This window comes from Sphingomonas endophytica, from assembly GCF_001476895.1.
GTDB lineage: Bacteria > Pseudomonadota > Alphaproteobacteria > Sphingomonadales > Sphingomonadaceae > Sphingomonas > Sphingomonas endophytica_A.
Genome location: NZ_LDTB01000008.1, coordinates 110,881 through 166,307 on the forward strand (window position 1 = coordinate 110,881; position 55,427 = coordinate 166,307).

Annotated in this window: 59 protein-coding genes (2 of these 59 only partly in view); 26 read left to right on the forward strand and 33 right to left on the reverse strand. The window is 67.6% G+C overall.

Annotated elements, in window-relative coordinates; translation table 11 throughout:
* Positions 1-671: the 3' portion of a glutaminyl-peptide cyclotransferase gene (locus tag NS334_RS03370; RefSeq protein ID WP_193752992.1), read on the forward strand. Its footprint begins 112 nt before the window's first position; the window shows 671 of its 783 coding nt (coding positions 113-783); the start codon falls outside the window, past its left edge; it ends in the stop codon at positions 669-671.
* A gap of 46 nt (positions 672-717) precedes the next feature.
* On the opposite strand, the gene NS334_RS19260 is transcribed toward NS334_RS03370, so the two are convergent.
* The 5 genes from NS334_RS19260 to NS334_RS03390 form a co-directional block, all read right to left on the reverse strand.
* Positions 718-852 (reverse strand): hypothetical protein, encoded by a 135-nt coding sequence (locus NS334_RS19260; RefSeq protein WP_275044669.1) that lies wholly within the window; start codon positions 850-852, stop codon positions 718-720.
* Positions 853-1,073: 221 nt separating this feature from the next.
* Entirely contained in the window at positions 1,074-2,495 is a 1,422-nt protein-coding gene (locus NS334_RS03375; protein WP_058754554.1) for an ammonium transporter, read from the reverse strand.
* An 11-nt stretch (positions 2,496-2,506) separates the two neighbouring features.
* Positions 2,507-2,845 (reverse strand): P-II family nitrogen regulator, encoded by a 339-nt coding sequence (locus NS334_RS03380; RefSeq protein ID WP_058754555.1) that lies wholly within the window; start codon positions 2,843-2,845, stop codon positions 2,507-2,509.
* A gap of 130 nt (positions 2,846-2,975) precedes the next feature.
* On the reverse strand, positions 2,976-3,176 hold the full coding sequence (locus NS334_RS03385) for a DUF2007 domain-containing protein (RefSeq protein ID WP_058754556.1): 201 nt from the start codon (positions 3,174-3,176) through the stop codon (positions 2,976-2,978).
* Positions 3,176-3,727: a pyridoxamine 5'-phosphate oxidase family protein gene (locus tag NS334_RS03390; protein WP_058754557.1), complete on the reverse strand. Its 552-nt coding sequence runs from the start codon at positions 3,725-3,727 to the stop codon at positions 3,176-3,178. Before NS334_RS03390 ends, NS334_RS03385 begins: the two co-directional genes overlap by 1 nt.
* 50 nt (positions 3,728-3,777) lie before the next feature.
* Here NS334_RS03390 and NS334_RS03395 point away from each other — a divergent pair, with 50 nt between their 5' ends.
* Positions 3,778-4,023: a type II toxin-antitoxin system CcdA family antitoxin gene (locus NS334_RS03395; RefSeq protein ID WP_058754558.1), complete on the forward strand. Its 246-nt coding sequence runs from the start codon at positions 3,778-3,780 to the stop codon at positions 4,021-4,023.
* Entirely contained in the window at positions 4,023-4,319 is a 297-nt protein-coding gene (locus NS334_RS03400) for a CcdB family protein (RefSeq protein WP_058754559.1), read from the forward strand. The genes NS334_RS03395 and NS334_RS03400 overlap by 1 nt, the downstream gene beginning before the upstream one ends.
* On the opposite strand, the gene tldD is transcribed toward NS334_RS03400, so the two are convergent.
* A complete protein-coding gene (gene tldD / locus NS334_RS03405; RefSeq protein WP_058754560.1) occupies positions 4,316-5,731 on the reverse strand; it encodes a metalloprotease TldD in 1,416 nt (471 codons plus the stop codon). The two genes, NS334_RS03400 and tldD, sit on opposite strands and share 4 nt — an antisense overlap.
* A gap of 44 nt (positions 5,732-5,775) precedes the next feature.
* A complete protein-coding gene (locus NS334_RS03410) occupies positions 5,776-6,012 on the reverse strand; it encodes a zinc-finger domain-containing protein (protein WP_058754561.1) in 237 nt (78 codons plus the stop codon).
* Positions 6,013-6,111: 99 nt separating this feature from the next.
* Here NS334_RS03410 and NS334_RS03415 point away from each other — a divergent pair, with 99 nt between their 5' ends.
* From NS334_RS03415 to NS334_RS03445, 7 genes are all read left to right on the forward strand, one after another.
* Entirely contained in the window at positions 6,112-6,477 is a 366-nt protein-coding gene (locus tag NS334_RS03415) for a hypothetical protein (RefSeq protein WP_153002567.1), read from the forward strand.
* Positions 6,478-6,487: 10 nt separating this feature from the next.
* Positions 6,488-7,429: an ABC transporter ATP-binding protein gene (locus NS334_RS03420; protein ID WP_058754563.1), complete on the forward strand. Its 942-nt coding sequence runs from the start codon at positions 6,488-6,490 to the stop codon at positions 7,427-7,429.
* A gap of 176 nt (positions 7,430-7,605) precedes the next feature.
* A complete protein-coding gene (locus NS334_RS03425) occupies positions 7,606-8,538 on the forward strand; it encodes a 3-keto-disaccharide hydrolase (protein ID WP_058754564.1) in 933 nt (310 codons plus the stop codon).
* 229 nt (positions 8,539-8,767) lie between these two features.
* A complete protein-coding gene (nadB, locus tag NS334_RS03430; protein ID WP_058754565.1) occupies positions 8,768-10,345 on the forward strand; it encodes an L-aspartate oxidase in 1,578 nt (525 codons plus the stop codon).
* 145 nt (positions 10,346-10,490) lie between these two features.
* On the forward strand, positions 10,491-11,600 hold the full coding sequence (locus NS334_RS03435) for a serine hydrolase (protein WP_058754638.1): 1,110 nt from the start codon (positions 10,491-10,493) through the stop codon (positions 11,598-11,600).
* A gap of 108 nt (positions 11,601-11,708) precedes the next feature.
* Positions 11,709-14,471: a DNA polymerase I gene (gene polA, locus NS334_RS03440; protein WP_058754566.1), complete on the forward strand. Its 2,763-nt coding sequence runs from the start codon at positions 11,709-11,711 to the stop codon at positions 14,469-14,471.
* A 196-nt stretch (positions 14,472-14,667) separates the two neighbouring features.
* On the forward strand, positions 14,668-16,185 hold the full coding sequence (locus NS334_RS03445; protein ID WP_058754567.1) for a lipopolysaccharide biosynthesis protein: 1,518 nt from the start codon (positions 14,668-14,670) through the stop codon (positions 16,183-16,185).
* 6 nt (positions 16,186-16,191) lie between these two features.
* Here NS334_RS03445 and NS334_RS03450 read toward each other — a convergent pair whose 3' ends face one another.
* The 6 genes from NS334_RS03450 to NS334_RS03475 all read right to left on the reverse strand — a co-directional run bounded on the left by NS334_RS03450 (position 16,192) and on the right by NS334_RS03475 (position 22,623).
* A complete protein-coding gene (locus tag NS334_RS03450; RefSeq protein WP_058754568.1) occupies positions 16,192-17,496 on the reverse strand; it encodes an adenylosuccinate synthase in 1,305 nt (434 codons plus the stop codon).
* 110 nt (positions 17,497-17,606) lie between these two features.
* Entirely contained in the window at positions 17,607-17,996 is a 390-nt protein-coding gene (locus NS334_RS03455) for a VOC family protein (RefSeq protein ID WP_058754569.1), read from the reverse strand.
* Positions 17,997-18,061: 65 nt separating this feature from the next.
* Positions 18,062-18,472, reverse strand: coding sequence for a hypothetical protein (locus NS334_RS03460; RefSeq protein ID WP_153002568.1), 411 nt, complete (start codon positions 18,470-18,472; stop codon positions 18,062-18,064).
* Between the two features lie 133 nt (positions 18,473-18,605).
* Entirely contained in the window at positions 18,606-19,706 is a 1,101-nt protein-coding gene (locus NS334_RS03465; protein ID WP_058754571.1) for an ATP phosphoribosyltransferase regulatory subunit, read from the reverse strand.
* 40 nt (positions 19,707-19,746) lie between these two features.
* Positions 19,747-21,324: a phosphoglycerate dehydrogenase gene (gene serA / locus NS334_RS03470; protein WP_058754572.1), complete on the reverse strand. Its 1,578-nt coding sequence runs from the start codon at positions 21,322-21,324 to the stop codon at positions 19,747-19,749.
* Between the two features lie 144 nt (positions 21,325-21,468).
* Complete coding sequence (locus tag NS334_RS03475) at positions 21,469-22,623, reverse strand: phosphoserine transaminase (RefSeq protein ID WP_058754573.1); 1,155 nt, start codon at positions 22,621-22,623, stop codon at positions 21,469-21,471.
* Positions 22,624-22,852: 229 nt separating this feature from the next.
* Here NS334_RS03475 and NS334_RS03480 point away from each other — a divergent pair, with 229 nt between their 5' ends.
* Complete coding sequence (locus tag NS334_RS03480; protein WP_058754639.1) at positions 22,853-23,470, forward strand: extensin family protein; 618 nt, start codon at positions 22,853-22,855, stop codon at positions 23,468-23,470.
* A 38-nt stretch (positions 23,471-23,508) separates the two neighbouring features.
* On the forward strand, positions 23,509-24,396 hold the full coding sequence (locus NS334_RS03485; RefSeq protein ID WP_058754574.1) for an LOG family protein: 888 nt from the start codon (positions 23,509-23,511) through the stop codon (positions 24,394-24,396).
* Positions 24,397-24,484: 88 nt separating this feature from the next.
* On the opposite strand, the gene NS334_RS03490 is transcribed toward NS334_RS03485, so the two are convergent.
* Genes NS334_RS03490 through recQ form a run of 4 tightly spaced genes read right to left on the reverse strand, consistent with a single transcriptional unit; the run spans position 24,485 to position 28,602 of the window.
* On the reverse strand, positions 24,485-25,942 hold the full coding sequence (locus tag NS334_RS03490; protein WP_058754575.1) for a flavin-containing monooxygenase: 1,458 nt from the start codon (positions 25,940-25,942) through the stop codon (positions 24,485-24,487).
* Positions 25,935-26,345, reverse strand: a complete 411-nt coding sequence (locus NS334_RS03495; RefSeq protein ID WP_058754576.1) for a hypothetical protein — start codon at positions 26,343-26,345, stop codon at positions 25,935-25,937. The genes NS334_RS03490 and NS334_RS03495 overlap by 8 nt, the downstream gene beginning before the upstream one ends.
* A 12-nt stretch (positions 26,346-26,357) precedes the next feature.
* A complete protein-coding gene (locus NS334_RS03500; RefSeq protein WP_058754577.1) occupies positions 26,358-26,783 on the reverse strand; it encodes a TIGR01244 family sulfur transferase in 426 nt (141 codons plus the stop codon).
* A 46-nt stretch (positions 26,784-26,829) separates the two neighbouring features.
* Positions 26,830-28,602, reverse strand: coding sequence for a DNA helicase RecQ (recQ, locus tag NS334_RS03505; protein WP_058754578.1), 1,773 nt, complete (start codon positions 28,600-28,602; stop codon positions 26,830-26,832).
* Between the two features lie 81 nt (positions 28,603-28,683).
* Between recQ and NS334_RS18095 the strand changes: the two genes are divergently transcribed.
* Together NS334_RS18095 and NS334_RS03510 are read left to right on the forward strand one after the other, a co-directional pair.
* Complete coding sequence (locus tag NS334_RS18095) at positions 28,684-28,878, forward strand: hypothetical protein (protein WP_153002569.1); 195 nt, start codon at positions 28,684-28,686, stop codon at positions 28,876-28,878.
* Positions 28,875-29,153, forward strand: a complete 279-nt coding sequence (locus NS334_RS03510; protein ID WP_058754579.1) for a GNAT family N-acetyltransferase — start codon at positions 28,875-28,877, stop codon at positions 29,151-29,153. Before NS334_RS18095 ends, NS334_RS03510 begins: the two co-directional genes overlap by 4 nt.
* Before the next feature lie 200 nt (positions 29,154-29,353).
* Here the strand turns inward: NS334_RS03510 and NS334_RS03515 are convergent, their stop codons facing one another.
* From NS334_RS03515 to NS334_RS03530, 4 genes are all read right to left on the reverse strand, one after another.
* Positions 29,354-31,489: a M3 family metallopeptidase gene (locus tag NS334_RS03515; protein WP_083500227.1), complete on the reverse strand. Its 2,136-nt coding sequence runs from the start codon at positions 31,487-31,489 to the stop codon at positions 29,354-29,356.
* Positions 31,490-31,583: 94 nt separating this feature from the next.
* A complete protein-coding gene (locus NS334_RS03520; protein ID WP_058754580.1) occupies positions 31,584-31,769 on the reverse strand; it encodes a DUF1328 family protein in 186 nt (61 codons plus the stop codon).
* Between the two features lie 50 nt (positions 31,770-31,819).
* Positions 31,820-32,317, reverse strand: a complete 498-nt coding sequence (locus tag NS334_RS03525; RefSeq protein ID WP_058754581.1) for a Dps family protein — start codon at positions 32,315-32,317, stop codon at positions 31,820-31,822.
* A 75-nt stretch (positions 32,318-32,392) separates the two neighbouring features.
* A complete protein-coding gene (locus NS334_RS03530; RefSeq protein ID WP_058754582.1) occupies positions 32,393-32,689 on the reverse strand; it encodes a hypothetical protein in 297 nt (98 codons plus the stop codon).
* Positions 32,690-32,849: 160 nt separating this feature from the next.
* On the opposite strand from NS334_RS03530, the gene rpmG reads away from it, so the two are divergent.
* Complete coding sequence (gene rpmG / locus NS334_RS03535; protein ID WP_028967260.1) at positions 32,850-33,017, forward strand: 50S ribosomal protein L33; 168 nt, start codon at positions 32,850-32,852, stop codon at positions 33,015-33,017.
* A gap of 125 nt (positions 33,018-33,142) precedes the next feature.
* Here the strand turns inward: rpmG and NS334_RS03540 are convergent, their stop codons facing one another.
* Entirely contained in the window at positions 33,143-33,505 is a 363-nt protein-coding gene (locus NS334_RS03540; protein WP_058754583.1) for a response regulator, read from the reverse strand.
* Positions 33,506-33,542: 37 nt separating this feature from the next.
* Here NS334_RS03540 and NS334_RS03545 point away from each other — a divergent pair, with 37 nt between their 5' ends.
* Genes NS334_RS03545 through NS334_RS03560 form a run of 4 tightly spaced genes read left to right on the forward strand, consistent with a single transcriptional unit; the run spans position 33,543 to position 36,112 of the window.
* Entirely contained in the window at positions 33,543-33,821 is a 279-nt protein-coding gene (locus NS334_RS03545; protein WP_058754584.1) for a DUF3572 domain-containing protein, read from the forward strand.
* Positions 33,818-34,447, forward strand: a complete 630-nt coding sequence (locus NS334_RS03550; RefSeq protein WP_058754585.1) for a hypothetical protein — start codon at positions 33,818-33,820, stop codon at positions 34,445-34,447. The genes NS334_RS03545 and NS334_RS03550 overlap by 4 nt, the downstream gene beginning before the upstream one ends.
* Positions 34,448-34,479: 32 nt before the next feature.
* Positions 34,480-34,950 (forward strand): RidA family protein, encoded by a 471-nt coding sequence (locus NS334_RS03555; RefSeq protein ID WP_058754641.1) that lies wholly within the window; start codon positions 34,480-34,482, stop codon positions 34,948-34,950.
* 31 nt (positions 34,951-34,981) lie between these two features.
* Positions 34,982-36,112: a GNAT family N-acetyltransferase gene (locus NS334_RS03560; RefSeq protein WP_058754586.1), complete on the forward strand. Its 1,131-nt coding sequence runs from the start codon at positions 34,982-34,984 to the stop codon at positions 36,110-36,112.
* 1 nt (position 36,113) lies between these two features.
* Here NS334_RS03560 and NS334_RS03565 read toward each other — a convergent pair whose 3' ends face one another.
* From NS334_RS03565 to NS334_RS03575, 3 genes are read right to left on the reverse strand one after another with little or no spacing between them, the layout of a single operon-like run.
* Entirely contained in the window at positions 36,114-37,817 is a 1,704-nt protein-coding gene (locus tag NS334_RS03565) for a hypothetical protein (protein ID WP_241491792.1), read from the reverse strand.
* 11 nt (positions 37,818-37,828) lie between these two features.
* A complete protein-coding gene (locus tag NS334_RS03570) occupies positions 37,829-39,604 on the reverse strand; it encodes a hypothetical protein (protein WP_058754587.1) in 1,776 nt (591 codons plus the stop codon).
* Positions 39,601-41,115 carry an NAD(P)/FAD-dependent oxidoreductase gene (locus NS334_RS03575; protein ID WP_058754588.1) on the reverse strand — a complete coding sequence of 505 codons (1,515 nt, stop codon included), beginning with the start codon at positions 41,113-41,115 and terminating at the stop codon, positions 39,601-39,603. Before NS334_RS03575 ends, NS334_RS03570 begins: the two co-directional genes overlap by 4 nt.
* 108 nt (positions 41,116-41,223) lie before the next feature.
* Between NS334_RS03575 and NS334_RS03580 the strand changes: the two genes are divergently transcribed.
* Positions 41,224-43,614, forward strand: a complete 2,391-nt coding sequence (locus tag NS334_RS03580) for a hypothetical protein (protein WP_058754589.1) — start codon at positions 41,224-41,226, stop codon at positions 43,612-43,614.
* A 37-nt stretch (positions 43,615-43,651) separates the two neighbouring features.
* On the opposite strand, the gene NS334_RS03585 is transcribed toward NS334_RS03580, so the two are convergent.
* The 3 genes from NS334_RS03585 to NS334_RS03595 form a co-directional block, all read right to left on the reverse strand.
* A complete protein-coding gene (locus NS334_RS03585; protein WP_058754590.1) occupies positions 43,652-44,053 on the reverse strand; it encodes a hypothetical protein in 402 nt (133 codons plus the stop codon).
* The gene (locus NS334_RS03590; protein ID WP_241491793.1) at positions 44,050-44,889 is read right to left on the reverse strand and encodes a hypothetical protein; all 840 of its coding nucleotides are present in this window, start codon (positions 44,887-44,889) and stop codon (positions 44,050-44,052) included. The genes NS334_RS03585 and NS334_RS03590 overlap by 4 nt, the downstream gene beginning before the upstream one ends.
* 412 nt (positions 44,890-45,301) lie before the next feature.
* Positions 45,302-46,519, reverse strand: coding sequence for an argininosuccinate synthase (locus NS334_RS03595; RefSeq protein ID WP_058754591.1), 1,218 nt, complete (start codon positions 46,517-46,519; stop codon positions 45,302-45,304).
* 150 nt (positions 46,520-46,669) lie between these two features.
* Here NS334_RS03595 and NS334_RS03600 point away from each other — a divergent pair, with 150 nt between their 5' ends.
* Positions 46,670-48,712 (forward strand): S46 family peptidase, encoded by a 2,043-nt coding sequence (locus tag NS334_RS03600; protein ID WP_058754592.1) that lies wholly within the window; start codon positions 46,670-46,672, stop codon positions 48,710-48,712.
* Between the two features lie 70 nt (positions 48,713-48,782).
* Complete coding sequence (locus NS334_RS03605) at positions 48,783-49,217, forward strand: EF-hand domain-containing protein (RefSeq protein ID WP_058754593.1); 435 nt, start codon at positions 48,783-48,785, stop codon at positions 49,215-49,217.
* A 58-nt stretch (positions 49,218-49,275) separates the two neighbouring features.
* On the opposite strand, the gene NS334_RS03610 is transcribed toward NS334_RS03605, so the two are convergent.
* Both NS334_RS03610 and NS334_RS03615 read right to left on the reverse strand, forming a co-directional pair.
* The gene (locus NS334_RS03610; RefSeq protein ID WP_058754594.1) at positions 49,276-49,461 is read right to left on the reverse strand and encodes a hypothetical protein; all 186 of its coding nucleotides are present in this window, start codon (positions 49,459-49,461) and stop codon (positions 49,276-49,278) included.
* Positions 49,462-49,464: 3 nt separating this feature from the next.
* A complete protein-coding gene (locus tag NS334_RS03615) occupies positions 49,465-50,691 on the reverse strand; it encodes an SAM-dependent methyltransferase (protein WP_058754595.1) in 1,227 nt (408 codons plus the stop codon).
* Positions 50,692-50,776: 85 nt separating this feature from the next.
* Between NS334_RS03615 and thrC the strand changes: the two genes are divergently transcribed.
* Both thrC and NS334_RS03625 read left to right on the forward strand, forming a co-directional pair.
* The gene (gene thrC, locus NS334_RS03620; RefSeq protein ID WP_058754596.1) at positions 50,777-52,174 is read left to right on the forward strand and encodes a threonine synthase; all 1,398 of its coding nucleotides are present in this window, start codon (positions 50,777-50,779) and stop codon (positions 52,172-52,174) included.
* 1 nt (position 52,175) lies between these two features.
* Entirely contained in the window at positions 52,176-53,066 is an 891-nt protein-coding gene (locus tag NS334_RS03625; RefSeq protein WP_058754597.1) for a class I SAM-dependent methyltransferase, read from the forward strand.
* 274 nt (positions 53,067-53,340) lie between these two features.
* Here the strand turns inward: NS334_RS03625 and NS334_RS03630 are convergent, their stop codons facing one another.
* From NS334_RS03630 to NS334_RS03640, 3 genes are read right to left on the reverse strand one after another with little or no spacing between them, the layout of a single operon-like run.
* Entirely contained in the window at positions 53,341-53,976 is a 636-nt protein-coding gene (locus NS334_RS03630) for a heme exporter protein CcmB (protein WP_058754598.1), read from the reverse strand.
* Complete coding sequence (gene ccmA, locus NS334_RS03635; protein WP_058754599.1) at positions 53,973-54,551, reverse strand: heme ABC exporter ATP-binding protein CcmA; 579 nt, start codon at positions 54,549-54,551, stop codon at positions 53,973-53,975. Before ccmA ends, NS334_RS03630 begins: the two co-directional genes overlap by 4 nt.
* Positions 54,548-54,970 carry a metallopeptidase family protein gene (locus tag NS334_RS03640; protein WP_058754600.1) on the reverse strand — a complete coding sequence of 141 codons (423 nt, stop codon included), beginning with the start codon at positions 54,968-54,970 and terminating at the stop codon, positions 54,548-54,550. The genes ccmA and NS334_RS03640 overlap by 4 nt, the downstream gene beginning before the upstream one ends.
* Positions 54,971-55,005: 35 nt before the next feature.
* On the opposite strand from NS334_RS03640, the gene NS334_RS03645 reads away from it, so the two are divergent.
* Both NS334_RS03645 and gntA read left to right on the forward strand, forming a co-directional pair.
* Positions 55,006-55,308, forward strand: coding sequence for a 4a-hydroxytetrahydrobiopterin dehydratase (locus NS334_RS03645; RefSeq protein ID WP_058754601.1), 303 nt, complete (start codon positions 55,006-55,008; stop codon positions 55,306-55,308).
* A gap of 96 nt (positions 55,309-55,404) precedes the next feature.
* Positions 55,405-55,427 carry the beginning of a guanitoxin biosynthesis heme-dependent pre-guanitoxin N-hydroxylase GntA gene (gntA, locus tag NS334_RS03650; RefSeq protein ID WP_241491795.1) on the forward strand. Its footprint extends 679 nt past the window's final position, so only the first 23 of its 702 coding nucleotides appear in the window; it begins with the start codon at positions 55,405-55,407; the stop codon falls past the right edge of the window.

Here is a 55,427-nt window from a genome sequence, read left to right on the forward strand (position 1 = left end):
TGGTCCGTCGCTTCCCGCACGATCCCGAGGCCTTCACTGAAGGATTGATCTGGGACCGGGACGCGCTGGTCGAAAGCGTCGGCCTGGAAGGCAGGTCGGACGTGCGGCGTGTCGATCTGGCCAGCGGCAAGGTCCGCCTGCGTCGGACGATCCCGGCGGCGCAGTTCGGTGAGGGACTGGCGGCGTGGAAGGGCACGCTGGTCAGCCTGACCTGGCATGACGGTATCGCGCATCGCTGGGCGTCGTCGACGCTCAAACCCCTGGGCACGCTGCGCTATGCGGGGGAGGGCTGGGGACTCACCTCGGATGCTACGTCGTTGATCCGCTCCGACGGCAGCGCGCGGCTGACCTTTCACGATCCGGCGACGATGAAGGTGCGGCGGACCGTTACCGTCACCTTCGGGGGGCGGCCGCTCGATCAGCTCAACGAGCTGGAGATGGTCGACGGGGCGATACTCGCCAATGTCTGGCACCAGCCCTTCATCGTCCGCATCGATCCCGCCACGGGCATCGTGACCCGTGTCATCGACCTGCGTCCGATCGTCGCGGAGATCGGCGCGCGCGATCCTGAGGCCGTCGCCAACGGCATCGCCTGGGATGCGAAGGCGCGGCGGCTGTTCGTCACCGGCAAACGCTGGCAGACGCTGTTCGAGATCCGCCTGCCGCGCTGACGGAAGATATATCGGTTGTTGCGGAGGAGCCGTCAGGCGGGGTCGCTCATCGCAGCAGCATCTCCCCGATGTAGATCACCGCATCGGCGGCCAGTTGCGCGCCCAGCACCGCCGCGGTGAACATCGCTGCCAGTCCGGCGGCGACCATCCCATGATGTCCGATGTTCCTGATCGTGGTCATGACCCATCCTCTCCTCGTTCCGGAGTCGGGGTCTCGATCGTTCGGGCTCTCCCGACCTGTCCAGGATATATCCCTTTTCGGGACGTTCGTCATCATGCGGCGCAGCATCGGTGCAGCAATAAAAAACGGCCCGGAGCGTTTCCGCGCCGGGCCGAGTGCGTCCGCAGGAGGAACATCGGTGGCGGGGTGGCGGCGACCATCGTCGCCACCCCGCGAATTCGTCAGTAATTGTAGGCGCGTTCGCCATGCTCGTTGATGTCGAGACCTTCGACCTCGACCTCAAGCGACGGGCGCAGACCCATGGTGGCCTTGATCCCGTAGAACAGCACCGCCGAGACGCCGCCCGACAGGCCGAGCGTCAGCACCACCGCCTTGATCTGCGTCACGATCTGCGCGGCCATGTCATATTCGCCGGCGACCGACGGGAACTTGGTATAGTCGATCCAGCCCTGGCCACCCAGCGACGGCGCGGCGACGATCGCGGTGCCGATCGCGCCGATGATCCCGCCGACGCAGTGGACGCCGAACACGTCGAGCGTGTCGTCATAGCCCAGCTTGTTCTTCACCGTGGTGACGAAGAAGAAGCAGACCGCGCTGGCGACGAAGCCGAGGATGATCGAGGTCATCGGTGCCGCGAACCCGGCCGCCGGGGTGATCGCGACGAGGCCGGCGACCGCCCCCGACACGCCGCCCAGCAGCGACGGCTTCTTGTGGACGATCTGTTCGATCACCGCCCAGGCGACCGCCGCGGCGGCGGTGGCGACGAAGGTGTTCACGAACGCCAGCGCGGCGGCGCCGTTCGCTTCCAGGTTGGAGCCCGCGTTGAACCCGAACCAGCCGACCCACAGCAGCGAGGCGCCGATCATGGTCATGGTCAGCGAGTGCGGCGGCATCGGCTCCGACTTGTAGCCGTGGCGCTTGCCGATGATGAGGCAGCCGACCAGACCCGCGATCCCCGCATTGATGTGGACGACGGTGCCGCCCGCGAAGTCCAGCGCGCCCCAGCCGTACAGCAGCCCGGCGTCGGTCGGTGCATCGGCCAGATAGTCCGGGCCCGCCCAGTACCAGACCATGTGCGCCATCGGGAAATAGACGATGGTGAGCCACAGGACCACGAACACCAGCAGCGGCGTGAACTTCACGCGTTCCGCGAACGCGCCGACGATCAGCGCGGGCGTGATGCACGCGAAGGTCATCTGGAACGCGATGAAGGCGTATTCGGGGATATAGACGTTGTTCGAGAAGGTCGCGGCCACGGACGACGGGCCGACACCCTTCAGGAACAGCTTCGAGAAGCCGCCGACGAAGGCGTTGCCGCTGGTGAAGGCCATCGAATAGCCCCAGCAGACCCAGACCAGGCTGGCGACCGAGACGATCATCAGCACCTGCATCAGCACGCTGAGCATGTTCTTGGTGCGGACGAGCCCGCCGTAGAACAGCGCGAGACCCGGGATCGACATCAGCAGCACCAGCGCCGCCGAGATCAGCATCCACGACGTATCGCCCTTGTTGACCATCGTCGCCGCCAGATCGGCGGCGGGCGCGCGGGCGGGGCCGGCGGCCTGCGCCAGCGCGGGCGCGGCGGTCATCAGCGTGGCGAACAGCGCCCCCGCGCCGCCCGCGACTTTTCGAGAAAGCGTCATCAACTCCCCCCTCACAATGCGGTATCGTCGGTTTCGCCGGTGCGGATGCGCACCGCCTGCCCGACGTCGAGCACGAAGATCTTGCCGTCGCCGATCGCGCCGGTGTTCGCGGCGGCCTGGATCGCCTCGACCACGCGGTCGGCGATATCGGCGGCACAGACGACCTCGATCTTGATCTTGGGCACCATGTTGGTGCTGTATTCGGCGCCGCGGTAGATTTCGGTCTGGCCCTTCTGGCGACCGAACCCCTTAACCTCCGACACCGTCATCCCGGCCACACCGACGGTGGTCAGCGCCTCGCGCACCTCGTCGAGCTTGAACGGTTTGATGATGGCTATGACCAGCTTCATCGCGCCCCCTTTGCGTTTGTCCGCTGGAGCGCGTCGCAAAGGCCGTGCCAGTTGCCCGCCCAGAGACGCGGACCGGAAAAGTTCCTAACGGGCGTTAATTTTTGTGCAGCGCGGCAGGCGTGCCTGTTTTTCAGGCAGTGCCGACGATCGCCCGCGCCTCCGCCAGATCCAGCTCATCCACCATCACGCGCACCGGGATCAGCAGCCAGCTTCCGTCGGCGATGCTCGCGCCGCCGTCGAAGGCGAGCGCCGCGATTCCCTCGCTTTCCAGCCGCGCGACGAGGATGCTGGCCAGATTGCGATCGTACCGCCCGACTTCGACCAGCGCCATCAGGCGGGCGCCCGTGTGGGGTTGCGGACCGGCAGACCGTCGATGCTCCGCGTGCGAACCGCATATTTGCCGAAGCGCGTCGTGTCGCTGGTGCCGGCATGATATTTGTTGAGCGTCTCGCGCTCCCGCTCGAACGCCATGTACGGCACGCCCCATCCGCACGACGTCTGCACCTGCTGCACGTCGATCACGAAGATCTGCCGCGTGCCGGGCAGCAGGGTGAAGCGCGCGGCCAGCGCGTCCCATCCGTCATCCTGCGGCAGCACGGGACGCCCGCGCCCATAGATGCGGAAGATCAGCGCCGGATTGTCGAAGGCGCAGAACATGATCGTGATCCGCCCGTCCGCCAGCAGATGCGCGTTGGTCTCGTTCCCCGATCCCGCGACATCCAGATAGGCGACGGTCGCGTCGTCCAGCACCCGGAAACTGTCCATCCCCTTGGGACTGAGATTGATCCGGGCATCGGCGGCGGCGGTCGCGACGAAGAACACCGGCTGCTTCACCACAAAGGCGCGATGCGCCTCGGTCAGCGCGGGGAAGAACTCGGCCATCGGCGATGCTCCACATTGACGCGCATGGGGCATGCGCATAGCTTGCGAGCATGAAGCACGATCCGATCGTCTCCGGCAAGCGCAAGTCGGTCAATCTATCGCTGGATACCGGCGTGGTGGCGTATGCGCGGGAGCAGGGGCTCAACCTGTCGCAAGTGACGGAGGTAGCGCTGCGCAAGGCGGCCAAAGCTGCGTCCGATGAGGCGTGGCAGGAAGAGAACCGCGACTGGATCGAAGCGCATCGACGCTGGGTCGAGGAGAATGAGCTGCCGCTCGAGAAATACCGGATGTTCTGATGGCGCGGTTCGACGTCTACCGCCTGCGCGACGGTTCGATGGTGGTCGACTGTCAGGCGGATTTCCTGAAAGACATCGGCACCCGCTTTGTTCTCCCGCTGCTGCCGCGTGGCGAAGGGCCGGGACCGAATGCGCGCGTCAATCCGGAGTTCGAGGTGGAAGGCGAGCGGCTGGTCCTGGTCGCTCAACTCGCCGCCACCATCCGTACCACCGAACTGCGAACCCGCGTCACCTCATTGGCGGATCAGGAATATCGCATCATCGGCGCCATCGACGTGCTGATCGGGACGGCTTAGGACGTCCCGCCCACCGTCAGCCCGTCGATCAGCAGCGTCGGCTGGCCGACCCCGGCCGGGACGCTCTGCCCGCCCTTGCCGCAGATGCCGATCCCTTCGTCCAGCGCGAAGTCGTGGCCGACGCCCAGCACCTTTGTCAGCACGCTCGGCCCGTCGCCAATCAGCGTCGCACCCTTGATCGGCGCGCCGATCTTGCCGTCCTCGATCCTGTACGCCTCGGTGCAGGAGAAGGTGAACTTGCCCGACACGATATCGACCTGCCCGCCGCCGAACGACTTGGCGAAGATGCCCTTCCTCACACGGCTCAGCAACTCGGCGGGATCGTCGCGCCCGGCCTTCATGAAGGTGTTGGTCATCCGCGGCATCGGCGCGTGGGCGAAGCTCTCGCGCCGCCCGTTGCCGGTCGGCTCCACCCCCATCAGTCGCGCGTTGAGCCGGTCCTGCATATAGCCCTTCAGGATACCGTCCTCGATCAGGATCGTCTCCGATGTCGGCGTGCCCTCGTCATCGATCGTCAGCGACCCGCGCCGGTCGGCGATCGAGCCGTCGTCGACGATCGTCACGCCGGGCGCCGCGACGCGCTCGCCGATCCGCCCCGAAAAGGCCGACGTGCCCTTGCGGTTGAAATCGCCCTCCAGCCCGTGCCCGATCGCCTCGTGCAGCAGCACGCCGGGCCATCCCGAGCCGAGCAGCACCGTCATCTCGCCGGCCGGCGCATCGACCGCCTCCAGATTGACCAAAGCCTGCGCCAGCGCCTCGTCGATCGCGCGCTCCTGCACCGCCGGGTCGAACAGCCGGTCGTAGAGATAGCGGCCGCCGATCCCGAACGAGCCCGTCTCGCGGCGCCCGTTCGCCTCCGCGACGATCGACACGTTCAGCCGCACCAGCGGGCGGGCGTCGGTCGCGATGAAACCGTCGGCGCGCACCACCTCGACGACGCTCCACGTCCCGGACAGACTGACCGACACCTGCGCGACACGCGGATCGCGCGCGCGTGCGGCGGCGTCGATCGACTGACACAAATTCACCTTGTCCGCGAACGGCACCAGATCGAGCGGATCGGCATCGGTATAGAGCCGGTGGTTGGTCCGTCCTGGCGCGGCGGCCTTCGCGCCCGTGGACGGATCGATCAGCGCCATCGTCTCGCCCGCGCGCCGGATCGCCGCCTCGCTGAGTTCATTGGCGTGCGCGAAGGCGGTCATCTCGCCCGACACCGCGCGCAGGCCGAAGCCGGCGGTCGTGTCGTAACTGGCGGTCTTCAGCCGCCCGTCGTCGAAGCCGAATGCCTCCGCCTTGCGATATTGCAGGAACAGTTCGCCGTCATCGGCGCGTGCCAGAATGTCGGCGGTCAGTCGCTGCGCGGCGGCGGGATCGAGCGTGTCGCGGTACAGGAAGGAACGGGGATCGGTCATGGCGCCAAGATAGGCGCGACCCCCGCCCGATACCACTGCGGGGATTATTGCGGGCTGGCGCCCTCGGAAATGTCGGGCAGCTTGCCATGATCGGTACCGTCCGCCGGGCCGCCGATCAGCACGAAGCGCCGGTCGCAATAGCCGCAATCGACATAGCCATGCTCGTCGATCTGCAGCCAGACGCGCGGATGGCCGAGCGCCGCGCCGCCGGGAATGTCGGTCGCGCCGTCACAGGCGACGCGAGGTTGCGAGACACGGACGAGTTCGGGCGGAGCAATCATGCCCGCCAATTAGCAAGCGGTGACGGAGGCGACAACCGGCTAGCTGCGTCGTCTCGGTTGCCTTAATATGGCGCGGTGCGGCGGGATGGGTTCGTCACGGTGGCGCTGGGCCTGTATGCCGTCTGCTTTGCCGGGGGCGCCTTCAATCATGCGCGGGATTTCCTCGGGCATGGTCCGCGCCCCTATGCCGCCGCACCCCTGCCACTCGAAGTGTTCTGGTCCGCGTTGCTGCCGCTCGACGTGGCTGTCGTGATCCTGTTGTGCTGCGGTCGTCGTCGTGCCGGTCTTTTGCTGGCCGCCGCGATCATGGTCGTGGATGTGGCGGCGAACAGCTACGCGGTTCGGACATACGGTTGGGATTTCAGTACCGCCCTGCAACTTCAGTCGCTGTTCCTGGGGTTTGTCCTCGGCTCGCTGCCATTCCTCTGGTCGCGGGGACTTGGCCGCCCGTCGCGAAAGGCCTAACCGGAGCGCCATGACCGACGCCGCCATCTCGATCCGCGACCTGTGCAAGACCTACGCCGGGGTGAAGGGCGGCGCACCGAAACGCGCGCTGGACGGCGTGTCGTTCGACGTGCCGCGCGGCAGCATCTTCGGCCTGCTCGGGCCGAACGGCGCGGGCAAGTCGACGCTGATCAACATCCTCGCCGGGCTGGTGAACAAGACCAGCGGCACGGCGTCGATCTGGGGCTTCGACATCGACGAACACCCGCGCAACGCCAAGGCCTCGATCGGGATCGTCAATCAGGAGATCCTGTTCGATCCCTTCTTTACGCCGGTCGAGACGCTGGAGATCCAGGCGGGGCTATATGGCGTGCCGAAGAAGGAGCGCCGCAGCATGGAATTGCTGCGCGCGGTCCATCTGGAGGACAAGGCGCGCGCCTATGCCCGCACGCTGTCGGGCGGCATGAAGCGACGGTTGATGGTCGCCAAGGCGATGGTCCACCAGCCGCCGGTGCTGGTGCTGGACGAGCCGACCGCCGGCGTCGACATCGAATTGCGCCAGCAACTCTGGACCTATGTCCGCGGCCTCAACGACGCGGGCGTCACGGTGGTGCTGACGACGCACTATCTGGAGGAGGCCGAGGAGCTGTGCGATCGCATCGCGATCATCAACCACGGCCGCGTCATCGCGAACGAGCCGACCGCCGAATTGCTCGGCAAGGCGCAGGAAAAGATCGTCGCGGTGACGGTCGATCGCGACGTGTCGGCGCTGCCCGACAATGCCTGTTTCGAAAAGGTCGCGCTGAAGGGCACCCGGACGCTGGAAATCACCTATGCCAAGGACCGCGTGAACGCGGGCGAGGTGCTCGGCGCGATCCAGCGTGACGGCTACGGGATCGTCGACGTTTCGACCAAGGAAGCCGATCTGGAGGACGTGTTCCTCAACCTGACGCGCGCGGCGAACGCGGGTTAGGGTTCACGCGGAGACGCGGAGGACGACTGTCGCTCCAGCCGACGGTGGAAGCGGAAGACACGCTTCTTTTCTCCGCGTCTCCGCGCCTCCGGGTGAACCCCTATGCGACCATCAACGCATTGTGGAAGCTCGCTAATCCTGCAATGTCCTCCCCCCGATAACCGGGAGGGAGTGACATGAAGACGATCCTGCTCGCGGCGACCGCCGTGCTGGCGCAGGCAAGCGCGCCGTCCCCGGTCGACCAAGCCCGCGCGATCGTCGGCGATGCCCCCGCCACGTCGCAGACGCTGGTCCTCACCGACATTTCCCAACCCACCGGCCCGATGCGCGAGCTGTTCAACCGCCGCGACCTGACCGGCTGGGAGACATGGCTCGGCTATCCCGATCCGGCGGTCACCTATCGCGACCGGCCCGGCGCGACCCCGATCGGCCGCAGCCGCGCGACGACCGGCGATGTCGCGGTGAAGACGATCGACGGCCAGCCCGCGCTGTGGGTGAAGGGCCAGACATGGGGGGCGATCGTCCATGACGCCGATCTGCGCGACTATCACCTCCGGCTCGAATATCGCTGGGGCGACCAGCGCTGGGCGCCGCGCGCCGACAAGGCGCCCAACAACGGCCTACTCTACCACACGCACGGCGCGCCCGGCGCGGTGTTCGGGACGTGGCAGCCGTCGGTCGAGTTCGAGATGATGCCCGGCTCGACCGGCATGGCGGTCGCGGTCGGGCGCGACGTGCGCATCCGCACCACCGCCGCGCTCGACCCGACGCTGATTTCGCCGCCGATCCGCTATCGGATGGGCGGCAAGCCGGTCGAGATCGTCAACGGCACGCTGATCTGGAACGTCGAGAACGCGCGCGATGCCGAGCGGCCGGCGGGCGAGTGGAACACGCTCGACCTCTATGTGCTGGGCGACCGCGCGGTGCATGTCGTCAACGGCGTGCCGGTGATGGTGGTCGAGGGGCTGGCGACCGTCGCCGCCGACGGGACGCGCACGCCGCTGACGCACGGTCGCATCCAGTTGCAGTCCGAGGGCGCGGAGACGTGGTTCCGCCGCGTTGCGGTCGAGCCGATCGACCGGCTGCCGAAGGTGGTCGAGAAGCGCTGAGCCCCCCTCCGTCATTCCCGCGAAGGCGGGAATCCAGAACCTCTGACCTCGCGGCCCCTGCGAAGACCTGCGCCTCTGGATTCCCGCCTCCGCGGGAATGACGGGGGCAGGGCACGCAAACACCTGTCCCACAACCCCCTATCTATGCCACATGGATCATCATGTGCGCCTACACCCCCGCTATACCCCGCCAGCGTCTCAACATTCGCAACATTCGCGGGTGCACGGCATGACCCGGAGCGATGTCCTGATCGTCGGCTCCGGCGCGGCCGGACTGACCGCCGCGCTCAACCTCGCCGACCGGTTCAAGGTCACGGTGCTGGCAAAGGGCGCGCTCAACGATGGATCGACCGCCTGGGCGCAAGGCGGGATCGCCGCGGTCCTCGAACCCGGCGACACGTTCGAGCATCATGTCGAGGACACGATGGTCGCGGGTGCCGGGCTCAACGATCGCGGGATCGTCGAGTTCGTCGTCGAACGCGCGCCCGCCGCGATCCAGCGGCTGCGCGCGCTGGGTGTCCCCTTCGCCGAGGAGAAGGGTGCGCTCCACCTGACGCGCGAGGGCGGGCATTCGCATCGCCGCATCGTCCATGTCGCCGATGCGACCGGCTGGGCGGTGCAGGAGGCGCTGCAACGCGCCGCCACGGCGCATCCCAACATCACCCTGATCCCCGATCAGGTCGCGATCGACCTGGCCACCAGCCGCCACGAACAACGCTATTCGGGCGCGGGCAATGTCTGGGGCGTCTATGCGATCGACCGGCAGAGCGGGCGCGTGCAGCTCCATACCGCGCGCGCGACGATCCTGGCGACCGGCGGGGCGGGGCGGACGTATCTGTTCTCCACCGCGCCGCGCGGCGCGACCGGCGACGGGATCGCGATGGCGTGGCGCGCGGGCGCGCGCGTGGCGAACATGGAATTCATGCAATTCCACCCGACCTGCCTCTATCATCTGGAGGTCAAGAACTTCCTGATTACCGAGGCGGTGCGCGGGGAGGGCGGGCGGCTCATCAACCCGACCACCGGCAAGCGCTTCATGCCGTATTACGACGAGCGGCTGGAACTGGCGCCGCGCGACGTGGTGGCGCGCGCGATCGATGCCGAGATCAAGCGCTACGGCCTCGATTTCGTCCATCTCGACATCAGCCACATGCCCCCGGAATTCGTCCGCGCGCACTTCCCGAACATCTACGAAAAGCTGCTCGGCCTCGGCATCGACATGACGACCTCGCCGATCCCGGTTGTGCCCGCGCAGCATTACACCTGCGGCGGGATCGTCGTGGACAGGGACGGGCGCACCGACCTGCCCGGCCTCTATGCGGCGGGCGAGTGCACGCAATCGGGCCTGCACGGCGCGAACCGGCTGGCGTCGAATTCGCTGCTCGAATGTTTCGTGTTCGGCGAGGCGGCGGCGCGGCATATCGCCGACTGCTGGGACAATCTGCCCGAGGTGCCGGTGATCCGCGCCTGGGACGAAAGCCGCGTGACCGATTCCGACGAGGAGGTGGTCATCAAGCAGAACTGGACCGAAATCCGCCGCTTCATGTGGAATTACGTCGGCATCGTGCGCACCACCAAGCGGCTGGAGCGCGCGCGCCACCGCATCGACCTGCTCCGCAGCGAGGTCGAGGATTATTACGGCCATTTCCGCGTCACGCCGGACCTGATCGAGCTGCGCAACCTGCTCCAGACCGCCGACCTGATCGTCCGCTCCGCGCTGCACCGGCACGAAAGCCGCGGGCTGCATTACACGCTCGACTATCCCGGCCTCGTCGATCCGCCGGTCGATACCGTGCTGGTGCCGTGACACCCCCGGAATCAGCCGCTTGAGCGAGGACGACTCGCTTCGTCGCGCGGGTGCGGGCGGTCGTCGCAACCCCGAGTCGCGGGGCTATGCGATCGATACCGCTACCGGCACACACCCGGATCAGGCAGGGGTGACGGCGGCGGACATGGGAAAGACGACATTCGCGCACCGGACGGCGGTGATCGGCTGGTCGCTGCTGATCGCCGGCTGCGGCGCGGGCGCGGGCTCGACGCTGATCCCCGCCGCCCCGCCGCCGCCGTTGGTGTCGGTCGCGGTCCCGCCGCCCGCGCCGCCGCGCCCGAAGTCCGCGCCGCGCGCGCTGCAGGAGCGCGTTACGCAGTTGATCCGCAGCTTTCCCGGCAAGGCGGGGGCGGCGATCCAGGCGGTGGACGAGGACTGGATCGTTTCCGAAGGCGGCGCGCTGTACCTGCCGCAGCAGAGCGTCAGCAAATTATGGGTCGCGATGACCGTGCTGGCGCAACGCGACGCCGGGCGGCTGAAGCTCGACGATCCGGTGCTGGTGACGCGCGACGATCTGACGCTTTTCCATCAACCGATCGCCTCGCTGGTGACGGCGCAGGGCTATCAGACCACGGTCGGCGGGCTGATGACGCGCGCGCTGACGCAGAGCGACAATACCGCGAACGACCGGCTGCTGACCGTCGTCGGCGGCCCGGCGGCTGTGCGGCGGTTCCTGGCGGAAAAGCACATCAGCGGCATCCGCTTCGGTCCCGGCGAGCGGCTGCTCCAGAGCGGTACGGCGGGCGTGACCTGGAAGCAGTCGATGGCGATGGGGCGCGGATTCGAGGCGGCGCGCGCGAAGCTGGACCCCGCCGTGCGCCGCGCCGCGCTGCAACGCTATATCGACAATCCCGCCGACGGCGCGCAGCCCGCCGCGATCGTCGAGGCGATGGCACGGCTGGCGCGCGGCGAATTGCTCAGCGAGACCTCGACGCGCATCCTGCTGGACACGATGGCGGCCTCGCACACCGGGCGCGCGCGGTTGAAGGCGGCGACTCCGCCGGGGTGGAAGCTGGCGCACAAGACCGGTACCGGGCAGGAACTGGGCGCGCGCAACGCCGGCTTCAACGACATCGGCCTGCTCACCGCGCCGGACGGCCGCCGCTATGCGATCGCGGTGCAGATCGGCGACACCACCGCGCCGATGCGCGTGCGGCAGGTGCTGATCCAGCAGGTCGCGGCGGCGCTGACGGGTGCGCAGCCGCGCGCGGGCGGGGCGGACGAATCGGAATAGCCGCGCCTTTCCGTCATTGCTGCGCTCCGCTCGCAATGACGATGGAGCGGGCGGCAAGGATACGAACCCCGGTTCCCCACAACCCCAATCCGTTATAGGGCAGGCGCCATGCCGCACCTCTATCTCGTCGACGGATCGGGCTACATTTTCCGTGCCTATCACCGCCTGCCGCCGCTGACCAACAAGCATGGCGAGCCGGTCGGTGCGGTCTATGGCTATACCGCGATGCTCTGGAAGCTTGCCGACGCGCTCCACAAGGCGGACGGGCCGACGCACATGGCGGTGATCCTCGATAAGTCGAGCCACACGTTCCGCAACGAGCTGTACGACCAGTACAAAGCGCATCGCCCGCCGCCGCCCGAGGATCTGGTCCCGCAATTCCCGATGATCCGCGACGCCACCCGCGCCTTCTCGCTGCCGTGCATCGAGGAAGCGGGCTGGGAGGCCGACGATCTGATCGCCAGCTATACCAAGGCGGCGCTGGCGCAGGGCTGGCAGGTGACGATCGTCAGTTCCGACAAGGATCTGATGCAGCTGATGACCGATCCATCGGTCGACATGCTCGACACGATGAACAACCGCCGGCTCGGCTCCGAGGCGGTGGTCGAGAAGTTCGGCGTCGGCCCGGAGAAGCTGGGCGACGTCCTCGCGCTGATGGGCGACAGCGTCGACAATGTGCCGGGCGTCCCGGGTGTCGGGCCGAAAACCGCCGCGAAGCTGATCCTCGAACATGGCGATGTCGAAGGCGTGCTGACCGCCGCCGACACGATGAAGAAGGGCAAGCTGCGCGAGAATCTGATCGAGCATGCCGAGGCGGCGCGGATGAGCCGCAAGCTGGTCGAGCTGGCGTGCGACGTGCCGCTGCCGCAGCCGCTGGAGGAACTGTCGCTGGCGGACGGCATCCCCGACGCGCCGTTGCGCGCCTTCCTCGAACATCACGGCTTCCGCACGCTGCTGTCGCGGCTGGGCGAGGTCGCCGACGCGCCGGTCGCAGAGGCACCGACCGATGCCGGCTTCGATGCCGACGAACCCTGCAAGCACGACGACTATGAAACGGTCGTCGACATGGACGCGCTCGACCGCTGGATCACCGTCGCCCGCCACCAGGGCTGGGTCGCGATCGACACCGAAACGACCGCGAAGGACCCGATGCTCGCCGATCTGGTCGGCGTGTCGCTGGCGCTGCATCCAAATCTCGCCTGCTATATCCCGCTTGGCCACGGCGGCAGCGACATGTTCGCCGAACGCCCGCCGCAGCTCGACTGCGACGTGGCGCTGGCGAAGCTCAGGCCGCTGCTGGAGGATCCCGGCGTCCTCAAGATCGGGCACAACCTGAAGTACGACATGATCGTGCTCGGACGGCTGGGCGTCGACGTCGCGCCGTACGACGACACGATCGTGATGAGCTTCGATCTCGACGCCGGGCTGCACGGCCACGGCATGGACGAACTGGCCGCGACGCATCTGTCGCACACCTGCATCGCCTACAAGGATGTGGTCGGCACGGGCAAGAAGGCGCTCGGCTTCCACGAGGTCGATCTGAAGGCCGCGACCCGCTACGCTGCGGAGGATGCCGACGTGACGCTGCGCCTGTGGCGGCGCTTCACCGCGCGCCTGCCGCGCGAGGGCGCGACGCGCGTCTATCAGATGGTCGATCGGCCGCTGGTGGCGGTGATCGCGCGGATGGAGCGGCGCGGGATCAAGATCGATCGCGAGAAACTCGCGCAGCTCTCCGGCGATTTCTCGACGCAGATCGCGGCGCTGGAGGGCGTCGTCCACGAACTGGCGGGCGGACCGTTCACGATCGGCAGCCCCAAGCAACTGGGTGACGTGCTGTTCGAGCGGATGGGGCTGAAGGGCGGGCGCAAGGGCAAGAGCGGCGTCTATTCGACCGACGTCAACGAACTCGAACGCCTTGCCGCCGACCGCGGTTCGCCGGGTGCGGAAATCGCGACCAAGGTGCTGGAATGGCGTCAGCTGACCAAGCTGAAGAACACCTATACCGATGCGCTTCAGGAACAGATCAACCCCGCCACGGGCCGCGTCCATACCAGCTATTCGTTGACCGGCGCCCAGACCGGTCGGCTGTCCTCGACCGATCCGAATTTACAGAACATTCCGATCCGCACCGAGGTCGGCCGCCAGATCCGCGACGCTTTCGTCGCCGAGCCGGGCAACGTCATCCTCGCCGCCGACTATTCGCAGATCGAGCTGCGGCTGGCCGCGCACATGGCCGAGGTGCCGCAGCTGAAGGAGGCGTTCGCGCGCGGCGACGACATTCACAGCCTGACCGCGCAGGAATTGTTCGGCGAGGTGACGCGCGACACCCGCGCGTCGGCGAAGACGATCAACTTCGCGATCCTCTACGGCATCTCACGCTGGGGGCTGGCGGGGCGGCTCGACATTTCGGCGGACGAGGCGCAGGCGATGATCGATCGCTATTTCGACCGCTTCCCCGGCATCAACCGCTATATCGCCGAGACGCTGACGCAGGTGCGCGAGCACGGCTTCACCGAGACGCTGTTCGGCCGCAAGACGCACTTCCCGCGCATCCGCAGCAAGGTGCAGCACGAACGCCAGGGCGCCGAGCGCGCCGCGATCAACGCGCCGATCCAGGGCACCAGCGCCGATATCATCAAGCGCGCGATGGTGCGGATGGAGCCGGCACTGCTGGAGGCGGGGCTGCCCGACGTGCGGATGCTGCTCCAGGTCCATGACGAACTGGTGTTCGAATTGCCCGAGGGCGATGTCGAGCGGGCGCGCCCGGTGATCGAGCGCGTCATGGCGGGCGCGGCGGAGCCGGCGGTGGTGCTGGACGTGCCGCTGGGGGTGGAGATCGGGGTCGGACGGAGTTGGGGAGAAGCGCATTGACCGCGCCGCTTGGCAGCCGGCCACGCCCGGCTGACTCAAGCCAGCGCGGGCGGCGGGCAACGCCCGTCCGACGACGCGGCTTCGCCGCGGCGCACCTCTCCCACCACCGTCATTGCGAGCGCAGCGAAGCAATCCAGAGCCCAGCGCGTGACGCTCCGGATGGCTTCGCTCCGCTCGCAATGACGAAGTGCTTCGCATGACCGACCAGACCGAGGACATCGCCGCGCTCGCCAAGGGCGGCCGCACCAACGTCGCGGGGTTCATCCTGCGGCTGGGCGCGCGGATCCCGTTCCTGTTCATCGCGGGCCACATGTACGGTGCGGCGCTGGTCGGGCGCTTCGCGATCGCGGTCGTCGTGGTCGAGTTCGCCGCACTGATCGCCACGCTCGGCCTCAAGCGCGGGCTGGCGCAGGCTTTGTCCTCCACCGAGCGTCCGCACAATCACGTCGTGTTCGACGCGCTGGCGCTGGCGCTGATCGCCAGCCTGATCGCCAGTGCCGCGCTGTTCGCGTTTCCGCAGGCGATGTACCCCAATTCGGCGATCGTCGGGCTGGACCGCTTCTTCCCGCTCATCATCCTCGCGCCCGCGCTGTCCGACGTCAGCCTCGCCGCGCTCGCCTATCGCCACGATGTGAAGGCCAGCGTCACGGCACGGGCGGTGATCGAACCGTGGACGCTGTCGATCTTCGCCTTCCTGTTCTCGTTCTTCACGCACAAGGACGGGCTGGTGCTGGCCTATGTCGCCAGCATGGTCGCCGCGCTGACCGCCAGCATCGTGCCACTCATCCGCAGCTATGGCGTGCCGCACGGCTGGTCGCCGCACGTCGGGCAATTGTGGCAGATGACGCGCGCCAATACCCCGCTGGCGGGGGCGGACGCGCTGGAGTGGGGCAGCCGCAACATCGACCGGCTGATCCTCGGCACGCTATTCGCGCCGAGCGTGGTCGGCATCTATTACATGGCGCAGCAGGTCGCGAGCCTGCCGCAGAAGCTGAAGACCAGCTTCGATCCGATCCTGGGTCCGGTCGTGACGCAGAGCCTGGCGCGCGGCGACCTGACGGCGATCGCGCGGCAGGTGCGGCAGGTGGCGTTCTGGATCATCGCGGCGCAGCTGGCGCTGGCGATCACCGCCTCGATCCCGCGCGAGGGCGTGATGGCGACGATCGGGCCGCAATTCGTGAGCGGCGCCGCACCGATGGTATTCCTGCTGTTCGCGGAGGTCTTCGCCTCGACCGGCGCGGTGTCCGAATCAGCGCTGGTCTATATGGCGCGGCACCGCAACCTGTTGATTTCGATGACGATGCTGGCGTTGCAGGTCGCCTTGTCCTTCGCGCTGATCCTCGCGATCCGCGCGGCCGGCTATGGCGTGACGACGCAGGCGGCGGGCGCGCCGGTCGCGCTGATGCTGGTGTTGCTGCTCACCTCGTTCATCAAGGCCGGCGTTCTGGGACGGCTGCTGGGAGCAAGCGTCTCGCCAATGCGCTGGCCGCTGGTCTGGGCGGCGTGCGCGGGGGCTGCGGTCGGTGGCGCCTTCACCTTGTTGCCGCCGGGCTGGCGCTGGGCGCAGGTATCGATCGGCGTCGCCGCGACGCTCGCGGCCTATCTGTTCGTGATCTGGCGTTACGCCTTCGGTCCGGAGGACCGCGCCCTGTTCAGCAAGATGCCTCGCGCGGAGGAGGCGACCTTGCCGAACGAGGGCGGGTTCATCCGCTGACGATCCTCAGTCCGCGAACGGATCGCGGACCAGGATCGTATCGGCGCGCTCCGGACTGGTCGATACCAGCGCCACCGGGCAGCGGATCAGTTCCTCGACGCGGCGGATGTATTTGATCGCCTGTGCGGGCAGGTCGGCCCAGCTTCGCGCGCCGGCGGTCGATTCCTGCCAGCCCTCCATCGTCTCATAGACCGGCTCGACCAGCGCCTGATCGGCGGCATGGGCGGGATAATAGTCGATCACCTCGCCGCGCAGGCGATAACCGGTGCAGATCTTCACTTCGTCGAAGCCGTCGAGGACGTCGATCTTGGTCAGCGCGATGCCGGTGATGCCGCCGACCGCCGCCGATTGCCGTACCAGCACCGCGTCGAACCAGCCGCAGCGGCGCTTGCGCCCCGTGACCGTGCCGAACTCATGCCCGCGCGTGCCCAGCCGCTCGCCGGTCGCCCCATCCGGACCATCGCCCTCCAACTCGGTGGGGAAGGGGCCGGAGCCGACGCGCGTGGTATAGGCCTTGGCGATGCCGAGCACGAAGCCGACCGCCGACGGCCCCAGTCCCGAGCCGCCGGCCGCGCTGCCGGCGATCGTGTTCGACGAGGTGACGAACGGATAGGTGCCGTGATCGATGTCGAGCAGCACGCCCTGCGCGCCCTCGAACAGGATGCGCTTGCCGGCCTCCTTGGCGATGTTCAGGTCGCGCCACACCGGCCGCGCGAAGGGGAGCACGAAATCCGCGATCGTGCGCAATTCGGCGACCAGCGCCTCACGGTCGATCGGCGGCTCGCCGAACCCGGCGCGCAGCGCGTCGTGGTGCGCGGTGAGTCGATCGAGCTGCGGCCCGAGATCGTCGAGATGCGCCAGATCGCAGACGCGGATCGCGCGCCGCCCGACCTTGTCCTCATAGGCCGGGCCGATCCCGCGCCGCGTCGTCCCGATCTTACCCGCGCCGCTGGCATCCTCGCGCAGGCCGTCGAGGTCGCGGTGGAACGGCAGGATCAGCGCGCAATTGTCGGCGATGCGCAGCGTCTCGGGCGTGGCGGTCACGCCCTGCGCGGCCAGCCGCTCGATCTCCGCCTTCAGCGCCCAGGGGTCGAGCACGACGCCGTTGCCGATCACCGACGGCGTGCCGCGCACGATCCCCGACGGCAGCAGCGACAGCTTGTAGACGTTCTCGCCGACGACCAGGGTGTGCCCCGCATTGTGCCCGCCCTGGAAGCGGACGACCATGTCGGCACGCTCCGCCAGCCAGTCGACGATCTTGCCCTTGCCCTCGTCGCCCCATTGCGCGCCGATGACCGCTACATTTGCCATGGATGCAATTCCCCGCCTGCCGCTGCGGACCCGCGCGCCCTTCGACAGGACTCGGCACGCGGGCGGTTCAGGAATGTCGGGGGCGCGGGTAGCGGGCGGGCGCGGACAGGTCAACCGGGTGCGTGGCAGACCACCGCCAGCTTGTTGCCCGCCGGGTCGCGGACATAACCCGCATACCAGTGCGCCGAATATTGTGGCCGCGGTCCCGCCGGCCCCTCGTCGCTGCCACCATGCGCCAGTGCGGCGGCGTAGAACGCATCGACCTGTTCATGGCTGGCCGCGAAGAAGCCGATCATCGATCCATTCCCGGCGGTGGCGGGGGCCTTGTCAAAGGGCAGGCACACCCACAGAACGAAACCATCGCCCGCGCCGCCCTCCGAATAGCCGCGCCAGCCCGGAAACTGCGCGTGGCTGCTCCACCCGATCGTCGCCAGCACCGCATCGTAGAATGCGTGCGAGCGATCGGCGTCGATCGCCCCCACCGTGGCATAGGCACCCATCTCATCCTCCCTGCTTCGATGCGGGGAGGCTAAGTGGTGGTTGCGAACACATCAAGAACGATTATTTACCGGACGTCGACATCGACGATGACACGCCGCACGCGCCCTTCCGACGTCGCGTTCCGCAACACCACCTTGTCATGACCGTGGAAGTCGGCGGCGGGCGTATAGAAGGCCTGCACGCCGTCGACCTTCTGCTTGTCGCAGACGACGCGCGGATTGGGGGCGACGAAGTTCGGATAGACCTTCTCGGTCGAGATATCGACGACACCGTGATGCGGCTGGCCGAGGACCTGCGTCGTCATCGTGCCCGCCGACGAGCAATCGGGGTTGGTGAGCGTCGCGAACCACAGCCGGATCTTCTCGCCCGGCATCGCGGCCTTGGAAATATGCAGGTCGGCAAAGCCCCTGGTCGGACCGCTGACAACCCGGCGGACGACATAAGTCTGCGCGACGGCGTTACTTGCCAGAAGCACGGATGAAAACAGAATGATGGCAGTCGACAACTTCGGGTTCATGGCAACGATCTCGCGAAAAGTGTCGAGGCCAAGTCTATTCGCGTGGCGGCACCCCGTAAACGCCGCCACCCGACATTACGAACATTTCACCTTACAACGCGCGGGCCTCGCCATCCGCCAGCAGGTGCGTGCACAATTGTGCCTCCGGCGTGTCCCCCGCCTCCAGCGCGGCGACCGTCACCCAGCCCGCCTCCCGCATCCGCGCCGCATCGGCTGCGCGCGTCCCGAACGGCACGAAAAGGCGACGGCGGTCATGCACGGGCGGATCGCCGAGCAGCCGGTCGGCGAACAGCGAGAAACCCGTCGCCGCCTCTTCCGCGCCGCCCTCGTGCACGACCGTATAGGTGCCGCCGCGCCCGATCTCGACGCTCGATCCGCCGCCGAACAGCGAGAAGCCGAGCCACGTCTGATATTCGAAGCCGTGCCGCTCGGTCGGATCGAGCGTCATCGCGACGCGCCCGTCCAGCGTCTGCGCGATCGCGGTCAGTCCGGCGATCCGCGACGCCAGCACACCGTCGCGATCGAACGCGCGCAGCCGGTCCACCGCCTGCTCGAACGGTCCGGCCGCGGCGATCAGCGGCAGGTAATCGGGCGCTATCGCCGCGACACCGCCCGCATCCTTGGCATCCAGCCGCTGGCGCAGATCGTCCAGCCGCTCCGGCCCGACCGGCAACGGCCCGGCAGCCAATGTGTCGACCAGATCGGGCAGCGTGAAGTCGATCGACGGGCGCGCGACATTCGCCGCCGCCAGTGCGTCGATCGCGACCGTTACCACCTCCTGCGCGGCCGCGACCGAATCGAGCCCGAACAGTTCGGCCCCGATCTGTCGCGTCTCGCGCGCCGGCGACAATTGGCTGGCGCGCAGCTTCAGCACCGACCCGGCATAGCTGAGCCGTACCGGACGCGGGTGATGTCCCATCCGCGTCGCCGCGATTCGCGCGACCTGGGCGGTCAGATCGGGGCGGATCGCCAGCGTCCGCTGCGACACCGGATCGACGAAGCGCACCGCATCGTGCAGCGCGCCGGCCTTCAACCGCGTGCCCAGCGCCTCGGCGAATTCGGCCAGCGGCGGATCGACCCGCTCATAGCCGTGTGCGTGGATGGCGCCCAGCACGCGCGCCTCGATCGCGGCGGCGGCATCGGCGAAGGGGGGCAGGCGGTCGCGAAGACCTTCGGGCAGGAGCGCGGTCATGTCAGCCCTCTGCCCGGTGGACAGAGGGCTGACAACCGTTTCAGAACGACAGACCCATGGCGGTCTTCACGCCCGGCAGCGCCTTGACCTCGGCGAGCAGTTGCGCGTCGACCGGCTGATCGACGCTCAGGAGCAGCACCGCTTCGCCGCCGGCTTCACGCCGACCGAGGTGGAAGGTGCCGATGTTCACGCCCGACTCGCCCAGCAGCGTGCCGAGCCGCCCGATGAAGCCCGGCGCGTCCTCGTTGACGACATAAAGCATCGGCCCGGCCAGATCGGCCTCGACCTTGATCCCGAACAGCTCGACCAGACGCGGCGCGCTGTCACCGAACAGCGTGCCGGCCACCGACCGCTCGCCGTCGGCGGTGCGTACCGCGACGCGCAGCAGCGTGTGGTAATCGCCCTCGCGCTCGGTGCGGATCTCGCGCACTTCCATGCCGCGCTCGCGCGCCAGCAGGGGGGCGTTGACCATGTTCACCGTGTCGGTCTGCTGGCGCAGGAAGCCGGTGAGGACCGCGCTGGTGATCGGCTTCGGATTGAGGTCCGCCGCCGCGCCCTCGCGGTGGATCGACACGCGGTCGATCGCGCCGGTCGCGAGCTGCCCGACCAGCGAGCCGAGCTTTTCCGCGAGGCCCATGTACGGACGCAGCTTCGGCGCTTCCTCCGCCGACAGGCTGGGAACGTTCAGCGCGTTGGTGACGCCGCCCGACACCAGATAATCGGCCATCTGCTCGGCGACCTGGATCGCGACATTGACCTGCGCTTCGGTGGTCGACGCGCCCAGATGCGGGGTCGAGATGAAGTTCGGGGTGCCGAACAGCGGGCTTTCCTTGGCCGGCTCGGTCACGAACACGTCGAGCGCCGCGCCCGCGATATGCCCCGAATCGAGCCCCGCCTTCAGCGCCGCCTCGTCGATCAGCCCGCCGCGCGCGCAATTGACGATCCGCACGCCCTTCTTCGTCTTGGCGAGGTTCTCCGCCGACAGGATGTTGCGGGTCTGGTCGGTCAGCGGCGTGTGCAGCGTGATGAAATCGGCGCGCGCCAGCAGCTCGTCGAGCGTCACCTTGGTCACGCCCAGTTCGACCGCACGCTCCTCGGTCAGGAACGGGTCGAAGGCGACGACCTTCATCTTCAGCCCCAGCGCGCGGTCGGCGACGATCGAGCCGATGTTGCCGGCGCCGATCAGGCCCAGCGTCTTGGCGGTCATCTCGACCCCCATGAAGCGGTTCTTCTCCCACTTGCCCGCCTGGGTCGAGGCGTCGGCCTCCGGCAACTGGCGCGCGAGCGCGAACATCAGCGCGATGGCATGTTCGGCGGTGGTGATCGAGTTGCCGAACGGCGTATTCATCACGACCACGCCCTTGGCCGACGCGGCGGGGATGTCGACATTGTCGACGCCGATCCCGGCGCGGCCGACGACCTTCAGGTTCGTCGCGTGCTCCAGAATGTCCTTGGTGACCTTGGTCGAGCTGCGGATCGCCAGCCCGTCATACTCGCCGATGATCGCCTTCAGCTCGTCGGGGGTCTTGCCGGTGATTTCGTCCACCTCGACCCCGCGTTCGCGGAAGATCTCGGCAGCGCGTGGGTCCATCTTGTCGGAAATCAGTACCTTGGGCATGACTATCACTCCGTCGCCCCTGCGCAGGCAGGGGCCTATCTCTGTCGAATGGGATGGTACGGCTGACACTATCGCGTCGCGTGTTGTGTCAGCCGGGGATAGGAAAAAGGCAGACATGGGCCCCTGCCTTCGCAGGGGCGACGATCATGCCTTCGCGGTGGCGTATGCCCAGTCGAGCCACGGCCCGAGCGCCTCGATATCGGCGGTATCCACCGTCGCGCCGCACCAGATGCGCAGGCCCGCGGGCGCGTCGCGATAGCCGGCCACATCGAACGCCGCGCCTTCCTTCTCCAGCAGCCCGGCCATCGTCTTGATGAACGCCTCGTCGGCACCCGCAACGGTCAGGCAGACGCTGGTCTTCGACCGCGATGCCTCATCCTCGGCCAGATGCCCCAGCCAGTCGCGCTCGGCGACGATCTTGTCCAGCGCGGCGGCATTGGCGTCCGACCGCGCGATCAGCCCGCGCTCACCCAGCCCCCTGGCCCATTCCAGCGCCCAGATCGCATCCTCGACCGCCAGCATCGATGGCGTGTTGATCGTCTCGCCCTTGAACACGCCCTCGGCCAGCTTGCCCTTGGACACGAGGCGGAACACCTTCGGCAGCGGCCAGGCGGGGGTGTAGCTTTCCAGCCGCTCGACCGCGCGGGGCCCCAGGATCAGCACGCCATGCGCGCCCTCGCCACCCAGCACCTTCTGCCAGCTGAACGTCGCGACGTCGATCTTGTCCCACGGCAGGTCGTAGGCAAACACGCCAGAGGTGGCGTCGGCAAAGCTGAGCCCGGCGCGATCGTCGGGAATCCAGTCGCCGTTCGGCACGCGCACGCCGCTGGTGGTGCCGTTCCAGGTGAACAGCACGTCGTTCGACCAGTCGATCTGGTGCAAATCGGGAAGCTGGCCGTAATCGGCGCGAATGACGGTCGGGTCGATCTTCAGCTGCTTGACCGCATCGGTCACCCAGCCTTCGCCGAAGCTCTCCCACGCCAGCGCGGTGACCGGACGCGCGCCCAGCATCGTCCACATCGCCATCTCGAACGCGCCGGTGTCGGAACCGGGGACGATGCCGATGCGGTGGGTGTCGGGAAGGTTCAGCAGTTCGCGCATCAGGTCGATGCAATATTGCAGGCGCTGCTTGCCCAGCTTCGAGCGGTGCGAACGCCCGAGGACGTCGGTCGCGAGCTTGGCGGGATCATAGCCGGGGGGCTTGGCGCAGGGGCCGGACGAGAAATGCGGGCGCGCCGGTTTGGTGGCGGGCTTGGCCGCGGGCGCAAGAGTGGCGTCGGCGGCAGTCGAATCAGTCATGTAGACTCTCCTCACAGAGAGCACGCGCGGCGTTGGGACCGCGTGGCCCGTCGACGGCCCTAGCGGCAGGGCGGCGCGCTGGCAACATGGATTATCGGATCGTCGTATCGGGGACTCCCTTCGTCACCCCGGACTTGTCCAGGCGCGGACCGTGCCGCAAGCCACGTCGATGCGAGGCGAGCGGACCAGGGAATGCCGGAGCAGGTCCGGCGTGACGTTGCTGATGATCATGCCGCTGCTCGCCGCCTGCGGGCGGTTCGAGCCCCCGGCTGCCCCGACCCAGCGCGCGCGCGTCGACATTCCTTCCGCGCGCGAGACAAGCCAATGTTTCGCCGACCTTCGCGCGCTCGGTGTCGATTTCCAGCCGCTGCCCGACAAGGATTTTGGCGGCGGCTGCGCATTGACCGGCACGGTGAAGCTGCTCGACATCGGCGTGCCGACCGCGAACCTCGGCGCGGTGCGCTGTGGACAGGCACGCGCCTATGCCGCCTGGGCGCGCAACGGCGTGGCCCCGGCCGCTTTCCAGATTCTCGGGTCCGAACTGTCGCGCGTCGTCAGCATGGGCAGCTATGCCTGTCGCAACACCGTCGGCACGAGCGGCCCCGCGCGCCGCTCCGGGCATGCGATCGCCAATGCGATCGACATCGGCGCGTTCGAGTTGAAGGACGGGCGGCGCATCTCGATCCTGCGCGACTGGAACTCGCCCGACCCGGCGGTGCGGCAATTCCTCAAGGTGATCCATACCTCCGCGTGCCGCCGCTTCGGCACCGTGCTGTCCCCGGATTACAATGCGGTGCACCGCGATCACTTGCATCTGGAAGACGACGGCGCGCGCTTCTGCCGGTGATCTTGCGGGCGTCACATGCGCGTTCTATCTCAGGATAAATGAGTGATACCCGAGTGCCGAGCCGCGTCTTCCCGCGTGCCAAACAGGATGCCGAGGTCGCCAAGACCAGCATCTCTACCCCGCAAACCGAGAGCCCGGCATACAGCTTGGCCTTTCAGGACATGGACTTCCTCCTGCGTGAGGATCTGCGCCCGGTCCGCTTCCAGCTCGAACTGCTCAAGACCCAGCTGATCCTGGAGGAGGCGCATATCGGCTCCACCTTCGTGTTCTACGGCTCGGCGCGCATTCCGGAGCCGGCGAAGGCGCAGGCGCTGCTCGATCTCGCCACCGACGACAAGAGCCGCCGCATCGCCGAGCGGCTGGTCGCCAAGAGCAAATATTACGACATGGCGCGCGAACTGGCGCAGCTCTGCTCGAACTTCCCGCGCGATGAGGCGGGGAAGCGGCATTTCGTGGTCTGTTCGGGCGGTGGCCCGTCGATCATGGAAGCGGCCAATCGCGGCGCGGCGGACGTTCATGCCGAATCGATCGGGCTGAACATCGTCCTGCCGCACGAACAGGCGCCCAACCCCTACGTCACGCCGTCGCTGTCGACGCAATTCCACTATTTCGCGCTGCGCAAGATGCACTTCCTGCTGCACGCGCGCGCGCTGGCGGCCTTTCCGGGCGGGTTCGGGACGTTCGACGAATTGTTCGAGCTGCTGACGCTGATCCAGACCGGCAAGATCGAGCCGATGCCGGTGCTGCTGTTCGGGCGGGAGTTCTGGGAACGTGTCGTCAATTTCGAGGCGCTGGTGGAAGAAGGCGTGGTGTCGGAACGCGACCTCGGCATCTTCCGCTATGTGGAGAGCGCGGCGGAAGGCTGGGCGGTGGTCCAGCAATTCTACCGCGACCGGCAGGCGCGCAATGACGCGGCGGGGAAGTAGCGTCGTTTCGTGATCGCGAGCGGAGCGAAGCGATCCAGGTCGTCCTGGTCCGACGCTGGATTGCTTCGCCACGCCCGCGATGACGAACTTACTTGCCGAACCGCAGTGGCCCTGGGCGCACGCGACTGGCGTGAAAATCCAGCCAGTCGAGCAGGTAGTTCTGCCGCACCCGCCACGGCGAGCGCTTCCCCTGCCGCGGCATGGCTCCGGCCGCTCGCCTGACATAGCCCGATTGCAACCCGAACAGCGGATCGTCGGACGCCTCGCCCGGCATGGCTATGGCCTCGACGCTGCGAAAGCTGCCGCGCCGCATGTGGCGGAGCAATCGACCGACGAATCGCGCGGTCAAGTCGCTCTTCAGCGTCCATGACGCATTGGTATAGCCGACCGAGAAGGCGAAGTTCGGCACCCCGTCCAGCATCGCGCCGCGAAATACCAGTCGCTCCGCCATGACGACCGGGACGTCATCGACGCTGAGCGCGATCCCGCCCATCATCTGCACGCGCAGGCCCGTCGCGGTGACGATCACGTCGGCGGGGAGGTCCACGCCCGATTCGAGCGCGAGGCCGTCACGGGTGAAACGTGCTATCCGGTCGGTCACGATCGCCGCGCGCCTGTCCTTCAACACCGCGAACAGATCGGCGTCGGGCACGAGGCACAGCCGTTCGTCCCACGGATCGTAGCGCGGGGTCAGGTGCGCCATTTCGAACCCCTCGCCCAGCAGCTTGCGCTGCTCGTCGGCGATGCCGCGCCGCACCGCCGCCGGGCGCTGCCGTGCCAACGTGTAGAAGAAGCTGCTGACCGCGATACTCTTCCACCGGATCGCCGCATCGGCGGCGCGCGCGGGCAGAAGCCGCCGCAGTCGCGCGTCCACCGCGCTGCGCGACGGCATCGACACGATATAGGTGGGCGAGCGCTGGAGCATCGTGACGTGCGCCGCGCCGCGCCGCACCAGCGCGGGCACCAGCGTCACCGCCGTCGCCCCCGATCCGATCACCACGACACGCTTGCCGGTCACGTCGAGTGTTTCGGGCCAGAACTGCGGGTGGACCAGCGTTCCGGCGAACTCGCCTCGCCCCGGCCAGTCGGGCGCATGGCCCTGCGCGTAATCGTAATAGCCGGTGCAGCCGTACAGGAACGCGCATGTCACGCGCGCCGCCACGCCATCTACCTCGTAATCGACCGTCCAGCGTGCATCCTGATGCGACCAGTCGGCCCGCAGCACGCGGTGCCGCAGCCGCACCAGCGCCGCCACGCCCGTCTCGCGCGCGGTATCGACGATGTAATCGCGGATGGCGCCGCCCTCGGCGATCGCCCGGTCGCCCCGCCACGCGCGGAACGGATAGCCGAGCGTCGCCATGTCCGAATCCGATCGCACGCCCGGATAGCGGAACAGGTCCCACGTACCGCCGATCGCGTCGCGCCCCTCGAAGATCGCGAGAGTCAGCCCCGCATCCTTCTCCCGCAGCCGTACCGCCGCGCCGATCCCCGAAAGCCCCGCCCCGACGATCAGGACGTCAAGGTGTTCCGGGGAATGCTCAGGCATCCTCGGGCTCGACGATATTCGCCATCCATTCGGGGGCGGTGATCCGCGCGCGCTCGCGCTGCATCAGCGGCGGCATTCCCAGCCGGCGCACATCGACCGCGCTCACGCCCTGCAACAGCAATCCGTCCAGGTGTCGGTCGCGCATCTCGATCAGGATGCCCACCGGGGTCGCGCGCAGCATCGACCACATCAGTTCGCGCGCGCGCACCTTCCGGCCGCATACCTGCACCGCCGCGATCCGCCCGGTCGTGTCGATCGTCAGTGCGGCGCAGCGGTCAGCGCCGATCGTCGCGTCGAAGGCATGAAACCCCGGCAGCGCCTCGGCCACGGCCGTGATCGCCTCCTCAATCGAGTCCAACCGTCGTTCCGCCCGGCCGAACCCGAACAGCGAGCCGAGCCCCACCGCCGTCGCCGTTCAGTTCGCGCGCACCGCGTCCATGAGCGGGCGCAAGGCGGTCAGGTCATAGCCGGCGCGCGCCGCTTTCGCGGTCAGTTCCTCCGGTGCGTCGCCGCCGGCCGCCCCGGCCAGCGCCCACAGGTTGCAAGAACGCGTGCCCGAACGGCAATAGGCCAGCACCGGCCCGTCCGCCGCCGCCAGCGTCGCCGCCATCGCATCGACCTGCGGGCGCGAGAAACCGGCATGGGTGATCGGGATCGCGGTATAGCCGAGCCCGGCGGCCTCCGCGGCGGCGCGGATCGCCTCGCCGGTCGGCTGGCCCGGCTCCTCGCCATCGGGGCGGTTGTTGACGATCGCGACATAGCCCGCCGCCTTGATGGCGGGCAAGTCCTGCGGGGTGATTTGCGGAGCGACCGCGATCCTGTCGTCGATGATGCGAAGCATGACGCCATGCCGTAGCGAAACCGGGCGAGCGCGTCAGCCGGAAACGTCAGCCGCGCGCGCGGATCGTATCGAGGAACGCCTGCCCATAGGCATCCAGCTTGCGCTGCCCGACCCCTGCGATCCGCCCCAGCGCCATCAGCGAGGTCGGGCGCAGCGCCGCCATCTCGCGCAGCGCCGAGTCGTGGAAGATGACATAGGGTGGCACCCCCGCCTCCTTCGCCAGTTCGCGTCGGGTGCCGCGCAGCGCCTCGAACAGCGGATCGTCCGCCGGATTGTTCGCCCCGGCAGCCGCGCCGCGCCGGCGCCGCTCGCGCTTGGGCGGCTCGACCAGCGCCAGCGTCGATTCGCCCTTCAGCAGCGCGCGCGCCGCCGGGCCGAATTCCAGCCCGCCGTGCGGATTGGTGCGCAGCGCATCCTTCAGCAGCAGCGCGCGCCCGACCGGCTTGAGCATCGCGACCTCCGCGCCGTCGACGATGTTCCACACCGACAGCGCCTCGTGCCCGTTCATCAGGCTTCGCTCGCTGGATTTGCCGGTCAGCACCTCCTCGATATAGGTCGCACCGAACATCTGCCCGGTGCGGAACACCGCCGACAGATATTTGCGCGCCGTCTCGGTCGCGTCGATCGCGGCGGGGGGCGACAGGCAATTGTCGCAATTGCCGCAGGTCTCGGGCGGGTGCTCGCCGAAATGCCGCAGCAGGATCGCGCGGCGGCATCCCGCCGTCTCGACCAGCGCGCCCAGCGCCCCCAGCCGCTGCCGCTCGCCGGGCTGGCGATGCTCCTCGACCTCGGCGATGCGTTGCCGCGCGCGCGCGAAATCCTCCGCGCCCCAGAACAGATGCGCCACCGCCGGGTCGCCGTCACGCCCGGCGCGGCCGGTTTCCTGATAATAGGCCTCGATCGATTTCGGCAGCCCGGCATGCGCGACGAAGCGGACGTCGGGCTTGTCGATCCCCATCCCGAACGCGACCGTTGCGCACATCACCATGTCCTCGGACGCGACGAAATCGGCCTGATTCTTCGCGCGCACGGCGGGGTCGAGCCCGGCGTGATAGGCGCGCACCGGCCGCCCGGTGATCTGCGTCAGTTGCGCCGCCAGCTTCTCGGTCGCGGCGCGCGTCTGGACATAGACGATGCCCGGGCCCGGCGTGTCGCGCACCACATCGGCGATCTGGCGCGTGCTATTGTCCTTCGGGCGGATCGCGTAGCGGATGTTGGGGCGGTCGAAGCCCGCGACGATCATCCCCTCGTGCGGAATGCCGAGCTGTTCGAGGATGTCGGCGCGGGTATGCGCGTCGGCGGTGGCGGTCAGCGCGAGGCGCGGCACGTCCGCGAACGTGTCGAGCAACGGGCGCAGCAGACGATAGTCGGGGCGGAAGTCATGCCCCCATTCGCTGACGCAATGCGCCTCGTCGATCGCGAAGAGCGCCGGGCGGCCACGCGTCAGCAGGTCGCGAAAATCGGCGGTCGAGGCGCGCTCCGGCGCGACGTACAACAGGTCCAACTCGCCATCTAGGTAGCGCCCGCGCGTTTCGGCCCTGTTCTCGTCGACGCTGGTCAGCGTTGCCGCGCGCAGGCCCACGGCGGTCGCGGCGCGCAACTGATCGTGCATCAGCGCGATCAGCGGACTGACGACGATGCACGTACCGTCCAGCATCGCGGACGGCAGCTGGTAGCACAGCGACTTGCCCGCGCCGGTCGGCATCACCGCCAGCGTCCGTTCGCCCGCCAGCACGCGCGTCACCACCTGCTCCTGCACGCCGCGAAAGGCGGGGAAGCCGAAGATGCGTTGCAGGTCGGGGAGCGGATCGCGCGCCATGTGCGGAGCCGCACGTAGGCGCGGGGCGCGGATCCTGCAACCGGCGCGCCGGAACAGCGGCAGGGCTTGCGGCGTTGTGGCGTGCTGATCTGTCAGCGAAAGTCCGCGATGCACGCCCGGCCCAATCTCGCCCTGTTCACCTTTGCGGCGGCCGCCATGCTGGGCGGTTGCGAGCGCCGCGACGTCGACGCCGGTCGTCAGGCGGACACGCCGCGGCCGATCGCGCCCGCTGCCAAGGGCGTCGACGCACCCCCCGAAGCTCCGGCTGCGCAATGAGCGTCGGGCGCGTCGAGGATCAGCGATCGGAGCAGGAGTTCGTGCTGACGGTCGACGGCCACCGCGCGGTGGCGGCCTATCAGCTGGAGGGGGACACGATCGTGTTCACCCATACGGTCGTCCCACCGGAGATCGAGGGCAGGGGCGTCGGCACCACCCTGATTCGCGGCGCGTTGTATCTGGTGCGCGACCGCGGGCTGAAGGTGATCCCGCAATGCCCGTTTGTCCGGGCCTATATCGATAAACACCCGGAAGCGCGCGACCTGCTGGCGTAAGGGGTGTGACGTCGCCGCATTCTGTCACCGTCACCCCACCCTATGGCCGTCACCCCGGCGCAGGCCGGGGTCCAGCTACGGAACGACGGTGACGACGCGCAGCGTGCAATTACCGCGGCCTTCCCAACTGGACCCCGGCCTGCGTCGGGCTGACGGAGGAGCGGGGTGACACTCATGAAAATGCCACCCCGACAGCGCCGTTACGGCGCCACGCGGCTCCCGTCCGCATTCAGCCCCAGGTCGTGCAGCAACGGCGCGATCTCCGGGTCCTTGCCGTTGAAGGCGCGGAACATCGTCGCATAATCCTCGGTATGGCCCTTCGACAGGATCATGTCGCGGAAGCGCTGGCCATTGGCGCGGGTCATGCCGCCGTGGTTCTCGAACCAGTCGTAGGCGTTGTTGTCCAGCATCTTGGTCCACTGGTACGCATAATAGCCGGCCGAATAGCCGTTGCCCCAGATGTGCAGGAAATAGCTGGAGCGATAGCGCGGCGGGACGTCGTCGGTATCCAGCCCGGTAGCTGCCAGCGCCTTCTTTTCGAACGAATCGACATCCTGCCGCCCGGCACTGGCAGGCAGCGAATGCCAGCTCATGTCGAGCTCCGCCGCCGCCAGCGCCTGACCGAAGGTGTTGCCGGTGTTGAAGGTCGAGGCGCGCTTGATCTTGTCGACCAGCGCGGGCGGGATCACCTGCCCCTGCGCGTTCACCGCGTAATGCGGCATCACCTTGGGGTCGAGCGCCCAATGCTCGTTGAACTGCGACGGGAATTCCACGAAGTCGCGCGCGGTGTTGGTCCCCGACACCGACGGATAGGTCTGGTTCGCGAACAGGCCGTGCAGCGCGTGGCCGAATTCGTGGAACATCGTCACCACGTCGTCGAAGGTGATGAGCGCGGGCTGCCCCGCCGCCGGCTTGATGAAATTGCCGACGTTGTAGATGACCGGCTTCGTTCCCAGCAACTTCGACTGGTTGACGAAGTTCGACATCCAGGCACCGCCGTTCTTGTTGTCGCGCTTCCAGTAATCGAAGTACATCAGCCCGATCGGGGTGCCGTTCTCCTCGGACACCTCATAGACCATCACGTCCGGGTTATAGACGGGAATGTCGGTGCGACGCTTGAAGGTGATGCCGTAGAGCTGATTGGCGGCGTAGAAGACGCCATCGGTCAGCACGCGGTTGATCTCGAAATACGGCTTCAGCTCGTCCTGGTTCAGGTCGTACTTCGCCTTGCGCAGCCGCTCGGCATACAGATCCCAGTCCCACGGCTTCAGCGTGAAGTCGCCGCCATCGGCCTTGATCTGCGCCTGGAGCTCGGCCGCCTCGCGGCGCTGTTCGGCCGCGACCGGGGTGCCCAGCTTCTGCATGAAGTCGAGCGCGGTCTTCGGGTTCTTCGCCATCTGGTCGGCCAGCACGTAATCGGCCCAGGTCGGGAATCCGAGCAGCGCCGCCTTCTGCGCGCGCAGGTCGGCGATCTGGCTGATCGTCGCGCGCGTATCGTTGGCGTCGCCCTTCTCGGCGCGCGACCAGCCCGCCTTGAACAGCGCCTCGCGCGTGGCGCGGTCGGTCAGCGAGGCGAGCGGCGGCTGCTCGGTCGTGTTCTGGAGCGTCAGCACATATTTGCCCGGCAGCCCGCGCTCCTTGGCGGTCGCGGCGGCGGCGGCGATCTCCGCTTCCGACAGCCCGGCCAGCTTCGCGCGGTCGTCGACCACCAGCGCCCCGGCCTTGGCGGCGGCAAGCAGCTTCTGCTGGAACGCGGTTTCCAGCGTCGAGAGCTGCGCGTTGAGCGCGCTCAGCTTCGTCTTCTGCGCCGGGGCCAGTTGCGCACCGGCACGCACCATGTTCTGATAGGTCAGCGTCAGGACCTGCAGCTGCTCCGGTGTCAGCTTCAGCGTCGCGCGCCCGTCGTACAGGGTCTTCACGCGCGCGAAGAGCTTCGGGTTCAGCGTGATCGAATCCTGATGCGCGGCGAACTTCGGCGCCAGCGTCGCCTGCGTCTTCTGCAGCACGTCGTCCGTGTTGGCGCCGACCACGCCGTAGAAGGCCATCGCCGCCCGCTCCAGCAGGCGACCCGACTTCTCCATTGCGGCAATCGTATTGTCGAAAGTCGGCGCGGCGCGGTTGTTGGCGATCGCCGCGATCTCGGCGCTCTGCTGCGCCATCCCGACTTCCAGCGCCGGAAGATAGTCGCTGTCCTTGATCCGGTCGAATGGCGGTGCCTCGAAGGGCAGGGTGCTGGCTTTCGCAAACGGATTGCTGGCCGGCAGGGTCGTCGTCTGGGCGGCGACCGCCGTGGTCGTCAGCGCCGTGAACAGGACGGCGGCGAGGGTGGTACGCATTGAAACTCCTCGGAACGATGGTTGCGCGGGGTGATGCACTCCCGCGCAGCACAGGGCAAGATGGCTGCCCTATCCACCGTTCCGTGGACGGGCGTCAGTCCACGGCGTCCTTCACCGTCTTGCCGGCGACCAGCCCGAGCACGAGAAAGATGAGAAACAGCGCCAGCGCGATGAAGAACAGGATCTTCGCGATGCCGACAAAGGCGCCGCCGATCCCGCCGAACCCCAGCGCGCCGAGCAACAGCCCCGCGACCAGGAAGATGACAGCCAGTTTCAACATGACGATGCTCCCGCGATTTCCGATGGTTAACGCGTCGGCGCCCGATCCGTTCAGCCGTTGCGGCTGGCCTCGAACAGGAACCAGGCGCGCTCCTCGGCCTGGTCGGTCCATTCGTCGACGATCCCGCTGGTGGCGTTGTCGCCCGCATCTTCCGACGCCTGCTTCACCTCGCGAAAGCGCTCGACCAGCGTCAGATTGTCGTCGCGCAGCTCGCCGAGCATGTCGGCGGCGCTGACGAAGTCGCGGTCATTATCCTTGATCGACTGGCGGCGCGAGATGTCGCCGATCGAGCGCAGCGTGGTGTTGCCGGTCTTGCGCACCCGCTCGGCGATCGCATCGGTCACGCCCAGGATCTGCGCGGCCTGATCGTCGAGCAGCAGGTGATAGTCGCGGAAGTGCGGCCCGCTGACGTGCCAGTGGAAGTTCTTCGTCTTGAGATACAGCGCGTAGCTGTCGGCGAGCGCGGCGTTGAGCGCGTCCGCTACTGTGCGCGTGTCGTTGCGCGCCAGATCGGTCGGCGTGTCGAGGGCGGGATTGATGTCGGTCACGATTCGCTCCGTGATGTGATGTCGCGGGCGAAACGGTTGTCCGCGGGAATCGCTCCCGCCAGCATGCCGATCGGGTCAGGCGGCGACGCTGGACCGCGCGTCCTGCTCGGTAGGCGATCCGGGATATTCGCCGGTGACGGCTTCGTGCAGCAGCGCCAGCAGGCGATGCACCGGCACGCCGCGTTCGCCGCGTGCGACCGCGGTGCGAAGCTGATGGGCGGCCGCGACCGCGCCGGGCAGGTGGTGATGCTCCGCCAGCGCGCGGATACGATCGATGTCAGGGCCGAGTCGCGTCGGGCCGGCGCGCCAGTCGATCGTGGCGATTCGCGCCGACATTTCGGCGCGTGCGGTGATGGTATCGTCGCTGGTCATGGCGGCTTCTCCTGTCCGCAATACATTAGGCGCCAGGGGTTACGACGCTCTTAACCGCGGCAAAGCTTGACTTCGCGGGCCGGTTGGGCCAAGCGCCCACCCCTGACGCGGCGGAGGAGCCTTCGCCGCATTTTTCGTTTTCATTCGCTAGGAACTGGTCATGGCAAAGCCGACCACCGTCAAGATCAAGCTCGTCAGCACTGCGGACACCGGCTTCTTCTACGTCACGAAGAAGAACCCGCGCACGAAGACCGAGAAGCTCAGCTTCAACAAGTACGATCCCGTCGTGCGCAAGCACGTCGAGTTCAAGGAAGCCAAGATCAAGTGATCGACCGGGTCGCGTAAGGATCGTTCGGTTACCCCGGCGAATGTTGGGGGCCAGAACGGTCCGGGCGATTCGATCTCGTTTGTCGGAAGACCGCCCGCGCGCACCGCGTCGGCGGTTTTTTGTCGTTACAGCAGCGCGTCGATGGCGGCCATGAACCGCGCAAGCGTGATCGGCTTGGAAATATAGGCGTCCGCGCCGGCGGTGCGGATCCGCTCCTCGTCCTCGCGCCCGGCATAGGCGGTCACCGCCATCACCGGAATGTGGCGCAGCGCCGCGTCCGCCTTGAGCTGGAGAATCAGTTCATAGCCGGTGACGTGCGGCATCTGGATGTCCATCACCACCAGGTCCGGCACGAAGGCGCGCGCGCGTTCCACCGCTTCGCGCCCGTCGCGGACGGGCTCCACGGCAAAGCCATGCGCCCGCAGCAGGTCGCAGAACAGCTTGAGATTAAGTTCGTTGTCCTCGACAACGAGCACCCGCTTTGCCACGCGACGGCAACTCCTCCCAGTCCGGCGATACGAAACGATGACCTATGGTGCCATAAATCGAGATCAAGCCGTAACGATCGCGCTGAATGCTTTGTCCTTCGTCCTTAACGATTCGTTACGCGCGGACCGCTTCATCGGCGTAACGGGCCTTATACCGGATAACTTGCGGAACAGGCTGGAAGATCCAGCGACACTTGCTGCGATTCTCTCCTTTTTGGAGGGTCATGAGCCCGACCTGATGTCCTGTGCCGACGCGCTCGGCAACAGCCCCGCCGATCTGGTCGCGGCGCGGCATGTGCTGGAGCGCGCGGCATGAGCCGCCCGCTGCTGATCTCCGATTGTGATGAGGTGTTGCTGCACATGGTCCGTCACTTCGCCAATTGGCTGGGCGAGGTACATGAGGTGGATTTCACGATCGGGTCGTGGGAACTGGCCAGGAGCATGAAGCGGCGTGGCAGTGGCGCACCGCTGACCCGGGAGGAGATGTTCTCCTATCTCGGCGGCTTCTTTCCCGAGCAGATGCACCGCCAGACGCTGGTCCCGAACGCGCGCGAGGCGCTGGCCGCGCTGGCGGGGCATGCCGATATCGTGATCCTGACCAACCTGGAGGATCACTGCCGCACGCATCGCATCGATCAGCTTGCGGGTCACGGCATCGCCCACCGCGTCGAATGCAACCAGGGTGGCAAGGGCGCCCCGGTCGCGCGGCTGGTGGCGGAATATGGCGCGCCGGTGACGGTGTTCGTCGATGACCTGCCACACCATCACGAATCGGTCGCACAGGAAGCGCCCGGCGTCTGGCGGCTGCACATGGTGTCGGAGCCCGGCATGGTCACCGGCGTCCCGCCGGCCCCGCATGCGCACGCACGTATCGACGACTGGCGGGAGGCGCAGGACTGGATCGCCGCGCGGTTCGACGCGGGCGTGCCGGCGGAGGCTTGACCCGCCGCCCCGGCTGGCGGCAGGACTCGCGCATGACCGACCGTATCGACCGCGCTCTCGAAGAACTGGGCCTCACGCTGCCGCAGGCGGCCGCCCCCATCGCCGCTTATGTCCCCGTCGTCGAGGCGGGTGGGCTGCTCCACGTCTCCGGCCAGTTGCCGTTCAAGGACGGCGCGGTCATGACGGGCAAGCTGGGTGACGGCACCTCGCTGGAGGACGGACAGGCGGCCGCGCAGGCGTGCGCGCTGATGGTGATCGCGCAGGTGAAGGCGCATCTCGGCAACCTTCAGCGGATCACGCGGATCGTCAAGCTGGGCGTGTTCGTGAACTCGACCGCCGATTTCACCGACCACCCGAAGGTCGCCAACGGCGCATCGGACCTGATGGTCAAGCTGTTCGGCGACAGCGGCAAGCATGCGCGCGCCGCCGTCGGCGTCGCGGCGTTGCCGCTGGGGGCGGCGGTCGAGGTCGATGCGATCATCGAGGTCGCATCCGCCCTTTGATCCGGGCGCGCGCCATCCTATCTCGCGCGCGATGACCTCGCTCACCGCGCGCATGGTGGATGGCGTTTCCGCCATCCCCGCCGATCATTGGAATGCGTGCGCCGGCACCGCCAACCCGTTCGTCGGCCATGCCTTCCTGTCCGTGCTCGAGGCGTCAGGCAGCGTCGGCGGGCGCAGCGGCTGGCAGCCGGTGCCGATCGTCGTCGATGGCCCCGACGGTGCGCCGCTGGCGGTCGCCCCGGCGTATGCCAAGGGGCACAGCCAGGGCGAGTATGTCTTCGACCACGCCTGGGCGGACGCATGGGAGCGCGCGGGCGGCCGCTATTACCCGAAGCTTCAGGTCGCCGCGCCCTTCACCCCGGTTCCCGGTCCGCGGCTGCTGCTACGCGATCCCGCCGCCGCGCCCGCGCTGATCGGCGCGCTGGAGGCGGTCGTCGCGCAGCACGACCTGTCGTCGGCGCACGCCACCTTCGTCACCCCCGGGCAACTTCCCCTGTTCGAGGCCGCCGGCTGGCTGATTCGCGAGGGGACGCAATTCCACTGGCAGAACGATGGCTATGCCAGCTTCGACGACTTCCTCGCCGCGCTCGCCAGCCGCAAGCGCAAGGCGATCCGCAAGGAACGCGCGGCGGCGGTCGAGGGGCTGACGATCCGGCATCTGAGCGGGGCCGAGATCGGCGCGCGCGAGTGGGACGCTTTCTGGCGATTCTATCAGGACACCGGGAACCGCAAATGGGGCCGCCCGTACCTCACCCGCGCCTTCTTCCCGCTGCTGGGCGAGGCGTTGGCGGAGCGCGTGCTGCTGATCCTTGCCGAGCGTGACGGGGAGCCGATCGCCGGCGCGCTCAACCTGATCGGCGACGATGCGCTGTACGGCCGCTACTGGGGCGCCATCGAGGAGGTGCCGTTCCTCCACTTCGAACTCTGTTACTATCAGGCGATCGACGCCGCGATCGCGCGGCGGCTGGCGCGGGTGGAGGCGGGCGCGCAGGGTGAACACAAACTGGCGCGCGGCTATGCTCCGGTTGCGACTTGGTCGGCGCATTACATACCCGACCCCAACTTCCGCCGCGCCGTTGCGGGCTTCCTCGAACAGGAACGCGCGGCGGTGGAGGGCGAACAGGCGTTCCTGGGCGAGCTGACCCCGTTCCGGCGCGGCTGACCTACCGCGCCTGCTCCACGCGCAACCGCTCCAGCCGCTCTTCCTCGCGCTCGCGTCGTTCGCGCAGCGCCTCCAGCCGTTCGCGCCGGCGTTTGATCCGCTCGATCAGCCAGCGCGGCACGCCCAGTTCCTCGTCGCTCGCCTCGGGTACCACGGCGTCGTGGTCGATGCGGAACAGCACCGACTGGCTGGTCGGCGAGCGCCAGATCGGCACCAGGCCGGCGGTGAAGCGCGGATTGTAGGCGGGCGGGCGGATCAGCCACACGTAATCGAATGCCGCGCGCGGGAAGCGCGCCAGCGCATAGTTCGCGGGGCGCCACCACTCGGCCGGGCATTTGACCGAGGTGACGATCTGCGTCGGGTCATGCGCGTAGGCCCCCGCCGCCGAATAGCGCGCGGTCAGCAACTGCGCGCCCGCCATCGACCATTGGTCGTCGGTATAGGCCAGCCGCCGCTCCAGCGCGATCGCAGGCAAATGCTCCAGCCGCGACATCCGCCAGGCATTGTGACAATTGTGCCCGACGAAACTGATCAGCCGCGCGCCGACCGGGACATGATCCAGCGCCGCCAGCTCCTCGTCGTAATCACGGTCGAATTGCCAGAAGCTGATCGTCGTGCCCGCCAGCCGCGCCGTATAGAACGCCAGCCCCAGCGTCGCCAGAACGGCGGCGTGGCGAAAGGTCGTACCCGGCTGCGGCCGGATCGCGATGACCGCGACCGCGACCATGTACGGTGCCATCCGCATGTCGGCGTAGGCCGATCCGAACACGATGCGCGGCAGCACGATATAGACCGCCAGCATGAACAGCGCCGACAATCCCAGATGGCGCGAATAGCCGATGCGCGGATCGCGCAGCGCCTTGAACAGCACCAGGTAGATGACGGCCATGCTGCCGATATCGAACCACAGCCACCGATCGCGCAGCGCCATGACGATCCACGCGATCTTGGTCCGCCAGTAGAAGAAGTCCGCGGTCTGGCCCGTGACGTCCGCGCCCGATCGCCACGCCACCATCAGCAGCATCGGCAGCGCGAGCGGGACGCAGCCCAGCCCGGCGCGGATCAGGCTGGCGAACCAATGCCCGCTGCCGGCATCCTTGCGGCGATCATGCTGCCGGATCAACTCGCTGGAAAAGGCCAGCACGCCCAGCACGCCCCAGCCGAAGGTATGGCATATCCAGAGCAGGCAGGAGAGCGGCACGAACACCCACGCCCGTGCCCTGATATGGCCGAGCCGCGCCATCCGGAGCCATAACCCGAACAGGCAGAGCGCCAGCCCCATCGAAAGCGCGAAGTTCACGAACCCGAACTGGACCGGATAGCCATAGGCGAGCGGCAGCGCGAACAACGCGGTGGCCGGGATCCGGCCATGCACCTCGCGCGCGATCCACAACAGGCCGGCGACCGTCAGCATCGGAATGGCGATGACGATCAGCTTGACCGCCGCTTCCAGTCCGATCAGGGGCGCCAGCGGTTCGATCAGCAAATCGACACCCAGGTTGCCGATCAGCGACCATTTGAACGAATACCAGTCCGCCAGCCATGGATGCGCGTCGCGATCGAGCTGGACGCGATACCGTCCCATATGCCCGGGCAAATCGACGATGGGCGGAATGTCGGGCCATAACAGGGGAATCGACGCCGCCAGCACGGCCGCGATCACGAACCACCGCGTCTGCCACCAATGAAGCCGGTCGTGCTGCATGGCTCCCGCCCTTAGGGGGCGGAGCGTCCCTCGGGCAAGGGGCGGATGATGCGCCATGCCAGCGCGGGGCCCCGTATCGGCAGCGGCTGGAGCCAATCGAATCGCTCGCCGCGCTCCAGCCGCGCCCACAGCCCGTTCGGTGCCCGCCGTCGATTTCGCTCCATTTCGTTGGTCCCGGGACAGGCGGCGAGATAATCGGCGCGGCTGGCCAGGATGACGGCGCGCGCGGGTGCCGGCGACGCGCCGAATCCGATCATGACGCGCGCCATGGCCCAGGGAGAGCGATGATAGCCGCCGGCGATCGCGCGGTGGCGCGTGTCGACCAGCAATCCCGGCGACAGGTCGATCGGTGCGAAGATCGTGCCGACGGGTAGCGCCGCGAGCGCACGCATGTCGTACGAACCGTCGCAGACGGGACGATGCGCGGTCGTCGCTTTCGTCGTGGAAGGCGTTACCGTTGCGAAGGCGAGCGCCGTGGCGGCACCCGGCGCGGCGAGCAGGCCCAAGCCCAGCGTCGCGCTGAACCGCGGCAGCACGTGCGGGATCGCCCGCGCCCGCACGAACAATCGCGCCAGCAGTACGCCCGCGCCCGGCATCGCGAGCGCATTGGCGGTCGCGCTGGCGCGCAGCACCAGGATCGCGACCATTGTCGCCGCGCCGAACAGCGCCAACATGATCGTCCAGCGTTCCCGCGCCGTGCCGGCCGCATCACGCCAGGCGAGCGCGCCGCCGATCAGTCCGACCGCGGGCAACCCGAGCGACAGCAACACCACCGCCCCCTCCTGTTCCCACAGCGGGCGGCCTTCCAGCACCACCACGTACCATTGGTGATAGACGATCGGTGGCAAGGTCGCGAACGGCCCCGCCAGGCATTGCGGTGCCAGCGCGAGTAGCGTGCCGCCCGATGCGAGGCCCGCGAATGCTACGGCACCGAGCCGCGCGACTGTCCCGAAGCGCGTCGCGAGCCGGGCGAGCGTCAGCCCGACCCCCGCCACCGCCAGCACCGCCAGCCAGGCCGGCGCGACCGCGTCGCAGGCCGGCGCCCAGAAACCCGGTCCGCGCGTCGCAAGGTGGAGCAGCGCCGCCGTTCCCGCCAGGGTCAGGCCGAGCGTGCGCAGGGACGCGCCGCGCGCCGGCTGCAGCGCCCACCCGAGCGACGCCACACCCAGCATCGCCGCGACGATCGGCATCCCTTCCAGAGAGATGGTCAGCAGCGCTGCCAGCGCGGCACCGGCAATCGCGCCGTTACGCGCGGTCGGTCGTCCGACCATGGCATGAGCCGCGACCAGCGTCAGCACCACCTGCCAGCCATGGTGATCGATACGCAGCGGCCGCATCTGCCACATCAAGGGGCCGGGCATCACGACCAGCAGCGCGGCGGCGATGGCCGCGCGTTCGGTCGACAATCGCCGCGTGATCAGTGCGATCAGCAACATCGCGGCGAGCAAGGTCAACAACGGCACCACGACCAGCATCACGTGCTCCGCCAGGACCGCGCCGAGCAGCGGACGGAGCAGTACGATGACCCCCGCGGGCAGCAGATCGACCAGCCGCGACCAGTGCATCGGGAAGTCGCCACCATTCAGCCGGTGCTGCGCGACGTCGAACCAGCTTTGTCCCGCCAGCCAGTCGCGCACCTCCAGCAACCGCATCTGGTCGTCGGCGTCGCTGAACCGTCGGACCAGAATGTCGTCCCAGGCCAACGCGACATGCAGCAAGGCGGCGAACGCCCAGATTGCGAGGACGACGAGCGGCAGGCGCGGGCCGGCCCGGCCCGGCGCGGTCACGCCGCCTTCAGCGGCTTGGGCACGGCCCGCAGGCTGGCCAGCGCCGCCGCTTCGCCTTCGTTGCCACTCTCGTGATACTCGGCATCCTCGTTGACCGCCCAAACGTCGTACACGCGCGCGCCAGCCTGGATGTTGCGCACCGTCAGCATCGCGGTCATCATCGCGTGATCCTGGTTGTTGTAACGGTGCATGCCGTTGCGCCCGACGCAATGCAGGGTCGGATAGCGCCCCTCCAGCTCGCGGCGCAGCATGTCGACGTTCTGGGCATAATCCTCGTCATAGACGGGATAGGCCTTCTCCTGCCGCACCACGACGCCACCGGTCACCTGTGCCGGGTCGCAGAGGCCCAGTGTCGCCATCTCGGCGGTGGCCAGCGCGACCAGTTGCGCGTCGCTGGACGTCCAGAGTCCATCGCCCTCGAAACAAAAATACTCCAGCCCGACGCAGGCGATCGCGGGATCCGGAACCATTTCCGGCGACCAGGAGCGGAAATTCTGGATGCGGCCGACCTTTACCTTCGGATCGTGGATGTAGATCCAATTGTCCGGGAACAGGTCCGGCGAGCGGATCATCAGCGCGACGGTCAGGAAGTCGCGATATTTCAGGTTGGACGCCTCGGGCAATGCGGCGGGCAGCGGATGGATGCGGCTCGCCAGTTCGCGCATCGGCGCCGAGGAGATGACATGCGCCGCGTTGAGCGACACCAGCCCCACCGCCCCCGTCGCGGTCACCGTCCAGCGTCCGGTCGCCTCGCTCAGCCGGAGCTGGTGAAGCGAATGGCCCATCAGCACCTGTCCGCCGCGTTCGACCACGCGGTCGCGCGCCGCTTCCCACATCATCCCCGGCCCGAGGCGCGGGTAGCGGAAATTCTCCAGCAGCGTCTTGGCCTGTCCCACGCCATCGTTCGGACGGCGGTGCAGCCCCAGCGAGCGCTTCAGCCCGTCGACCACCGCGCCCCAGAGCGAGAGTCCCTTGATCCGCTGCGCCGCCCAGTCCGCGCTCATCCGGTCGCACGGCATCCCCCACACCTTCTCGGTGTAGGTCTTGAAGAAGATCGAGTAGAGCTTCCGCCCGAAGGCGTTGACGGTCCAGTCCTCGAAGCTGCGCACCTGCCGCTTCGGCCACAGCCTGGCCTTGGCGAAGCTGGCCATGCACAGCGTCGAACGGATCAGTCCCAGGTTGCCGAGCGCCTCGAACGCGCGCAGCGGATAGCTGTAGAATTTGCCCTCGTAATAGATACGGCTCATCCGCGGGCGTTCGATGAAATCGTTCGGCAGGATCTCGTTCCAGAGGTCGACCACCTCCTTGGAGCGCGAGAAGAAGCGATGGCCGCCGATGTCGAAGCGGAAGCCCTCATGCTCCACGGTGCGGCTGATCCCGCCGACATAGCGCGCGTCACGTTCGAGGATCGCGACCGAGTAGCCGGCCTTGGTCAGCAGATATCCGGCCGTCAATCCGGCCGGCCCCGCGCCGACGATCGCCACGTCGACCGTATTGCCTGACTTGCTCATCGCGCCTGTTCCGCTCCAACCGATGGCGCCGTCATGAAGGGAAGTGGTTGAAGGCGGGTTAACGCTGACGGTGGCGCGACGATGGTCGGCTGTTCTATAGCGCCGTGCATGCGCGCCTTTCTGTACCGTCTGCTGGCCGTCGCGGCCGCCTGTTCGCTCGCGCTGCCCGATGCGGCCGCCGCGCAGAGCACCACCTTCGATCTGGCCGGGCCCGTGCTGACGATGCGGGTGACGCGCGGTACGACCACGCTGCCGGTCGGCGAGGTGCCGTCGATCCGCGCGGGCGACCGGCTGGAGGTGAAGGCCGATCTGCCCGCCGACCAGTCTGCACATTTCGTGCTGGTCGTCGCGTTCCTGCGCGGCGCGACCAACCCGCCGCCCAAGGACTGGTTCTTCAAGGCCGAAACCTGGGACAAGAACCCCAAGAAGGCATCGCTGTCGATCACGGTGCCCGATGGCGCGGAGCAGGCGATCGCGTTCATGGCGCCCGAGACGGGCGGCGGCTACAACGCGCTGGTCAAGGCGGTGCGCGGACGGCCCGGTGTGTTCGTGCGCGCGGCGCAGGATCTGTTCCAGGCCTCGCTGGATCGCGCCCGGCTGGAGACGTTCGTGAACGGTGTCGCGCATGTCGAGGAGGGCGCGCCCGACCGGCTGGTCCCGGTATCGACCGCGCTGGCCGGCACGCTCGGGATCAAGCTGAACGCCGATTGCCTGTCACGGGCGCGCGCTCTCCAGGCATCGTGCCTGACGCAGAATCGCGAGGGGATGGTGCTCCAGACCGGCGGGGGCACGACGCTGGCCGAGGTGCTGGGCGGGACGACGACGCAGTTCGCCTACAGCCTGGCGGCCACCAAGGAGGGCGGGGCAGGGCTGTATAGCCCGTACATCTCGCTGGCGCGCGATTTCGCACGGCTGTTCGGCGTGTTTCGCAGCGCCAGTTACCAATATGCTCCCGCGCTGGCGGTGGGATCCGGAGACCGGCTGCGGTTGCAGCTCAACAATCCGCCGTCGTTCCAGAATCCGCAGACCGTGCTGGTCGCGCCGCTGCCGCCGATCGGCAGCGCGGCGCCGCCGCCGCTGCGCGCGGCGGGCAAGGACGGGCAGTGTCTGGCGCAGCCCGGGTTGGTGCTGCGGCTGGAGGACGCGCCGCTGATCTTCGCGACCGATTATGCGCGCGACCTGCGGCTGCGGCTGGGGTTGCAGGACGGGCGGACGCTGGAACTGCCGGTGACGGCGGATGCCGAACGCGGCGGGCTGGTCGTGGCCGGCGCGCAGCAGGTCGGACAGAGCCCGGTCGGTGAGGCGGTGCTGGTCGGGCGCTGGGGCTTCGACACCTTCACCGGCCCGCGCTTCGCGGTACAGAACGGCGCGCCATCGGTGTGGAAGCCGCAGCCCGACGATGCGGTGGTGGTCGGTCGCGACGCGCCGCTGACGCTTCAGGGCGGCGCCGCCTCGTGCGTGGCGCAGATCAGCCTGCGTGATCGCGACGGCGGCACCCGCCCCGTGACGTGGAAGCCGAGCGCCGCCGACGAGATCACCGCGACGCTGCCGCTCGCGCGTACCCGCCCGGGCGCGCTGACGCTGCTGGTCGCGCAATATGGCGACGCCGCGCCGGCGCAATTGACGCTGAAGGGTCAGACCGAGGCGAGCCGGCTGGAGGGTTTCACGCTTTATACCGGCGATCGTGCGGGGCGGCTGGTCGGCGCGCGGCTCGATCAGGTCGCGATGCTGGAGGTTGGCGGCGTGCGCTTCGCGGCCGGCGCGCTGACCCGCGATCCGGGCGGCGGCGACCGGCTGACGCTGATCACCGACGCCAATACCGAGACGCTGGCCCAGGGGCAGAGCGAGGCGAAGGTGACGTTGAAGGACGGGCGCACCACCAGCGTCCGGGCGACGATCACCCCGCCGCGCCCGCGCCTCGAACTGGTCGGCAGCAACGTCGCCGCGCCGGCCGCGCCGGGTCGCGTCCCGCTGACGCTGCCCGCCGGGCTGCTGGCCCCCGATGCGACGCTGACCTTTTCGGTGCGCGCGGTCGGCACGCGGCTGACCAATGACGACGCGATCGAGATCGCGACCGCCGACGACAGCGCCTCGGCCAAGCTGACGGTGGCGTCGGGCAAGCTGCAGTCTCTGGGCGACGACATCGCGGTTGGCAGTATCGTGCCGCGCCAGGTGCTGGGGGCGGCGGCGGTCGGGCCGCTCAAGATGCGGCTGGTGCAGGGCGACGTGGTGGGCGAGTGGCAACCGCTGGCGCGCGTCGTGCGGCTGCCGTCGCTGACGAAGGTGGCGTGCGACGACAAGGGCTGCACGCTGGAGGGCGAAGGGCTGTACCTGATCGCATCCGTCTCCGGCAGCGCGGATGGGGCGAACGCGCAGGCGGTGCCGGTGGGGTTCGTGGGCACGTCGCTGACCGTGCCGAAGCCGGTGGGCGAGTTGCTGTACCTGAAGCTGCACGACGCGCCCGACGATATGGTGACGGTGGCGGCCGGGAAGAAATAGCGTCGCCGGTGAGCGCAGCGGTCCGAGAAGGCGCGGGTCAATCGCCGGTGACGCGGCCCTCCTCATCCGTCAGTTTCGATGCCACCCGCCGCGCTCGCGCCGCATCGATGATATCGATGAGGTCGTGGATCAGCAGGATACCCTGCATCGTCTTGGGATCGTCCTCGTCCGCCGCTTCGAGAAACAACGCCTTCATGCGCGCGGCGATATCGATCGCAGCCGCATATTGATCCTCGCCGATCTTATCGCGGACCTTTCCGAAGCCTTCGACCAAGCCATAGAATTCCGTGTCGATGCTTCGATCGGGGAGGTATCCGCTCTCGTCCTTGAAATGCGGGGCGTTGCCCATCATCGGTACAACAAAATCCATGAGTTCACTTAATGTCTCGGGAATGTACGGTTCGGAATTATAATATGGACTTGCGATGTCGCCAGTCATTTTACCATCTCCGAGCGAGTGATGATGTAACTGCTTCCTGGTCCAAGCTGACGCGGTCGTATGATGATGACGTGGTCGGGGCGGAAGTCCGCATTGAAGAAGCCGCGGATCTGGGGATTTTTCATTGTTTTTCTAGATAAAGTGACGTCATAGGCTATGTTGCCGACCCTCGCATCCGGCCTTCTATAGGTCCTCTCCGCGTTCGACGTGTCGTACTCCCGGCGATTGACCCGTATATCGGAGCCAATGCCTTTTACCGCATATCGTCTATATACCATCCTCAAATCTGTACGAACGGCATTGTCGACATAGGTGCCGATGGCCTCCTCTCTCGACAAGCGTCCTCTCAGCTTTCCGATCTCATCCAGTCTGACTGCTCTGGCATAGGCGCGATCGGCCATATCCTGAATCATACGCATCGTTTCGACCTGCATCGGCCCCAACTCGCCCTTGACCCTGACATAGGTCGCCGCACGTTGGAGTCGCAGGTCATTCAGCTGGTTCTTCTGCCCCTCCCATGTCGTGGGGAAGCTGAGCGACTGGAACTTCCAGTTCGGGTCGAGCGCCATGATCTGCGATACGAGCAAGGCGCTTCGTTCCTGCGTCATGGCTGCCATCAGCTCGGTCGCCGGGCCGGTGATGTCGAAGACGTTGTCTAGCAACGAGATGATCGCGCCGCCCGGCGCATCGCGCAAACCCGGAAAGGTTTGTTCGAGCGTCATGGGATCCTCGAACGCGCGACTGTTGCTTCCTCGAACCGCGCGCGGCGGCCGCGTGAACTGGGCGTTCAGGAACGATCCCGCATCGCCGTTCGGGCGATAGACGGCATCGATCATGCCTCCACCCTCCGGTGCCCCTTCAACAGGCGCAACGGGTGCCTTCCGCGACCCGCTCTCCGAAGGGCGCCGTAACGCCGCGGTGGAACGACGGTGAGAGCTCACGACCCGGTCCAGCGACCTCGGACCGCCCGGTGCGAAGGTGAACTGCCCGTTCCGTGGGTCGTGATAGGGATTGAACTTCAGTTCGATTCCATCGGCGGTGCGCGTCGGACGTCGTCCCGTGCGGAGCCATACGGAAAAGTCATGTCTTCTGTCGATGTCGAGGACGTGAATCATCGCGAGTCACCCTTCAAACTGACAAGAACATTTGAAGAACAACGATGCAAAAGTCAAGAAAAAGCCGACCCTCCGTGGCAGGAGGGCCGGCCTTGTCATGTTGAAGAATATATAAGCGCGTCGTTTGAAGACGTTACCGATCGCGACGTCCCAGCAAGCGCAGGCGCAGCGCGTTGAGCTTGATGAAGCCCGCCGCGTCGCGCTGGTCGTAGGCGCCTTGGTCGTCCTCGAAGGTCACGACCTTTTCCGAATACAGCGAGTTCGGCGACTTGCGGCCCGTGACGTGGCACGCGCCCTTGTAGAGCTTCAGCCGGACCGTGCCCGCGACCTTCTCCTGCGAATGGTCGACGGCGGCCTGGAGCATCTCGCGCTCGGGCGAGAACCAGAAACCGTTATAGACCAGCTCGGCATAGCGCGGGGCGAGTTCGTCCTTCAGGTGCGCGGCGCCGCGATCCAGCGTCAGCTGCTCGATCGCGCGATGGGCGAGCGCGTAGATCGTGCCGCCGGGCGTCTCGTACATGCCGCGGCTCTTCATCCCGACGAAGCGGTTCTCGACCAGATCGAGGCGGCCGATGCCGTGCTTGCGGCCCAGTTCGTTCAGCTTCGCCAGCAACGCGGCGGGCGAGAGCGCCTCGCCGTTGATCGCGACGCCGTCGCCGCGCTCGAAATCGATCGTGATCGTCTCGGGGCTGTCCGGCGCGTCCTCCGGGTTGACGGTGCGCGAGAAGACGTAATCGGGGACCTCATCCCACGGATCCTCCAGCACCTTGCCCTCCGACGAGGTGTGTAGCAGGTTCGCGTCGGTCGAGAACGGTGCCTCGCCGCGCTTGTCCTTGCTCACCGGGATCTGGTGCGCCTCGGCGAATTCGATCAGTTTCGTGCGGCTGGTCAGGTCCCATTCGCGCCACGGCGCGATCACCTTGATATCCGGGTTGAGCGCATAATAGCCCAGCTCGAAGCGGACCTGATCGTTGCCCTTGCCGGTCGCGCCGTGGCTGACCGCATCGGCACCGACCATCTTGGCAATCTCGATCTGGCGCTTGGCGATCAGCGGGCGCGCGATCGATGTGCCGAGCAGATACAGCCCCTCGTACAGCGCATTGGCGCGCATCATCGGGAAGACGTAATCCTTCACGAATTCCTCGCGCAGGTCGTCGATGAAGATGTGCTCGCGCTTGATCCCCATCAGCTCGGCTTTGGCGCGGGCGGGCTCCAGTTCCTCGCCCTGCCCCAGATCGGCGGTGAAGGTGACGACTTCGCAGCCATATTCGGTCTGGAGCCATTTCAGGATCACGCTGGTATCCAGCCCCCCGGAATAGGCGAGAACGACACGCTTGATCTGATCGGTCATGGACTGAGGCTCCTTCTTGCGCGCGCCGCTACGCGCTCATGCGCGCAAGGGCAACAGCTAGCGCCCCGGCCGCACCTCAATGGCCGGCATCTTGCCGACCACGCGACATTAGCGCAAAGTCCGACGTAACAACATTACATAGGGGATGACATGAAGAAGCTGACCGCGCTTTCGTTGGCCACCGTCCTGACCGCCGGTCCGGCGCTGGCCGACGAAGGCATGTGGACGTTCGACGCCTTTCCCGCCGCGCGGATGAAGGCGTCGTACGGCTGGGCACCCGATCAGGCATGGTTGGACACGGTTCGTGCGGCGGCGGTGCGGCTGACCGGCGGTTGTTCGGCCTCGTTCGTCTCGACCGAGGGGCTGATCCTCACCAATCATCATTGCATCGCGCAATGCGCCGCCGACCTGTCGTCGAAGGACAAGGATTATCTCGCCGACGGCTTCGTCGCCGCCGACCGCGCGCGCGAGATGAAATGTCCCGGCCAGCAGGCGGAGGTGGTGACCGCGATCAGCGACGTCACCCCGCGCGTCACCGCTGCGATCAAAGGGCTGGGTGGCGAGGCGCTGACCAAGGCGCGTGACGCGGCGATCGCGGGGATCGAGGCGGCGGGCTGTACCGACAAGGCGACGACACGCTGTCAGGTCGTCACATTGTTCGGCGGCGGTCAGTACAAGCTGTACACGTACCGAAAATATTCCGACGTGCGGCTGGTCTGGGCGCCCGAATTCGCCGCGGCCTTCTTCGGCGGCGATCCCGACAATTTCAACTTCCCGCGCTACAATCTCGATGCCTCGTTCCTGCGCGCCTACGAAAACGGCAAGCCGGTCGCGACGCCGCGACACCTGACGTGGAATCCGCGCGGGCCGGTCGCGGGCGAGGCGACGTTCGTGGTCGGCAATCCGGGGCGGACGCAGCGGCTGCTGACGCTCGACCAGCAGGAATTTCAGCGCGAGGTGCTGCTCCCGCTGCAGACGACGTTGCTGTCGGAATTCCGTGGCCGCCTGATCGCGGCGGGGATGGACGATGCCGAGCGGAAGCGCGAGGCGGCGGACACGCTGTTCGGGATCGAGAACAGCTACAAGGTCTATTGGGGTCAGGCGCGCGCGCTGGACGACAATGCCTTTGCCAAGCGGCTGGCGGATAACGAAGCGCTGCTGAAGGCCAAGGCCGGCAGGAAGTTCGGCGATCCCTGGGCCGATATCGCCAAGGCCGACGTCGACTACCGTAACATCGCGCTCGATTACTACTTCCTCGAACAGCGCGCGGGCATGTTCTCCGGTCTGTACGGCTATGCGCGCGCGCTGGTCCGCGCCGCCGCCGAGCGCGAGAAACCCAATGCCGCGCGGCTTCCGGGCTATACCGACTCGCAGCTTCCGTTGCTGGAGAAGCAGTTGACCGACGCCACGCCGACCTATCCGTGGCTGGAGAAGATGGCGCTGTCGTTCTGGCTGTCAAAGACGCGCGAGTATCTGACCGCCGACGCGCCGCAGGTGAAGGCGCTGCTGGGGCGCGATTCTCCCGAGGCGCTGGCGAAACGGCTGGTCGACGGCACGAAGCTGGCCGATCCGAAGGTGCGCGAGCGGCTGTTCGCGGGCGGAATGGCGGCGATCCGCGCGTCGGATGACCCACTGATCCGCTTCGTCCTGAAGAATGATGCCGCCGCACGCGCCGTCCGGCAGCAATATGCGCAGAAGGTCGACGCGCCGGTCACCGCCGCGCAGGCGAAGCTGGCGCAGGCGCGCTTCGCGGCATTCGGTGCGGCGAACTATCCGGACGCGACTTTCACGCTGCGCATCAGCTACGGCAAGGTCATGGGCTGGAACGAGCGCGGTCGGCCGGTGCCCTTTGAGACGACGGTCGCGGGCCTGTACGAGCGTGCGACGGGGCAGGAGCCGTTCGTGATCGCCAAGGGCTATGCCGCGGCGAAATCGCAGCTGGACCTGAGCGTGCCGTTCGATTTCGTCACCACCAACGACATTATCGGCGGTAACTCGGGATCACCGGTGATCGCGAAGGACGGGTCGGTGATCGGCGCGGCGTTCGACGGCAACATCCACTCGCTCGGCGGGAATTTCGGGTACGATCCCTCGCTCAACCGCACGGTCGTGGTGTCGACGGCGGCGGTGCAACAGGCGTTGGAGAAGGTGTATCCGGCGCCGGCTTTGGTGCGTGAACTGGCGGCGCGCTGATCCGGCGTCTCGCGTCGGGTGGGAGATGTCGTTCAGCGCGGGTAAAAGCGGCCGGCGGCAGGGAAGGGGCATGAAGAAGCACCTGACCCTCGCCGCCGCGCTGATCGCCTTCCTGTCGTTGCCGGCACTCACCGTCACCGCGCTCGGGCAGGAAACCCGCGCCAGCGCCACGGCGAAGCTGGACGCCGAGTTCAAGGCATCGGACGTGAACAGTGACGGCTTTCTGTCGCCCGCCGAGGTCGAGGCGCGAATGGGCAAGATGAAGGCGGGGCCGGGCAAGACGCTCGACCCCACGCATGCCAAGCGGATCGCGGCGCTGTTCATCGCGCGCGCCGACACCAACAAGGACGGAAAGGTCAGCAAGGCGGAATCGGATGCGCTGATGGGGCGCATCTTCAGCGCTTATGACGTCAACAAGGACGGGAAGGTCGACGGTGCGGAGGCTGCGCGGGCGCGCGCGGCGGCCAGCGGCGCGGTACAGGGAAAGGCGGCGCCGAAGCGCTGAGACGGCCGGGGCGGCGGCACAGTTTGCCCCGCATCCGACTCCGAGACGGCGCTCCCGGCTACCCGGCGCGCCGGTAACGCGCCCGTATCGTCAAGAGCACGGCGAAGAACGGCGCCAGCCCGACCAGCGAGGCGCCGGCGAAGCCGAGTCGCCCGCCCAGCCATCCGACGGCGGCATATTGGCACGCCTTGCCCACCGCCACCGCAACGACGACGAACACCATCCCGGACAGAACGCGCCGCATCGCCTATCCTCGCAGTCGCCGCTCCTCCTCGACCATATAGTCGCGGGTTAGCGGCAGGGTCAGGCGATCGCGGCTGAACTGGATCTGGTAATTGACCAGCGGACCGTTGGTGAACGACACGATCGCGCCGGCCAGATAATAGGTCCACATCCGGAAGAATCGCTCGTCATAGAGCGCGACGATCTCGTCATGCGCCGCCACGGTGCGATCGTACCAGTCGCGCAGCGTCATCGCATAGTGCATCCGCAGCACCTCGATGTCGGTGACGAACCAGCGGATGAACTCGTTGGCGGCCAGGATCTCCGACAGCGCGGGGATATAGCCGCCGGGAAAGATATACTTGTCGGTGAACTTGTCGGTGAAGTTCGGCCCGTCGCCGCGTCCGATCGTGTGCAGCAGCATCACGCCCTCAGGCGTCAGGAGGTCGCGGCACTTGTTCAGATAGGTGCGGAAGTTGCGCACGCCGACATGTTCGAACATGCCGACCGACACGATCCGGTCGAACGGCCCTTCCAGCGCGCGATAGTCGATCAGCTCGAACCGCACCTTGTCGGCGACCCCGGCCTCCTGCGCGCGGCGGCGCGCGACCTTCAACTGTTCCTCGGACAGGGTGATGCCCAGCACCTCGGCGCCGGTCTTCGCATGGATATACAGCGCCATCCCGCCCCAGCCGCAGCCGATGTCCAGCACGCGCATCCCCGGCTGGATCGCCAGCTTGGCGACGATATGCGCCTTCTTGTCGGCCTGCGCCTGTTCCAGCGGGTTCGCGGGATCGGTGTAGTAGGCGCAGCTATATTGCTTGTCGGCGTCGAGGAAGAGATCGTACAGCCGGTCCGACAGATCATAATGGTGCGCGACGTTCCGCTTAGATTGCAGCGCCTTGTTCGCGGTCAGGAAGCGGTGGCGGATCTGCCCGCCCAGCCGCCGGAGCGGGCTGGCGGCCAGCTTGTTGCTGCCGTTTTCCCAGCGGCTGTTGCTGGTCGCCAGCATCAGCAGGTCGAGGATGTCGCCCTCCTCGAGGATCAGCCGGCCGTCCATGAACGCCTCGGCCACGCCCAGCGCCGGGTCGGCGGCGATCTCGCGATAGACCTTGGTATCGGTGATGCGGAACGACACCGGTTTCAGCGCCGGATCGTGCTGACCGAAGGTGGCGACCGATCCATCCGGCTTGGTGAGGGTCAGGCGTCCGCGCTGGACCGCCCGGCGGAGGAAAACATCGATCAATGCCATGCCGCACCTGCTAAACCCTGTCTTGGGTGATGTGCAACCGTGCGGGCATTGCGCTGCGTTGGGAGCGCGCCTAGTCAGCGAGCCCATGCGATATGTCAGTACCCGCGGGAACGCGCCCGCGCTCGACTTCGCGGGCGTCACGCTCGCCGGCCTCGCCTCGGACGGCGGGCTGTACGTGCCCGAGCTCTGGCCGACGCTGTCGCCGGACGAGATCGGTGCGCTGCGCGGGTTGTCGTACGTCGACACCGCGGTGGCGGTGATGGCGCCGTTCGTCGAGGGGACGCTGACACGCGAGGAACTGCGCGGGCTGTGCGACGCCGCCTATGGCGCATTCAGCCATGATGCGGTGACGCCGCTGGTGCAGCTCGACCACGACCAATGGCTGCTGGAGCTGTTCCACGGTCCGACGCTGGCATTCAAGGACGTCGCACTGCAATTGCTGGGGCAGTTGTTCGAGCGGTTCCTGAAGGGATCGGACCAGCATCTGACGATCGTCGGCGCGACCAGCGGCGACACCGGATCGGCGGCGATCGACGCGGTGGCAGGTCGCGAGGGCGTCGATATCTTCATGCTTCACCCCGAAGGTCGGGTGAGCGACGTCCAGCGCCGCCAGATGACCACGGTCGGTGCGCCGAACGTCCATAACATCGCGATCCGTGGCGATTTCGATACCGCGCAGGCGCTGGTGAAGGCGATGTTCAACGACGCCTCCTTTGCCGGACGCTTCCGGCTGTCGGCGGTCAATTCGATCAACTGGGCGCGTCTGATGGCGCAGGTCGTCTATTACTTCTACGCTGCGGTCCGGCTGGGCGCGCCCGCGAAACCGGTGGCGTTCAGCGTGCCGACCGGCAATTTCGGCGATGTCTTCGCGGGTTATGTCGCGGCAAAGATGGGGCTGCCGGTCGCGAAGCTGGTGGTGGCGACCAACGTCAACGACATCCTGGCGCGCGCGCTGGCGAACGGCGACTATTCCAGCCGCGCGGTGGTGCCGACGCCGACGCCATCGATGGACATCCAGGTATCGAGCAATTTCGAGCGGTTGATGTTCGATCTCGGCGGGCGTGACGGCGCGGCGCTGGCCGGGCAGATGCGCAGCTTCGAGGATGCGCGCGCGATCCGGCTGACCAATGCGCAGACGCAAGGAGCGGCCGGACTGTTCGTCGGTGAGCGCGTCGACACCGACGAGATGGCGCTGGCGATGCGCCACGCGCATGAGCGCAGCGGGCAGGTCATCGACCCGCATACCGCGATCGCACTCGCTGCCGCACATCGCCATGCCGAGGAAGGCGTGCCGATGGTGACGCTGGCGACCGCGCACCCGGCGAAGTTCGGCGACGCGGTGGAGCGCGCGACCGGCGTCCGCCCGTCCTTGCCCCCGCGCGTCGGCGACCTGTTCGACCGCGAGGAACGCTTCGTCACGCTCGACGCCACCTATGAGGCGGTGAGCGATTACGTGGCGCAACATGCGGTGCCGCGCGGCTGACATGCAGCTGTCGACGCTGATCGGGGAGCCGTGGGCGGATTACGGGCTGGTCGATTCGGGCCACGGCCGCAAGCTCGAACGTTATGGCCGCTTCCGCTTCATCCGCCCCGAACCGCAGGCGCTTTGGGCCCCCGCCAAGCCCGACTGGCGCGCGCAGGGCGAGTTCGTCCCCGGCAGCGACGAGGATGGCGGCGGGCAGTGGAAGTTCGCCGAGCCGGTCCCGCGCGACGGCTGGCCGCTGGCGTGGAGTGAGGGCGAAGCGCGAGTGAAGTTCACCGCGCAGACGACGCCGTTCCGCCACCTCGGCTTCTTCCCCGACATGGCGCCGGTGTGGTCGTGGATGCGCGGGCGGCTGGCGGGCTGCGCGCAACCGGAATGCCTGAACCTGTTCGGCTATACCGGGGTCGGCACGCTGGCGTTGTCGGCGATCGGCGCGAAGATGGTGCACGTCGACGCGTCGAAGAAGTCGGTCGAGGCGGCGCGCGGTAATGCGGCGCTGTCGGGTCTGAGCGATGCGCCGGTGCGCTGGATGATCGACGACGCGGCGAAGTTCGTCGCGCGCGAGGTGCGGCGTGGGCGGCGCTATGACGGCATCCTGCTGGACCCGCCCAAATACGGGCGTGGCCCGGATGGCGAGGTGTGGCGGCTGGAGGAGCATCTCCCCGCGCTAATCGCGGACTGCCGGCGGTTGCTGGATGCCGAATCACGTTACCTGTTCCTGACCGTCTATGCGGTGCGGATGTCGGCGCTCGCGATCGGCGAGATGCTGCGACAGGTGTTCGCGGATCTGCCGGGGACGGTCGAAGCAGGGGAGCTGGCGGTGCGCGAGGAAGCGCGCGGACTGGCGCTGCCGACCGCGATCTGGGCGCGCTGGTCGCGCTGGTCGCGCTAGGTTTCACGCGGAGGCGCGGAGGAAGAAGGTGGGTCTTCCAGTCTGCCGTCGTCCGCTTGCGGCATCTGGATGACCTGCCGTCAACCGACGAACCCTCGTCATTGCGAGCGTAGCGAAGCAATCCAGGGCGTCCTGGTCCGGCGCTGGATTGCTTCGCTACGCTCGCAATGACGGACTGCGACACGCGCCAGACAGAGCGACGCAACCTCCCACGCGACGCCGCGATCGGAAGATACTCTCTTCTTCTCCGCGTCTCCGCACCTCCGCGTGAACCCTATTCCGCCCCTACCCGGATCGCCGCCCCGGCGATGATCGGCGCGCCGACCACCAGCACCAGGCTGACCGCCGCCAGCAGCTTCAACCCGCTCGCCCCACCCTCGATCGCCCCCGCGCCGAAGATCAGCAGCGGCACGGCGAGCGGCAGCATCACGAGTCCGGCGACCGCGCCCGCCCCGCGGAGCCCTGCGACCAGCGCCCCCGTAGCCACCGCCAGCGCGGCAAGGCCGGGCGTGCCGAGCAGCAACCCGACCTCGACCATCAGCAACCGCTGCGCCGACAGGTCGAGCAGCCCCGCCGCGACCACCGCCGCCACCATCAGCGGCGGTGCAAACGCGCACCAATGCGCGGCGATCTTCACCGCTGCGACCATGGCGGGCGAGATGCCGCGCACGGCGAGTTGGTCGAGTACCCCGGTGGCCATGTCGGGCTGCACCAGCCGCTCGACCGGGAGCAGCGCCGCGAGCAGGGCGGCGGCCCAGATCACCCCGCCGCCGACGCGCGCCAGCAACGTCGCGTCCGGCCCGATCGCGAATGGGAACAGCACCGCCACCAGCAGGAAAAACGCCACGACCAACGTCGCACCGCCGCCCGCGTAACCACGCCGCACATCGCGCCAGAACAACACGATCATAGCGACACCACCGCGGCATCCGGCACCGCCAGCTGCTGATGCGTGGTCACTACCACCCCGCCGCCGCCGCCGCGATGCCCCTCGATCAATCCCTCCAGCCGCGCGACCGAGGAGGCATCCAAACCGCTGGCGGGTTCGTCGAGCAGCCACAGCCCCGCCCCGCTCGCCACCACTCGCGCCAGCGCGGCACGGCGGCGCTGCCCGGTCGACAGCAGGCGCACCGGCACGTCGCCGAGGTCATCGAGGTCGACCGCCGCCAGTGCCGCCGACACCCGCACGTCCGCGTACGCACGGCCATCGAGCGCCGCCCAGAAGCGCAGGGCCTCGCCCAGCCGCCGCTCGCCATCCAGCGCCGCCGCCTCGCCCAGCCACGCAACCGTACCGTCGCGTGTCACCGCGCCGGCAAAGGGCGGCAGCAGCCCCGCCAGCACGCGCAACAGGCTCGACTTGCCCGCACCGTTCGGTCCCGTGACCAGCAGCGCACCCCCGCGCGGAACGTCGAGATCGAGGTGCTCGACCAGCACGCGCCCGCCGCGCGCGATGGTCAGCCCCCGCGCGGTCAGGACGCTGCTCAATCCGCCACCGCGTCTTCCAGCGCCTGCATGTCGTCGTCGGACAGGCCGAAATGGTGTCCGATCTCATGCACCGTGACATGCGCGACCAGATCGTCGAGCCGCACGCCGGTCTCGCACCATTCCGCCAGGATCGCCTGCCGGTACAAATGGATGCGGTCGGGCATCGCACCGCTGTCGAAGGCGCTTTTCTCACCGACCGGGCGGCCATGATAGAGGCCGGTCAGGTCCAGCGGATGGTCCAGCCCGACCGCCGCCAGCGTCTCCGCATCCGCCTCTTCCTCGACCAGCAGTATGACGTCGCCCAGATGCGCGCGGAACGCCGCCGGCAATCGCGCGATCACGCCGCGCGCATGCGCCTCGATCGCCACCGCGGAAGGTGCTTCGCCCATTGGCTCTTGCCGGTCCATGCCGTCCGCCATACCCGTGCGCGGACCGCAGCGGAAGGGACAGGGACATGACGCAGACGATCGAACCGCTGAGCGAGGCCGAACGCGCCGACGCGCTCGATGCGCTGCCCGACTGGGATTATGACGAGGGGCGCGATGCGATCACGCGGTCGATCGTGTTCACCGATTTCGCCGAGGCGTTCGGGTTCATGACGCAGGTCGCGTTGCTGGCCGAGCGCGCCGATCATCATCCGGAGTGGAGCAACGTCTGGAACCGCGTCGAAATCCTGCTGACCACGCACGACGCCGGCGGACTGTCCGGGCGCGACATCGAACTGGCGACCGCGATCGACGCGATTCTGGGCGGGTGAGCGACACCGGCCGTTGATCGGCATCAACATGATTTGTCGGAACATGTCGACTGAGTCGCCCGTATGCGATCACCTATGCCGGCACCCGACACACCAATGTTCCGCTGGACGCATCATGC

Coding starts and splice junctions, on each gene's coding strand:
- NS334_RS19260 (WP_275044669.1), bottom strand. CDS start 852: ATGACCACGATCAGGAACATCGGACATCATGGGATGGTCGCCGCCGGA.
- NS334_RS03375 (WP_058754554.1), bottom strand. CDS start 2,495: ATGACGCTTTCTCGAAAAGTCGCGGGCGGCGCGGGGGCGCTGTTCGCC.
- NS334_RS03380 (WP_058754555.1), bottom strand. CDS start 2,845: ATGAAGCTGGTCATAGCCATCATCAAACCGTTCAAGCTCGACGAGGTG.
- NS334_RS03385 (WP_058754556.1), bottom strand. CDS start 3,176: ATGGCGCTGGTCGAAGTCGGGCGGTACGATCGCAATCTGGCCAGCATC.
- NS334_RS03390 (WP_058754557.1), bottom strand. CDS start 3,727: ATGGCCGAGTTCTTCCCCGCGCTGACCGAGGCGCATCGCGCCTTTGTG.
- NS334_RS03395 (WP_058754558.1), top strand. CDS start 3,778: ATGAAGCACGATCCGATCGTCTCCGGCAAGCGCAAGTCGGTCAATCTA.
- NS334_RS03400 (WP_058754559.1), top strand. CDS start 4,023: ATGGCGCGGTTCGACGTCTACCGCCTGCGCGACGGTTCGATGGTGGTC.
- tldD (WP_058754560.1), bottom strand. CDS start 5,731: ATGACCGATCCCCGTTCCTTCCTGTACCGCGACACGCTCGATCCCGCC.
- NS334_RS03410 (WP_058754561.1), bottom strand. CDS start 6,012: ATGATTGCTCCGCCCGAACTCGTCCGTGTCTCGCAACCTCGCGTCGCC.
- NS334_RS03420 (WP_058754563.1), top strand. CDS start 6,488: ATGACCGACGCCGCCATCTCGATCCGCGACCTGTGCAAGACCTACGCC.
- NS334_RS03425 (WP_058754564.1), top strand. CDS start 7,606: ATGAAGACGATCCTGCTCGCGGCGACCGCCGTGCTGGCGCAGGCAAGC.
- nadB (WP_058754565.1), top strand. CDS start 8,768: ATGACCCGGAGCGATGTCCTGATCGTCGGCTCCGGCGCGGCCGGACTG.
- NS334_RS03435 (WP_058754638.1), top strand. CDS start 10,491: ATGGGAAAGACGACATTCGCGCACCGGACGGCGGTGATCGGCTGGTCG.
- polA (WP_058754566.1), top strand. CDS start 11,709: ATGCCGCACCTCTATCTCGTCGACGGATCGGGCTACATTTTCCGTGCC.
- NS334_RS03445 (WP_058754567.1), top strand. CDS start 14,668: ATGACCGACCAGACCGAGGACATCGCCGCGCTCGCCAAGGGCGGCCGC.
- NS334_RS03450 (WP_058754568.1), bottom strand. CDS start 17,496: ATGGCAAATGTAGCGGTCATCGGCGCGCAATGGGGCGACGAGGGCAAG.
- NS334_RS03455 (WP_058754569.1), bottom strand. CDS start 17,996: ATGGGTGCCTATGCCACGGTGGGGGCGATCGACGCCGATCGCTCGCAC.
- NS334_RS03465 (WP_058754571.1), bottom strand. CDS start 19,706: ATGACCGCGCTCCTGCCCGAAGGTCTTCGCGACCGCCTGCCCCCCTTC.
- serA (WP_058754572.1), bottom strand. CDS start 21,324: ATGCCCAAGGTACTGATTTCCGACAAGATGGACCCACGCGCTGCCGAG.
- NS334_RS03475 (WP_058754573.1), bottom strand. CDS start 22,623: ATGACTGATTCGACTGCCGCCGACGCCACTCTTGCGCCCGCGGCCAAG.
- NS334_RS03480 (WP_058754639.1), top strand. CDS start 22,853: ATGCCGCTGCTCGCCGCCTGCGGGCGGTTCGAGCCCCCGGCTGCCCCG.
- NS334_RS03485 (WP_058754574.1), top strand. CDS start 23,509: ATGAGTGATACCCGAGTGCCGAGCCGCGTCTTCCCGCGTGCCAAACAG.
- NS334_RS03490 (WP_058754575.1), bottom strand. CDS start 25,942: ATGCCTGAGCATTCCCCGGAACACCTTGACGTCCTGATCGTCGGGGCG.
- NS334_RS03500 (WP_058754577.1), bottom strand. CDS start 26,783: ATGCTTCGCATCATCGACGACAGGATCGCGGTCGCTCCGCAAATCACC.
- recQ (WP_058754578.1), bottom strand. CDS start 28,602: ATGGCGCGCGATCCGCTCCCCGACCTGCAACGCATCTTCGGCTTCCCC.
- NS334_RS03510 (WP_058754579.1), top strand. CDS start 28,875: ATGAGCGTCGGGCGCGTCGAGGATCAGCGATCGGAGCAGGAGTTCGTG.
- NS334_RS03515 (WP_083500227.1), bottom strand. CDS start 31,489: ATGCGTACCACCCTCGCCGCCGTCCTGTTCACGGCGCTGACGACCACG.
- NS334_RS03520 (WP_058754580.1), bottom strand. CDS start 31,769: ATGTTGAAACTGGCTGTCATCTTCCTGGTCGCGGGGCTGTTGCTCGGC.
- NS334_RS03530 (WP_058754582.1), bottom strand. CDS start 32,689: ATGACCAGCGACGATACCATCACCGCACGCGCCGAAATGTCGGCGCGA.
- rpmG (WP_028967260.1), top strand. CDS start 32,850: ATGGCAAAGCCGACCACCGTCAAGATCAAGCTCGTCAGCACTGCGGAC.
- NS334_RS03545 (WP_058754584.1), top strand. CDS start 33,543: ATGACCTATGGTGCCATAAATCGAGATCAAGCCGTAACGATCGCGCTG.
- NS334_RS03550 (WP_058754585.1), top strand. CDS start 33,818: ATGAGCCGCCCGCTGCTGATCTCCGATTGTGATGAGGTGTTGCTGCAC.
- NS334_RS03555 (WP_058754641.1), top strand. CDS start 34,480: ATGACCGACCGTATCGACCGCGCTCTCGAAGAACTGGGCCTCACGCTG.
- NS334_RS03560 (WP_058754586.1), top strand. CDS start 34,982: ATGACCTCGCTCACCGCGCGCATGGTGGATGGCGTTTCCGCCATCCCC.
- NS334_RS03565 (WP_241491792.1), bottom strand. CDS start 37,817: ATGCAGCACGACCGGCTTCATTGGTGGCAGACGCGGTGGTTCGTGATC.
- NS334_RS03575 (WP_058754588.1), bottom strand. CDS start 41,115: ATGAGCAAGTCAGGCAATACGGTCGACGTGGCGATCGTCGGCGCGGGG.
- NS334_RS03580 (WP_058754589.1), top strand. CDS start 41,224: ATGCGCGCCTTTCTGTACCGTCTGCTGGCCGTCGCGGCCGCCTGTTCG.
- NS334_RS03585 (WP_058754590.1), bottom strand. CDS start 44,053: ATGACTGGCGACATCGCAAGTCCATATTATAATTCCGAACCGTACATT.
- NS334_RS03590 (WP_241491793.1), bottom strand. CDS start 44,889: ATGATCGATGCCGTCTATCGCCCGAACGGCGATGCGGGATCGTTCCTG.
- NS334_RS03595 (WP_058754591.1), bottom strand. CDS start 46,519: ATGACCGATCAGATCAAGCGTGTCGTTCTCGCCTATTCCGGGGGGCTG.
- NS334_RS03600 (WP_058754592.1), top strand. CDS start 46,670: ATGAAGAAGCTGACCGCGCTTTCGTTGGCCACCGTCCTGACCGCCGGT.
- NS334_RS03605 (WP_058754593.1), top strand. CDS start 48,783: ATGAAGAAGCACCTGACCCTCGCCGCCGCGCTGATCGCCTTCCTGTCG.
- NS334_RS03610 (WP_058754594.1), bottom strand. CDS start 49,461: ATGCGGCGCGTTCTGTCCGGGATGGTGTTCGTCGTCGTTGCGGTGGCG.
- NS334_RS03615 (WP_058754595.1), bottom strand. CDS start 50,691: ATGGCATTGATCGATGTTTTCCTCCGCCGGGCGGTCCAGCGCGGACGC.
- thrC (WP_058754596.1), top strand. CDS start 50,777: ATGCGATATGTCAGTACCCGCGGGAACGCGCCCGCGCTCGACTTCGCG.
- NS334_RS03625 (WP_058754597.1), top strand. CDS start 52,176: ATGCAGCTGTCGACGCTGATCGGGGAGCCGTGGGCGGATTACGGGCTG.
- NS334_RS03630 (WP_058754598.1), bottom strand. CDS start 53,976: ATGATCGTGTTGTTCTGGCGCGATGTGCGGCGTGGTTACGCGGGCGGC.
- NS334_RS03640 (WP_058754600.1), bottom strand. CDS start 54,970: ATGGCGGACGGCATGGACCGGCAAGAGCCAATGGGCGAAGCACCTTCC.
- NS334_RS03645 (WP_058754601.1), top strand. CDS start 55,006: ATGACGCAGACGATCGAACCGCTGAGCGAGGCCGAACGCGCCGACGCG.